This is a genomic window from Curtobacterium sp. Leaf154 (assembly GCF_001424595.1).
Lineage (GTDB): Bacteria > Actinomycetota > Actinomycetes > Actinomycetales > Microbacteriaceae > Curtobacterium > Curtobacterium poinsettiae.
In genome coordinates, this window is record NZ_LMOS01000008.1 from 1 (window position 1) to 57,671 (window position 57,671).

The window sequence follows — 57,671 nt, forward strand, 5'->3', positions numbered from 1 at the left end:
GCGGGGGTCGCGGCCTGGGCGGAGGAGATGCCGAACGCGGCACCGCCCAGCACGAGGGCGCCGGTGGTGGCGAGGGTGATGGAGGTCTTGAGGCTCTTACGCATCGTGATCAGTCCTTTGCTGTTGTCGCGCTCGGCGCGGCTGCTGTGTGCGCGCCGAACACACCCTGGTGCAGGGTGGAGAACCAGCGGTGTGCGGCTGGTGAGCGCTCCGGGTGGTTCCCGGTCGTTGCAGGTGATTCGGCACCCTCTGNGTGCGCGCCGAACACACCCTGGTGCAGGGTGGAGAACCAGCGGTGTGCGGCTGGTGAGCGCTCCGGGTGGTTCCCGGTCGTTGCAGGTGATTCGGCACCCTCTGGCGAAGGGTTTGGACGGATCTGACGTCGTTACCGCTCTGTGACCTTTCGGCTGCTGCAGGTCAGGACGCCTTACCGGACGGGAGGCGCGGTGCCAGGCCGCCACGGGCCTCCCGTCCGTCGCGCAGTCGCGTCAGTGCTGCCCGCCGCGCAGGCGGCCGATGCCGAGCACGATGCCGACGACGACCATGCCGAGCACGAGGCCGGCCACGGCCGACACGGCCGTGTCGGCGATCCAGACGACGACGGGGCCGGCGGCATCGAGCGCGTGCTCGATCCCGTGCAGCAGGTCGTACGGTCCGTGCCAGATCGTCTCGGCCAGGTTCGCGATGACCAGGTGTCCGCCGACCCAGAGCATCGCGACGGTGCCGATGACGCTGATGACCCGGAAGACCATCGGCATCGCGCGGACGATCCTGGCACCGATCCGGCGGGTGCGGCGGACCGAGTTCTTCATCATCTGCAGGCCGATGTCGTCGACCTTGACGAGCAGCGCCACGGCGCCGTAGACGACCGCCGTCATGACCAGGCCGATCACGATCAGGGCGCCGAGCGTCGGCCAGAGCCCGAGGTCGGGGTCGAGGCCTGCCAGCGCGATGAGCATGATCTCGGTGCTCAGGATGAGGTCGGTGCGGATGGCGCCGAAGACGAGCTTCGGTTCGGTGACGGCCTCGTCGGACCCGCCCTCGTGGTGGACACCGAACCACTCGGTCACCTTCTCGGCACCTTCGAAGCACAGGTAGGTGCCGCCGAGCAGCAGCAGCCAGGGCAGCACCCCGGGGGCGAACGCCGTCAGCAGCAGGGCCAGCGGGATGATGATGACGAACTTGTTGAACAGGCTGCCGAGGGCGATGCGCCCGACGACCGGCAGTTCGCGGGCGGGCTCCAGGCCCTGCACGTACTGGGGTGTGACGGCGGCGTCGTCGATGACGACCCCCGCGGTCTTCGCGCTGGCCTTGAGGGCTGCGGAGAGGATGTCGTCCACCACGGCGAGCAATCCGACTGACAATGCGTTCTCCACTCGTCTGACCTGTGACCGTGCACAGCGTAGTGGCCGCGGAGCATCCTGAACGCCAGCCGCGGGGCGTCCGTAGGCTCGCGACATGGCTGACTTCACCGCATCCCAGGCCGCCGTCGTCCGGATCGAGCGTTCCGAGCAGGGGCGCTGGGACCTCTCCGTGATCAGCGACGCCGGTGTCGCGATGGGCCACGGCGTCTACTTGTTCGACGCAGCGCACGACGACGCCGAGGACGAGCGGGCCGCGGCACTCGACTTCGTGCGCGAGTACGGCTTCCGGTTCGAGCCGGACGCCGTGCAGGCCGACGGCCCCGACGCCTTCTGGGCGCCGCTGCTGCCGTCCGACCAGCAGTAGGCGCTGCTGCGCGCGGGAGTCAGCGCGGGACTCAGCGCGCCGAGTCCTCGAACCCGATCAGCCAGGCGACCCCGAAGGCGTCACGGACGGTGCCGTCCCAGTCGCCCCACGGTCGCTGCTGCAGTGGGTCGACGACCGTGCCGCCCTCGGCGAGCTGGTCGAACCACCGGCGCAGGACGTCCGGTTCCGCGGCGCCGAGCAGTGAGAAGAGCAGCCCCGTCGCCGAGAACGGGGTGTCGCCCTCGCCCTCGCTCGCGTCCGCGGCGAACAGCTGCAGCTCGCCGGTGAGCTGGCCGTGCGCGACGGCGTCGGCCGGGCCGTCCGTGCGGGAGAAGTCCGCGTAGGTCGCGATCTGCACCTGGCCACCGAACACCCGCTGCCAGTGCTCGAGGGCCTGCCTGGCGGTGCCGGCGAACTGGAAGTACGGCGCGGGTCCGGTCGTGTGCATGCCCGGCAAGGTACTCCGGAGTGCGGACTGGGGAAACCCTAGGGCTCGTCAGTCGAGCAGTGCGAGTGCGCGACGGCTGGGACACGCCGTCGTCACGCCGAGACGCCTCCGGAAACGGGGGCGTCTCGACGACTTCCCGGCGTCGGGCGGACACGACGGCGTGTTCGCACCCGGCCACGGTGCGGACGGGAGGCCCGTGGGGACGCCGCCACGGGCCTCCCGTCCGGCACCGGGGCACGCGCACGGCGCGACGTTCCTTCCCATTGCGCCTGCGCTGGAAAGCGGAAACGGGCGTACCTGGCGGGAAGTTCCTGCTAGGTACGCCCGATTCGACCAGGTACGCCCGATTCGACCAGGTACGCCCGATTCGACCAGGTACGCCCTGCGCCCCCGGCTCAGGACGCGAGCGCGGCCATCTCGCGCACGACCGCACGGAGCCGGTCGGCGAGCTCGTCGTTGCTCCGCACGGTCTCGCGGTGCGCGACCTCGCTGAGCGCCGACATCACCAGGGTCACGGCGGTGCGGGCGGTCTGCGCATCCGTGCGAGTGCCGACGACGCTGAGCAGGGACTGGCGCGACTCGGCCATCCACTGCATCACCATCGACGACATCTCCGGCCGGAGCACGAGCAGCTCCTTCATGCGCCTGCGGTCCTGCGAGAGCGGCACGGTCGCCGCGACCAGGGTGCACAGGTCGGCGACCAGGGCCCCGTCGGCCTCGGCGAACCAGGCCGCTGCGCGCTCCGGCACCTCGACCGAGTCGAGCCCGAGTGCCGCGTGCGCCTTCGACGAGAAGTAGTTGAAGAAGGTGCGGGGCGAGACGTCGGCGTCGGCGCAGATCTGCTCGACCGTCACGCCGTCGAGCCCGTGCGCGGACACGAGCGTGAGTGCCGCGTCGTGCAGCGCCTGCCGGGTCTGCTGCTTCTTCCGTTCACGCAGCGTGCACGGCTCCGTTGCCGCAGCCGCTGCCGGGGTGGTGATCACGTGGACTCCTGGTAGATCGATGTGGGTGGGAGGGGCGCCCGCCCGGAAAGGGGGCACGGGCGGACGCCCCGGTCGGTCACCGACGGGTCGTCGGTGTGGACCCGGTCATCGGGCCCGTGAACGAGCCGGCCTCGGCTGCGGCGGCGCCCGCCTCGGCCTCGAGCTGCGCCTCGGCGGACATGTCGGCCTGCTCCTGCAGCGCGGACCGCTGGCGCAGCGGCGGCACCCGGAAGAACCAGGTCAGCACGAACGCGAGCAGGATGACGCCGAGACCGACCCAGTAGATCGTCACGGACGAGGCGTTGAAGCCCGCCATGAACGGCCGGGTCAGGCGGCTGTCGGCACCGGTCAGGAACGAGGTGTCGTTCGTGCTGGTGGCGCTGTCGCTCGTGGTGTTGCCGTCGTCGATCTTCTTCGCGAGCTCGGGGGTGAGCTCGTCGACCCAGTAGGAGCGCTGCGCAGCGTTCGACCAGTCGACGGACACGGTGCCGTCCTGCACGCTGGCGTGCGCCTGGTCGGCGACCTGCTCGAGTGCGGACTGCTCGGCGGCCGGCGTGGCCGCGGCGACCTGCTGGTCGATCACGGTCTGCGCTGCCGCTGCGGGCACGGCACCCGCGGCGACCTGCTGCTGCACGGCCGCGGTGACCTGCTCGGTGACCGCGGCGTCGGCGGCCTGCTTCGCCTTGGCCGAGGCGGCGTCGAGCTGTGACTGCACGGTCTTCGTCAGCGGGGTGACGACGGGCGTCCAGATCTGGTCCATGGCGCCCTGGTTCGCCTTCGCGCTGGCGACGGTCGGGTTGAGCGCGGCGTCGAGTGCCGGACCGAGGTCCTTCTGGTTCGCGGTCGCGGTCAGGATGTTCGCCGGCATCACCGAGAACAGGATGGACAGCAGCACGGCGGTGCCGAGCGTGCCACCGATCTGGCGGAAGAACGTGGCGGACGACGTGGCGACGCCCATGTCACGGGCCTCCACCGAGCCCTGCGACGCCAGGGTCAGCGACTGCATGACCGAGCCGAGGCCGAGACCGATGAGGAACATGCCGATCATCAGGAACCAGAGCGGCTTGTCGATCGACATGAAGGTCAGGACGACGTAGCCGGCGGAGACGAGCGCGGTGCCGATGACCGGGAAGATCCGGTAACGGCCGACGCGGGCGACGATCTGCCCCGAGGTGATCGAGGCGATCATGAGACCGCCGACCAGGGGCAGCGTGGCGAAGCCGGACTCGGTCGGGGTGAGCCCGGTGACGATCTGCAGGTAGAGCGGGATCGTGAGCATCGCGCCGAACATCGCGAAGCCGACCAGGAACCCGATGACGGTCGCCATCGAGAACGTGCCCGAGCGGAACAGCTTGAGCGGGATGATCGCCGCGTCGCCCATCTTCGACTCGATGAGCAGCAGACCGATCAGCCCGACGACACCGACGACGTAGCAGGCGACGGCGGCGGGGGAGCCCCAGCCCCAGATGCGGCCCTGTTCGGCGACGAGCAGGAGCGGCACGAGGGTGACGATGACGGCGGTCGCGCCCCACCAGTCGACCTTCGGCTTCGCGTCGCCGGCGCCGTGCACCTTCGGCAGGTGCAGGAACACGATGACCATGAGCAGCGCCGCGACACCGATCGGCACGTTGATCAGCAGGACCCAGCGCCAGCCGGTGATCCACAGGATCTCGGAGGAACCGGCGAGCAGGCCGCCGATGAGCGGGCCGATGACGGACGAGATGCCGAAGACGGCGAGGAAGTACCCCTGGTACTTGGCGCGCTCACGCGGGGCGAGGATGTCGCCCATGATCGCCAGCGGCAGCGACATCAGCGCACCGGCACCGATGCCCTGCACCGCGCGGAAGGCGGCGAGCATGAGCATCGAGGTGGACATCGACGACAGGACGGCGCCGAGGATGAAGACGACGATGCCGAAGATGTAGAGGGGACGGCGGCCGAAGATGTCGGAGAGCTTGCCGTAGATCGGCGTCGCGATCGTCGAGGTGATGAGGTACGCGGTGGTCACCCAGGCCTGCTGGTCGAGCCCGTGCAGGTCGTCGCCGATCGTGCGGATCGCCGTGCCGAACACCGTCTGGCCGAGCGAGGACAGGAACATGCCCGCCATCAGGCCGTAGATCACCAGGAGGATCTGACGGTGGGTCATCAGCGGCTGCTGGCCGGCGCTTCCGGAGGCCGCGGGGGCCTCGGCGGTGTGCCGACCGTGCTGCACCGAGACGGGTGCGGTGGCGGTCATCGAACTCCTTTTTCTGGCTGTGAAACTTTGCAGACCGCGCAACGATACATCTGTTGCTTCCGGCAAGCAACTAAATGTGCCCGCTACGCTGGGCGCGTGACCGACGACCGGCGTGCCGCAGAGCGACTCCTGCGATCCCAGCTCGACCGGCTGTGGGTCCGGCAGACCCTGCGCTCCTCGCTCATCGAGTCGCGCGGCGGGCTCGACCCGACCGCCCGCGTGATCCTGCGTGCCGTGGCCGGCCACGGCCCCGTCCGGGCGACCGCGATCGCCGACGCGACGGGGTTGTCCCGCCCGGTGATCAGCCGGCGGGTGGCCTCACTGATCGAGGCCGAGCACCTGATCGGGTCGCCCGATCCCGCGGACGGCCGCGCCACGCTCGTCACGCTCGCCCCCGCCGGCCGGCGGCTGCTCGACGAGCTGGACGCCGCCGGCGCCGAGGTCTTCGACGACCTGACGGGGGAGTTCGCCTCGGACGAGCTGCGCGCGCTCGCCGAGATGCTGACGCGGCTGAACGACCGTGCCGACACGGTCCTGGGGATCGGCACCACGCGCTCCTGACGTGACCGAGGGGACGGACAGGAGGCCCGTGGCGGCGCCGCCACGGGCCTCCCGTCCCTGCGGAGCGCGCATTCGAGATACCGTTGGTGGTATGAGCACGGACACCACCCCCACCACTGAGACCCTCGACGACGGGCCCGTGGTGACGTTCGCCGATCTCGGCCTGAGCGACGCTGTGCTCAAGGCCGTCAAGGACATCGGCTACGAGACCCCTTCCGCCATCCAGGAAGCCACCATCCCCACCCTCCTCGCCGGGCGCGACGTCGTCGGCCTGGCGCAGACCGGAACCGGCAAGACCGCGGCGTTCGCGCTGCCGATCCTGTCCCGCATGGAGTCCGGCAGCAAGAAGCCCCAGGCGCTCGTGCTGTCCCCGACGCGTGAGCTCGCCCTGCAGGTGTGCGAAGCGTTCGAGCAGTTCGCGTCCCACATGAAGAACGTCCACGTCCTGCCCGTCTACGGCGGCCAGGCCTACGGCGTGCAGCTCTCCGCCCTGCGCCGTGGCGTCGACGTCATCGTCGGCACCCCCGGCCGCATCATGGACCACCTGGCGAAGGGCACGCTCGACCTGTCCGAGCTGAAGTACCTGGTCCTCGACGAGGCCGACGAGATGCTCAAGATGGGCTTCGCCGAGGACGTCGAGACGATCCTCGCCGACACCCCGGACGACAAGCAGGTCGCCCTCTTCTCGGCGACGATGCCCGCGCAGATCCGCCGCATCTCGCAGCAGTACCTGACCGACCCGGCCGAGATCACCGTCAAGACCAAGACGAAGACCGCCGCGAACATCACGCAGCGCTACCTGATGGTCTCGTACCCGCAGAAGGTCGATGCGCTCACCCGCATCCTCGAGGTCGAGGACTTCGAGGGCATGATCATCTTCGTCCGCACCAAGAGCGAGACCGAGACCCTGGCCGAGAAGCTCCGCGCCCGCGGGTACGCCGCCGCCGCGATCAGCGGTGACGTCGCCCAGGCCCAGCGTGAGCGCACGGTCAACCAGCTGAAGTCGGGCAAGCTCGACATCCTGGTCGCCACCGACGTCGCCGCCCGTGGTCTCGACGTCGACCGCATCACGCACGTCGTGAACTTCGACATCCCCGTCGACATCGAGTCCTACGTGCACCGTATCGGTCGTACCGGTCGTGCCGGCCGCTCGGGTGACTCGATCAGCTTCGTCACCCCGCGTGAGCGTCGCCTGCTCGCCGCGATCGAGCGCCACACCAAGCAGCCGCTCACGCAGATGCAGCTGCCGACCATCGACGACGTCAACGAGACGCGCCTGACCCGCTTCGACGACGCCATCACCGCGGCGCTCGAGGACCAGGGCCGGATCGCCGCGTTCCGCGACGTCATCGCGCACTACGTCGAGCACCACGACGTCCCTTCGGACGACGTCGCTGCCGCCCTGGCGGTCGTGGCGCAGGGTGACTCGCCGCTGCTGCTCACCGCAGCCGACGACGCGCTCCGCTCGCAGATGGAGCGTGACGCCCGCCGCAGCGAGCGCGACGACCGTGGTGCCCGCGACGACCGCGGCGGCCGCAACGACCGTGGTGCCCGCGACGACCGTGGCGGCGACCGCGACCGTGGCGACCGCGCCCCGCGTCGTTCGCAGCCGATGTCCCCGTACCGCATCGAGGTCGGCCGTCGTCACCGCGTCGAGCCGCGCCAGATCGTCGGTGCGCTGGCCAACGAAGGTGGCCTGCGCCGCGACGACTTCGGTGCGATCCAGATCCGTCCGGACTTCTCGATCGTCGAGCTGCCGGCCGACATGGACCCCGGTGTGCTCGACCGCCTGACCGACACCCGGATCAGCGGCAAGCTCATCGAGATCCGTGCGGATCGCCGTGGTGGCGGACGCCGTGACGACCGCGACGAGCGTCCGGAGCGCAAGCCGCGCTACTGAGACGCGCCGCGTCCGAGACGCGACCCCTGTGGACGGGAGGCACGGTGCCAGCTGGCACCGTGCCTCCCGTCCGTCGTCGGTGCGCGTTCCGGGCCCGCGAGACGCCGTCGTGTCGCTTCCACGCCGCCGAGTCGGCGAGACGCCGCCGGATTCCGCGGCGTCTCGGGAACGCGACGGCGTGTGCGGGGGTACCAGGCGGCATCTTGCGGTGCGGGGAACCGCACATCCCGCCCGCAACCGTTCCCCTGCGGTCGGCACGGTGCTGTGATACCCGGAGCCGTGACGCAGGGAGCCGCGGAGAAGGCAGGGGAACATCGTGTACCGAGCACTCATCACCGCGGTCGCCGCCGCGGCGCTCGTCTTCGGAGGTGTGGCGCCTGCGACGGCGCACACCTCCTGGTCGTCGGTGCCGGGAGCGCCGACCGCCGTCCGCGTCACCGGCGACGCGGACAGCGCCACGCTGACGTGGCGTGGCCCGAAGCACGGCGCGAAGGTGACGGGCTGGAAGGTCGCGGTCGCCGCCGTCGCGAACCGGCACGACCGTCAGGCCGACCGACTCCACCCGCGTGCCCGCTCCGACCGCTTCGACGCGCTCTCGCCCGCGACCACGTACCGGTTCTCGCTCCGTGCCCTCGGACACCGGGGGACCGGCCGCACGATCACGCTGCGCTGGACGGCACCACCCGCACCCGAGCCGGAGACGACGCAGTCGCTGTTCGGGCTCGACGGCAACGGTGACGTCGTGCGGTTCGCGGACTCCGGCAGCGGTGCGAAGACCGTCGTCGCGAGGGACGTCGAGGGCTTCGCCGCGAATGCCGACGGTGACGTGTTCACCCCGACGGCGGACGGCACTTCGATCCTGCTGCACCCGGCCGACGGCGGCGGGATCTCGATCATCGCGTCCGGCCTGCACCTGACCCCGGACCTGCGCTCCGATGCCGAGGGCAACCTGTACTGGGTGGACTCGGTGACCGGTGCGGTGCAGCAGTTGCCGGTCGGCACCTCGACCCAGAAGACCGTGCTCGACCTGGGTGGCAAAGCCGTCGGGAGCGATCAGCGTTTCTGGACGGTCACCCCGGACGGCAAGGTCGTCGTGCTCGGCGGAACGGTCAGCCAGCCGTACGTCAAGGGCACCGGCATCGCACCCCGCACGTTCACCGGGCCGAGCGGCATGATCGTCGGCTACCCCGCCGGTGTGCTCGCGGACTCGCAGGGCAACGTCTACGTCGACATCCGATCGACCGGTGCCGCCGGGTCGTGGATCTGGTACCAGCTCAAGCCCGGGGCGACCGAACTGACGAAGATCGAACCGCGGTACGCGTTCGACTACGCCGCCGCGAACGCCGATGGCTTCTCGCTCCTGCAGTCGGCGCAGTTCTGCCCCGCCCCGTCGGAGTACCGGCCGGGCGGGTGCACGATCGACCGCGGCATCCCGGACAAGCTCGTGGTGGGCAGCGGCGGGACGTCGACCGTGCCGGTGACCGGGCTGACCGCCGGGTCGCGTGGCGAGCACCTGGGTGCCGCCTCCGCCGACGGGGACGTGTTCGTCTCGATCGAGAGCGGCCCCTCGGTCGGGCTGTGGAAGGTCCCCGCCGCGGGTGGAGCTGCGCAGCAGCTCGACGTGGCGCAGTACTCGAGGCTGCTGGTGATCTGACCGGCGGTGCGAGGCGGAAGGGGGTGGGACGCAATGGAGCGTCCTACCCCCTTCCGTGTGTGGCTCGCGGTCAGGCCACGCCGGCGGCCGTGCGGCGGCACACCTCGTCCCACGGGGTCGGCTCGATGCCGAAGCGGGTGCGGCTTTCGGCGTCGTCCACCACGTACGGCGCGGTCCACTGGTAGGTCAGGTCGGCCAGCTCGCGCAGCATCGGCGACACGAGCCCGCCGACGCGGAACAGGGCCGCGGGCATCCGGCGTACCGGCACCGCGGGCTTCCCCGTCGCCGCGAGGACGTCGGTGAGGGCCTGGCGCTGCGTTCGCGCGGGGTTGCTCGGCACCATCCACGTGCGGCCGTGGGCGCTCTCGTCCTCGGCGGCGGCCACGAGGGTCCGGGCGACGTCGAGCACGTCGGTGAAGGTGTGCGGCAGGTCTGTGCGGCCGACCATCCACACCGCCCGGCCCCGCAGTGCCGCCGGCAGCACGCGCGTGACGTGCCCGTTCGCGCCGATCCCGGGCCCCAGGTAGTCCGAGGCGCGGACCTCGACGGCGCGGATCCGGCCCGCGTCGTGCGCGGCGAGGGCGTCGGCCCACATCCGCGCCCGGAGCACGCCCTTGCGGTCCGTGGCCGCGTCGGGCAGTCCGGCGCGCATGTGTCCGTCGACCGGGCCGTACGGGTACAGGTTCCCGGTGATGGCGTACGTCGCACCGGTCCGTTCGGCCGCGGTGAGCAGCGCTGCGGCGAGCGGGGGCCAGGTGCGTTCCCACTGCGTGTAGTCGCCGGGGTTCGCGCAGTTGTACAGGACGGCCGCTCCCTCGGCGGCGCGGGTGAGCGCGTCGGCGTCGGAGGCGTCGAGCGCGAGGTGCTCGACCCCGGCGACGCCGGTGCTGCGCCCGGAGCGGGAGACGACGGTGACGCGGTCGCCCCGGGCGTTCACGAGTCCGGTGACGTGGCGGCCGACCGGGCCGGCGCCGATCACGATGTGGTGGGACATGGTCTCCTGCTTCCTGGTCGGTGCGAGAGCAGTGCTCTCGGAAGCGAGCATGACCGCTCCTGCGCGGAAAAGCAAGAGCACTGCTCTCCTTTGTGTGCGCTGCTCTCTCGTGCCAGGATCGACGGATGGCACCCACCGCCCGAGCGCTCGCACGGCAGACGGTCACCGCCGACATCCTGGCCGCGGCACGCACCCGTCTGACCGACGAGGGTCCTGCGGCCCTGAGCCTGCGTGCCGTCGCCCGTGACGTCGGGATGGTCTCGTCGGCCGTGTACCGGTACTTCCCGAGCCGCGACGACCTGCTGACCGCCCTGCTCATCACCGACTACGACGAGCTCGGTGCCGCGGTCGAGGCCGCCGGTGCGGCAGCCGGACCCGATGCCGGGGCGCGCTGGGTCGCGATGTGCCGGGCGATCCGTGACTGGTCGATCGCGCACCCGGGGGACTTCGCGTTGCTCTTCGGCTCGCCGGTACCGGGCTACGCCGCGCCGCGCGAGACGGTCGCACCCGCGACACGGACGACGCTCGCCCTGGTGCGCGTGGTCGCGGACGCCGTCGGCTCCGGTGCGCCCGGTGCGTCGGGCGCGTCGGGTGCGTCGGGCGGATCGGGTACGTCGGGCTCGCCCGTCACGTCGACGCCGGGGACGGCCGGGAGGCCCGGATCACCCACCGCGCCCACGGCGGCTCCCGGGGTGGCCGGTCCCGCCGTCGCGGACGGGGTCGCCACCCTGCGCTCGTTCGGCATCTCCCTGCCCGACGAGGTCCTGGTCCGGACGCTGATGGCCTGGACGACGGTGTTCGGGACGATCTCGTTCGAGCTCTTCGGGCACTTCGTGGGGTCCGTGTCCGACGGTGCGGCGTACTTCGACCAGGTCATCGCACGCCTGGCCGACGACCTGGGGTTCACCGCCGTCTTCTGAGACGCCGTGTCCCCAGATCGGGTGAGCAACCTGACAGACTCCCCACCCGTGCGGTAGACAGGTCGTCACGCCCAGGTCGTGCCCGACGACCGAAGCGGACGACCGGCACGGTGGCCCCCGGGTCAGCTGCCGGACGGAACCACTCTCGGGCGTGCGCTGCGGCCGGGGCCCGCGGATCAGGAGGCATGCTTGCGACGCAGCACGTGCGACGGCACCACGGTCGGGGCGACCCGGTGACCGCGCTCGACGTCAGCCGACAGGACCGCCGCCGACTCACCACCGGAACGGCCCGCCGGCGCCTGGTCACCGTGCGGACCGTGGCGCTCCTGGCGTCCCTCGCCGGGGTGAACTACATCGTGTGGCGCTGGGCGGCCTCGGTGAACTGGCACTCGTGGTGGATCGCGGTGCCGCTGATCCTCGCCGAGACCTACAGCGTCATCGACTCGCTGCTCTTCGCGCTCGGGGCCTGGCGGCTCCGGGAGCGCGGCGAACCGCCGGCGAAGCCGTCCACCGACGTCACCGTCGACGTCTTCATCACGACCTACAACGAGCCGGTCGACCTGGTGGAGCGCACCGCCCGCGCGGCGAAGGCGATCACGCACCCGCACACCACCTGGATCCTCGACGACGGCAACCGCCCCGAGATGCGCGCGGCGGCCGAAGCGCTCGGCATCGGCGTCATCACGCGCGGCGCCGACTGGGTGGACCGGCCACGGCACGCGAAGGCCGGCAACCTCAACAACGCCCTGCTCGCGACCCAGGGCGAGTTCCTGCTCATCCTCGACGCCGACCAGGTGCCGGACCCGGCGATCCTCGACCGCACCCTCGGCTACTTCAAGGACCCGCAGATGGCGCTCGTGCAGACGCCGCAGTGGTTCGAGAACGTCCCCGCTGCCGACCCCCTCGGCAGCCAGGCGCCGCTCTTCTACGGCCCGATCCAGCAGTCGAAGGACGGCTGGAACGCCGCGTTCTTCTGCGGGTCGAACGCGATCCTGCGGCGTGAGGCACTCATGCAGCTCGGCATCTCGCGCTACGTGGCTGAGGTCGAGGCGTCCGTGCAGCGCACCCTCGCCACCTCGCGCAAGCTTCTCGCCCGTTCCCGCGAGACCGAGACCGACCCGCGCGTGCTCGATGCCCTCGACGACGCCGAGGGCGTGGTCGACCGCGCACGCGAGCAGGTCCGGTCCGGCGAACCCCTGGGCGACGTGACCTACGCGTTCCAGCGGGGGATCGACGCCATCGCGTTCCGGTTCGCCGCCGCCGACCTCGAATCGGTGCGGAACGACCTGCAGGAGCTCGCGGCGATGTCCACCGACGCGAACACCTTCGCCGGACTCGACGACGCCGCCCTCGACGTGCTCGGGCGGCGCGAGGCCTCGCCGGTCGCCGCCATCGAGTCGATCGCCGTGCTCGCCCGTGCCCTCGACGTCAACCGTGACGACGAGGCCCAGCCGATCATGCCGCTGGCGACGATCTCGGTGACCGAGGACATGGCCACCGCGATGCGCCTGCACGGCCTCGGCTGGAAGTCGGCGTACCACGACGAGATCCTGGCGACGGGCCTGGCCCCCGAGGACCTGCCGACGATGCTCGTGCAGCGACTCCGCTGGGCGCAGGGCACCATGCAGGTGTTCTTCCGCGAGAACCCCCTGGTGCAGAAGGGGCTGTCGTGGGGGCAGCGGCTCATGTACTTCTCGACGATGTGGAGCTACCTGTCGGGGTTCGCCGCGATCGTCTACATCGCGGCGCCGGTGCTCTGCCTGTCGTTCGGGGTCGTGCCCGTGCAGGCCTACAGCGTCGACTTCTTCGCCCGGCTCATCCCGTTCCTGGTGTGCAACCAGCTGCTGTTCTGGGTGGTCGCCGCCGGCAGACCGACCTGGCGCGGGCAGCAGTACTCGCTCGCCCTGTTCCCGATCTGGATCGAGTCGGTGGCCAGCGCGTTCCAGAACGTCTTCCGGGGCAAGCCGCTCGGGTTCCGCGTCACCCCGAAGGTGCGCGACGAGACCGAGCAGAAGCCGCGGTGGGACCTGGTCAAGCCGCAGCTCTGGGCGATGGGTGCCCTGGTCGCCGCCCTGGTGATGATCGTCATCCGGTACCTGACCGGTCAGGCCGAGGGGATCGCGCCGCTCGTCAACACCGCGTGGGTCGTCTTCGACCTGTTCATCTTCAGCATCGTGATCCGCGCTGTCCGGTACCGCGGCCCGGCCACCCCCGCACAGTCCGAACACGAGTCGAGCACCGCCGGAGGGCCCCTGTGAGCACCGAGACCACGTTCGAGGTCGCCGCGACGCCCGACTCCCTCAACGAGGTGCAGGACCGCTTCGCCGCGTGGTGGGACGGGCTCGGCATCGACGACGTGCGACTCCGCTTCGCACTCGAGACCGCCCTGGCCGAGGTCGCCGCGAACATCGTCGAGCACACCGTCCGCGCCGACCGGGGGACCGGGCGCCGGTACTCCGTGCGCCTCCAGGCCACCGACCAGGCCCTGACGGCGGTGCTGACCGACAACGGGATGCCCGTCGACATCGACCTGAGCGCCGTCACCATGGCCGACGTCGAGCAGGAGAGCGGGCGTGGGCTGGCGCTCGCGATCGCCGCGCTCGACCGGCTCGAGCACCGGCACGAGTCCGGCCACAACGTCTGGATCCTCGCGTGCGACCGGTGAAGCAGCAGGTGGCCCGCGCCCTCGCCCTCCTCGTCACGATCGCCACGCTCCTGCTCGGTGGTGCGCTGCCCGCGTCCGCGGCGTCTGCGTCGTCCGCGGCACCCGTGCAGCGTGCCGCCGCCGTCGAGCCGGCGGGGGGCTCGACGTGGTTCGGCCCCGACCTCGACTGGGCGAGTGACTCACCCGAGGGCTACGAGGGACGGCTCGGCGCGACGCCGTCGATGTACGGCGTCTCCGTCGACTACCCGCTCGACGGCCCGGCCAAGCAGGAACTCCTCCGGTCGGCGCGCGCGGCGGCGACCCAGGGTGCGGTGCTCGTCGTGAGCCTCGAACCCGACCGCAGGCTGCGGTCGCTCGACGCCGGGGACGCACGCGCCGTCAACTCCGTGTTCGAGGACCTGCACGACCAGTACGACACCCAGGTGCTCGTCCGGTTCGCGCCGCAGATGAACGGCTCGTGGGTCCGCTGGGGCCAGCAGCCGACGGAGTTCGTCCGGGCGTTCCGTGCGCTCAGTACGACCGTGCACGCGGGTACGTCGGACGCGCTCATGGTCTGGTCGCCGGGGTACGGTGCCGGCTACCCGTTCGGCGAGTCCGCCGGGCGGCTGCGGAACCTGTCCCCGGTCGACGTCGCGAAGGCGGACACGAACGGCGACGGACAGCTCACCGGTGCCGACGACCCGTACGGGCCGTACTGGCCGGGGGCCGAGGCCGTCGACTGGGTCGGGCTCTCGATGTTCTCGTACGGCAAGGGCGACCCGACCGAGGCCGCAGGTCGCGCCGTGCCGCTCACCCGCAGCGGCGAGGTCGAGTCGCGGTTCGACGAGGACTGGGGCTACGACCAGCCGCAGTCGGGCACGTTCTACGACCGGTTCGCGGTGGCCGACGACCGTCCGATGCTGCTCGACACCGGTGCCCTGTACAACCGCGAGCTGCAGGGCGACACCGAGCTCCAGGTCAAGCGGAGCTGGTGGCGGCAGGTGCTCGCCGCCGTGCAGGAGCGTCCGCTGATCCGGGGCATGACCGTGCTCGAGGCGGAGCGACGCGAGCCCGAGGCCGGCAACCGCGTGGCCGACTGGCGGCTCACTGCGGACCCGGACGTCGCGGAGGCCTTCCGCGCCGACCTCGAGCGGTCCGGCGACTTCGCCTTCGGCCCGGTCACCGATCGTGTGACCGTGCAGCAGGGCAACGCCGCGATCTCCCAGGAGTACGAGACCGGCGGCGACCAGATGGCGTGGATCGTCTGGCTGGCCGCCGGCCTGGCGGTCGTGTTCCTGCTGAGCGGGGTGTTCGGCCGGCTCCTGCCGAGCTGGCGCTACCCCGACGACGGCAAGCCCGGCCGTGACCTGCGGCTCGACCTGTTCCGCGGGTTCATCATCCTCGCCGTGGTGATCACCCACATCGAGATCGGCGGGCCGTACTCGTACCTGACGCTGCACGCCGTCGGGGCGATCACCGGCGCCGAGATGTTCGTGTTCCTGTCCGGCATGGTGCTCGGCATGACGTACCCGTTCGCCGTGAAGAAGTTCGGCGAGTGGGCTGCGGCGATCGGGGCGTGGAAGCGCGCACGCAAGCAGTACGTCGTCACGCTCGTGGTGATCGCCGTCGTGTTCGTGCTGAGCTTCGTGCCGTTCCTGAACACCGACGCCATCACGACCTTCACCGACCGGGGCACCGGCCTCGGTGGGGTCGACGCCGAGGGACGCGTCTACGACCTGTACCCGAACGTCATGCAGCTGCTCGCGTACCCGCCGCCCTGGTACGCGATCCGGCAGTTCCTGCTGCTCGAGATGGGGCCGTGGCCGTTCAACATCATGGGGCTGTTCGTGGTGCTGAGCCTGTTCATCCCGGCGTTCATCTGGGTGATCCGCCGCGGGTTCTGGTGGGCGCTCCTCACCGCCAGCTGGGCGCTCTACGTGTTCCAGGCGCTCAACCCGGACTTCCGCCCGCTGAACTCGCAGTTCGAGGCGGTGTTCCCCCTGTTCACCTGGCAGGTCGTGTTCACCCACGGGCTCGTGCTCGGGTACTACCGGCGGCAGATCGTCGGCGCGCTCACCGGGCGTCTCGGCAAGGTCCTGGTCGGCATCGCGGTCGGCGGGTACGCGGCGTTCCTGGTCTACGTCTGGGCCGGTGACCACTTCGGGTTCACCCCGGTGCCGTTCCCGGCCGAGATGTACCAGTCGCTGTACAACACGGCGTACCAGCGGGTGGACCTGCAGTGGGGCCGCCTGGCGGACATCGCGTTCTTCGCGGTCGTGTCCTACGCGATCCTCACGGTGTTCTGGAAGCCCATCGCCGCCGCCATCGGCTGGCTCTGGATCCCGCTCGGGCAGGCGAGCCTGTACGTGTTCGTCTGGCAGGTGTTCTTCGCCCTGGCGATCGCGTCGATCCCCGGTGTGCCGTGGGGCGACTTCTGGATCGGGTTCGTGGTGCACACGGCGCTGATCCTGCTGGCCTGGTACATGGTCCGCAAGAAGTTCCTGTTCTCCGTCATCCCGCGCTGATCGCGCGCTCCGACGGACGGGAGGCCCGTGGCGGTGTCGCCACGGGCCTCCCGTCCGTCCTGTGGTCGCGTCTCAGGACGCGGGCAGGCGCGCACGGAGCGCGCCACGGACCGACTCCCACGCCGCCAGGCGGTCGCGGACCGCGTCGTCCTGCTCGGTGTCCAGGGCGTCCCGGTGTGCCTGCTCGAGCACCTCGTCGATGACGACCCGGCGCCCGCTGCGCGCCGACGTGATCGCGGCGTCGACCATCGTGAGGCTCATGACGTTGCCGTGCACCTCGCCGTCCGGCACCTCGCCGGAGCGGACGGCCCGGACGAAGGACGCCAGCGACCCGGCGATCTCGTGTCCCACCGACGGTGCCGTGACCGGGGACCCCGGTGTGCCGTCGAGGTCGCTCGACGGGTCGTGGTCGCCGTCCCAGAGTGCCGTGCCGGCGGCTCCGGAGGCGCGCCAGTCGCCGTTCCACGAGGTCTCCGCACCCGGCGCACACCAGGAGCCGTCGTAGACGTAGCGGACGTCGTCCTCGAACGTGAAGACGGCGGCGGCGGCCGCGTCGCCCCGGTACCAGGACCACGACGGGTTCCACGACTCGCAGTACACCGACACCGGATCGCGCTCGAGCACGTACCGCGCCGAGTCGAAGGCGTGGATGGCCATGTCGAGCAGCAGGACGTCGTCCATCTCCTCGCGGAAGCCACCGAAGTGCGGTGCCTTCGCGAACCGGGTGCTCAGCCCGCCCACGACACCGAGGTCGCGGACGTGCTGCCGGAACGCGACGAGCTGGTCGTTGTAGCGGCGGGACTGCGACACCATGAACAGCTTGCCGGTGGCCTCGGCGGCTGCCGCGAGCGACAGCGCCTCGGCGACGGTCTGCGCGGCGGGCTTCTCGCCGAGCACGGGGAGCCCGGCCCGGAGCGCCTGCATGGTGACCGGGTGGTGCGCGACCGGCACGGTGATGTCGAGCACGGCCTCGGCCCCGGTCTCGGCGGCCAGCGTGGTCAGGTCCGTGCCGACCAGGATCGACGGGTCGCCGGCGTGTGCGGCGCCGGCACGCGCGGCGTCGAGGTCGAGGTCGACGATGCCGACCAGCTCGACCTCGGGGTCGGCGGCGACGGTGGCGAGCCAGGCCCGCCCCATCCCGCCGGCGCCGACCTGCAGGACGCGCAAGGGGCTCACGCCTGCGCCCCGTCGCGCTCGGCAGCGGGCGCACTGGCTGCCGGCTCGGTGACCGCGGGCTCGGCGGCCGCCGGGGCGGCCGTCTCCGGCTCGGCGTCGTCGAACGGGCCGCGGTAGTGCTGCCCGTCGAAGTACTCGCCCAGGTCGTAGCGGCGGAGCGTCGGCATCTCGCGCTCGCGCTCCGGCCGTGCCCACTCGGCGCCGTTCGCGATCACCCGGCGGACGTCCGGGTGGTGGTAGACGGGGAAGTCCTGGTCACCGGGGGAGAAGTAGAAGATCTTCCCCAGGCCGCGGCGGTACGTCATGCCGCTCCGGAACACCTCGCCGCCCGTGAAGCCCGAGATGAACACGAGCTCGTCGGGCGTCGGGACGTCGAAGTACTCGCCGTACATCTCCTGCTCGGGGATGACGATCGGGTTCGGCACCCCGCGGGTGATCGGGTGCTGGGGGTTGACGGTCCAGACGAGCTCCTGGTCGTGCTCGCTGCGCCACCGCAGGGTGCAGGTGGTGCCCATGAGCTTGCCGAAGATCTTCGACCAGTGGCCGGAGTGCAGCACGAGCAGCCCCATGCCGGAGAGCACGTGCCGGTGCACCCGGTCGACCACGGCGTCGTCGACGTCCTGGTGTGCGGCGTGCCCCCACCAGGTGAGCACGTCGGTGTCCGCCAGGACCTCGTCGGTGAGTCCGTGCTCCGGTTCCTGCATGGTGGCGGTCCGGACGACGGCCTCGGGCAGGTGCTCGCGGATGCCGTCCGCGATCGCGCCGTGCATGCCGTCGGGGTACCGCTCGGCGACGTGCTGCTCGACCTGCTCGTGGACGTTCTCGCCCCAGACGGTGATGCGGAGCGGGGTGGTGGTCATGGTGTGTGCCTTTCTGGCTGGGATGCGTGGCGGCTTCGGTCCGGTGCCGTCACTTGACGGCACCGCCGAGGGCACCGGCGGAGATGTACTTCTGCGCGAAGATCAGCAGGACGGCGGCGGGCAGGGACGCCAGCACCGAGGTCGCCATGACGGGACCCCAGTCGGTGACGTTCGAGCCGATGTAGTTGTAGATGCCGAGCGTGATCGGTCGGACCGCGGTCGTCGACGTCAGGGTCAGTGCGATGAGGAAGTCGCCCCACGCGCCGAGGAAGGTGAAGAGCGCCGCGGTGACGATGGCGTTCCGGCTGATCGGCACGACGATCGACACGAACGCCCGGAAGTCGCTGGCGCCGTCGACGAGTGCCGCCTCGACCAGGCTCGGTGGGATCGACTCCATGAACGCCCGCATGAGCAGGATCGCGAAGGGCACCTGGACCGCGCTGTCGGCCAGGATCAGGCCGACGTAGCTGTTGAGCAGCCCGATGTTGTTGAACAGCGTGTACAGCGCGTTCGCGATGACGATCGCCGGGATCATCTGCGTGATCAGCAGCACGAGCAGGAACACCCGGCCGCCGCGCATCCGGAACCGTGCGAGCCCGTACGCGGCCGGTGTCGCGATGGCCAGCGTCAGCAGGACGGTCCCGAGCCCGATGATCATGCTCGACACGAAGTTCTGCCCCTGCTGGGCGAACGCGGCCTGGTACCCGGCGAAGGTGGGGGAGAACGGGAACCACGTCGCCGTGGCGGCCCCGGACGTCGCCTGCAGGCTGGTGTTCACCATCCAGTAGACGGGGAACACCATGATCGCGAGGAACACGCAGCCGAGGATCGTGAACGGGATGCCCTTGGCCGAACCTCGTGGCCGGGGAGCACGGGCGCTCTTGGTCGTGATCGCGCGGGTGGCGGTGACGGTCTGGTTCGCGAGTCCGACGCTCATTCGTCGACCGCCTTCCGTGAGATCGCGATGTAGACCATCGCGAAGACGAACGAGACGACGATCAGCACGTTGCTGACCGCGGCTCCGATGCCGAACTGGAAGTTGATGAACGACTGGTGGTAGGCGTTCGTGGCCAGGGTCTGGGTCGAGTTCGCCGGGCCGCCGCCGGTCAGGCCGAGGATGATGTCCACGACCTTCAACGTGTAGACGACCCCGAGCACGATCACGACGCTGACCACCGACCGGATGCTGGGCCACGTGATGTACCAGAACGCCTTGAACCCGGTGGCGCCGTCGAGCGAGCCGGCCTCGTAGAGCTCCGGGGGCACGGACTGCAGACCGCTGTACAGGATCGTCGTGTTGAACGGGATGCCGAGCCAGACGTTGACGCCGATCACGGCGATGAGCGCCAGGCTCGGGCTGACCAGCCACGGCACGGGGGCGATGCCCACCACTCCGAGGAGCTGGTTGAGCGCGCCGCTGTCCTGGTCGAGCAGCCACTTCCACACCGCGCTCGACGCGATGAGCGGCAGGAGCCACGGCAGGAGCAGGAGCCCCCGCAGGAAGCCCGACAGCGGGAAGTGTCGGCGGAAGAACAGCGCCAGGCTCAGCCCGATGACGAACTGCAGGATGATCGAGCCCGCCGTGAACAATGCGGTGTTCACGAGGCTCGTCGTGAAGACCGAGCTCTGGAACACCGAGATGTAGTTGGCGAGTCCCACCCAGGGGGCCTCGCCGGTGAAGAAGGTCGCCGTCGTGTAGTCCTGGAAGGACATGACGACGTTCTTCACCACCGGGTAGCCGAAGAAGACGGCCACGAAGACCGCCGCTGGCACCACGAAGAGCCATCGGGTCACGCCGGATCGGAACCGGGCTCGTCGTTGCCCGGGTCGTGGTGTCGTCACGGGCGGGATCGTCCGTGGTCGTGTCTGTGTCGAGGCGCTCACGCCGGGGTCCTTTCCTCGTCGCCGGAGGGAGCCGACCGGTCGGCCGGCTCCCCGTGGACTACTGCTCTTGGGACTGCGCCTGCTTGAGCGCTGCCTCGGGGCTGGCCTTGCCGGTGAGGGCCAGCTGGACGGCGGTGTAGATCTTCGTGGCGGCCTTGGGCCAGTCGGGTCCGAGCTCACCGGTGCGGGCGCGAGCGGTCTGCACCGTGGTCACGAAGGACGCGACCTGCGGGTGGTCCTTCGCCCACGCGGCGCCGGCCTCGAGGTTCGTCGGCACGTTGCCGCTCACCTCGGACAGGGCCTTCTGCATCTTCTGGGTGTGCAGGCAGCCGACGAACTTGCCGGCGAGCTGCATCTTGTCCTTGTCGCCGGTCTGCGGGACGGTGAAGGCCTCGCCGCCGAGCGGTGCCACCGTGGCCTCGCCGGTGCGTGTCGGGATCGGCACGCTGTCGAACTCGAGGCTCTTCTTCTCGTTGAGCGCCGGGAGCTGCCAGGGGCCGTTGATCATCATCGCGGCCTTGCCTGCCAGGAACTGGTTGTTGACGTCTGCCTGGGCCCAGTTGATCGAGCTCTTGGACATCGAGCCGTCGTCCTGCAGGTCCTCGACGAGCTGCAGGGCCTGGGTGGCGTCCGCGGTGGCGATGTTCTTCTCGTCACCACCGTTCGACCAGAAGAAGGGCAGGAACTGCCAGGTGCCCTCGTACGTGTTGATGTTGCTCATCGCGAAGCCGTAGGTCGAACCCTTGGTGAGCTGCTTCGCGGCGGCCTTGAGCTCGTCCCACGTCTTGGGCGGCTGGACACCGGCGTCCGAAAGCAGCTTCTTGTTGTAGTAGAGCGCGATGGAGTTCGTGTTCGACTGCAGGCCGTAGAGCTTGCCCTTGTAGGTGCTCGCCGCCTTCACGCCGGGGACGTCGCCGTCGGCGTCGAGCCCGTAGGCCGACAGGTCGGAGAGGGCACCCGACGAGGCGATCTGCTGCACGTCGGGGTTGTCGAGCATGAGGACGTCGGGCAACGTCTTCGACGACGCCTGCTGCAGCACCTTCGAGATCAGGCCGGCGCCGGCGACGTGGTTGATCGTGACCGTCGCGCCGACCTCCTTCGCGCACTGCTTGTAGACCGGGTTGTAGTTCGCGTCGTAGTAGTCCTCGATCGTCAGGGCCTTGCTGCCGCCCGACGAGGCCGATCCGGAGCCGGAGCATCCGGACAGGACCAGGGGGACCGTGGCGAGCACGGCGACGGCGCCGACGAGGGCGCGGGTCCGGCGCGACTGGGAGGGGAATCTTTGCTTCATTGCAGAGCTCTTCTCTTGACGGATGCTGGGACAGGCACGCATCGACGAGGCCGCTGACGTCATCGTCGCTGTGCTCCTGGGGCGAGAAGCTAACAGATAAGCGCTTCACCTGTAAAGCGCTTTTCTGACACGGCGAGCGCTAGGATCAGCGGCATGGCCACGATGCAGCAGGTCGCCGATCGGGCGGGGGTCTCGATCGCCACCGTGTCCTTCGTGGTGAACGGGACGAAGTACGTGACCCCCGGAACCACGGCGCGGGTGCGGACCGCGATGCGCGAGCTGAAGTTCCGTGGCAACGTCGTCGCCCGTGCGCTCGCGAGCCGACGCACCCGGATCATCGCGCTGCTGTTCCCGACCACCGGCAACCGCTTCAGCCCGACCACCTCGCAGTTCTTCATGAGCGCGGCGGAGCGTGCGTCCGAGCGGGGGTACCACCTCGTGCTCTGGCCCGTGGACCCCGCCGGCGACGACCTGGACGACCTCGTGTCGGGCGGACTCGTGGACGGCGTCATCCTGATGGAGGTGCGGATGGACGACCCCCGCGTCGCCGTCCTCACCGACCTCGACGTGCCGTTCACCCTGATCGGCCGGACCCGCGACAGCAGCGGGCTGCCCTTCGTCGACATCGACTTCGAGACGACGATCGAGGACAGCCTCGACCACCTCCAGGCCCTCGGGCACCGGCGGTTCGGGCTCGTCCTCGAGGACCTCGAGGGCACCCCGATGGCCGGCTACGCACCGCACCTGCGCGTCGAGTCGACGTTCCGGCAGGCGATGATCGAGCGCGGACTGACCGGGACGATCGTCACGGCGGGGCCCGGCAGTGACGGCGGCCGGCAGGCCACGAGTGACCTGCTCGCGGCGGACCCCGACGTCACCGCTGTGCTCGTGATGAAGGACGACTCGTCCGCCGGCGTCCTGGTCGGGCTGTACACCGCCGGGCGGCGGGTCCCCGAGGACGTCTCGGTGCTCAGCATCGCGTCGTCCGAGGCGAACGCGGACCAGCACTACCCGCGGCTGTCGACGATGGTCGCCCCCGGCCCGGAGCTCGGCGTGCGGGCCGCCGACGCCCTCATCGAGCAGCTCGACGGCACCTCGGAGGACCTGCCGCACTTCCTGCTGCCGTGCACGCTGCGGATCGCCGAGTCCACGGCCCCCGCCCCGGCCTGACCGCCCGCCGGTCCATCCGCGAAAGCGACAGATCTCCGCGAACGGTTCGCGGCACACTGTCGCTCTCGCAGCACTGAGGGGGCACCTGCGCGCTTCCTGTCGCTTTCGCGACCACCCGCCGGACTGGAGGCTCGGGTCGTCCCCGCCACGGGCCTCCAGGCCGCCGCCCCGCGGCCCCACGTGGCCACTCGCGAACGCGACAGCGACAGCGACAGCGACAGGCGCCGCGCCTCCCTGCGGACAGCCCAGGCTCCGCCTGGTTGTGTGGATGCACAGGTTCGCAGCACCACACGTCGAGGAGGACGGATGGCCATCGACCGGAGGACGTTCATGCTCGGGGGAGCGGGGGTGCTGCTGCTCGCCGGCTGCTCCACCCGACCCGAGCGCACGCGGGTCGAGGACTGGCCCACCGAACCGCCCGAGGGCGAGGCGACGATCAGCTGGTGGGCCGGCCAGGTCGCCTCGAAGGACGGGGGTGACCTGCGTCGTCGGCTCATCGCGGAGTTCCAGAAGGAGCACCCGAACATCCGGGTCCGGATCGTCAGTGCCCCGAGCGACACCGACACGAACCGCACCAGCCTGACGACCCAGATCGCGGCGGGCAGCAGCACGCCGGACGTCTACCTGGGTGACGTCGCGTGGCCCGGGCAGTTCGCGAAGAACAAGCTCGCGACCCCGGTGAACCAGCTCGTCGGTGAGGACTTCTTCGACCAGTTCCCCGAGGGGCTCCGGCTCGCGGCGAGCGTCGACGGCACGTACTACATGTTCCCGCTGTACATCGACGAGTCGTTCTTCCTGTACCGGAAGGACCTGCTCGCGAAGCACTCCCTGCAGGTGCCGGCGTCGTGGGAGGAAGTGCGCGAGACCGCCGCGAAGCTCGTCGACACCGGTGACGTCAGCTACGGGTTCGCGTTCCAGGGCGACGTGTACGAGGGGCTGACCTGCAACGTCACCGAGTTCGTCGCGGACGCTGGCGGGTCGTTGCTCAACGACGACCTGACCAAGCCCGAGACGACGAGCTCCGAGACGAAGCGCGCCTTCGAGTTCATGCGCTCACTGATCACCGAGGGGGCGTCGCCGCGGGCCACCCTGACGTACCAGGAGCAGGACACCAACGACGCGTTCTCCGGCGGCCGTGCGGCGTTCCTCCGCAACTGGTCGTACGCGTGGGGGATCGCGAACGGTCCGGACAGCCGGGTCGCCGGCAAGGTGGGTCTGGCCGCCCGGCCGACGTTCGACGGCATGGACGAGCACCACTCGACGATCGGCGGGTGGGGGAACTACATCAACCCGCACACGCAGGAGCCCGCGGCGGCACTGACGTTCGCGCGCTGGATGTCGAGCGAGACCGCGCAGCAGTTCCTGACCCGCGAGGGCGGCGTCCTGCCGGCGCGGAGCGCCTCACTCGTCAGCGAGGACGCGAAGCGCCAGGAGCGTCCCACCTACGACACGGCGGCGGGCATCACGCTCGTGCCCCGCCCGACCTCGACCGCCTACTACCCGAAGGTGTCGCAGGGCATCTACCAGAACGGCAACAGCATCCTCGGTGGGCAGGCGTCCGTCGACGGCGGCACCAGCGCGATGGCCTCCGCCATCTCGCTGGCACTGCAGGGAGCAGCGCTGTGAGCGCCGGCACCGCGACACGGCCGGCACGGCCTGGAGGCACGGGGCGCGTCGATCCGCCGCCCCGGCCGACGGGGCGGTCGCGTCTCGACCGCATCCGCTCGCGGGGTGCGTGGGGCTTCGCGGCCCCGGCGCTCCTGGTGGTCGCCGCGGTCACGATCTTCCCGGTCGTGTACTCGGTCGTCCTGAGCTTCGCGGACGTCGAGGTCGGCTACGAGGGCTTCACCATCCAGTCGTTCGGGTTCGACAACTACGCGGCCCTGCTGCAGAGTGCCGACTGGTACCGGGCGCTCGGGTTCACGGTGCTCTACACGGTGGTGACGGTCTCGGTCGAGCTCGTGCTCGGCATGCTCGTCGCGCTGGTGCTCGAGCGGCTCGGGGCCACCCGCGGCTGGATGCTCGCGCTCATGCTCATCCCGTGGTCGCTCGTCACCATCGTCAACGCGCAGCTGTGGAAGTACATCTACGACAGCACCTACGGCGTCGCGACGTGGTTCTTCGGTCTGTTCGGGGACGCTCCGGTGATCCTCGGTGAACCGGTGCCCGCGATCACCGGGCTGATGGTCGCGGACATCTGGAAGACGACGCCGTTCGTCGCGATCATCCTGCTCGCTGGGTTGGTGCAGATCTCCGAGGACCACTACGAGGCCGCCGAGCTCGACGGCGCGAGCACCTGGCAGACGTTCTGGCGCGTGGTGCTGCCGCAGCTCACCCCGACCCTGACGATCGCGGTGCTGTTCCGCATCCTGCAGGCGTTCGGCGTCTTCGACCTGCCGTTCGTGCTGACGAACGGCGGACCGGGCACCGCCACCCAGTCGCTCGCGATCATGGGCTACAAGGTGCTCTTCCAGGACATCAACATCGGTCCGGGCGCCGCGATCGCGACCTCGACCGCGATCATCGTCGCGGCCGGGTGTCTGCTGTTCCTCCGGGCGTTCCGGAACCAGGCGAAGGGAGGGGACGACTGATGCCCCGTCAACGTGTGCGCAAGGGCTGGCGGAAGTGGGTCAACACCGTGAACGTCAGCGGTGTCGTCATCGCGGTGCTCACGGCGCTGCCGCTGTACTGGCTCGTCACGACGTCGCTCAAGCCGGCGTCCGAGATCGGGCAGTCGCCGCCCACCGTGTGGCCGCAGTCGTTCACCTTCGACAACTTCGTGGTGGCCTTCCGTGACAACGCGCTCGGCCAGTACATGGTGAACAGCGTCATCGTGTCGGTGTCGACCACGGTGATCGTGCTCGCGCTGGCGTTCCTGGCCGGGTACGCGCTGGCCGGCCGGTTCATCCGGGGCCGAACGGCGATCATGACCTCGTTGCTCATGCTGTCGGTGTTCCCGGCGATCGCGGTGCTGACGCCGCTGTACCTGCTCGAGCGCAACCTCGGGCTGCTCAACTCGTACCCGGGCCTGATCGTGCCGTACGTCGCGTTCAACCTGCCGTTCGCCATCTGGATCATGCGGAACTACCTGCAGGGGATCCCGTCGACGATCGAGGAGGCCTCCGAGATCGACGGGGCCGGGGCGTGGCGCACCGTGCTGAGCGTGATCCTGCCGATGGCCAAGCCGGGCCTGTTCACGGTCGGCGTCTTCACCTTCACGGCATCGTGGAGCGAGTTCCTGATGGCGCTGACCTTCAACAGCGAGAACTCGTTCCGGACGATCCCGGTCGGCATCGCGCTCTTCGGGACGCAGTTCACGGTGCCGTTCGCGCAGATCTTCGCCGCGAGCGTGGCCGCCACGGTGCCGATCGTGATCCTGGTGCTCGTGTTCCGCCGCTCGATCGTGTCCGGTCTGACCTCCGGCGCCGTCAAGGGGTGACGGGTGTCCGGCATGCGTAGATAGGTAGAGAACTTACCTAGCTGCGCATGCTGGACATTCGTCCGAGCGTCGCGCTGACCGCCCGTACCCTGCCGTCAGGGGCTCGGTGCGCCGAGATCGACGGCTGCGACGATGCGGTCGATGATCCGCACGAACCTGGCCCGCTCCCGTTCCGAGAAGGAGGCCATCAGGTCGTGCAGGTGCTTGTTCGTGCCGTCCATCGCGCGCGTGTAGTCGCGGCGGGCGGCATCGGTCAGCTCGATGTACCGGCTCCGGCCGTCGTCGGGGTTCGGGACGCGACTGAGGTGTCCGCTGTGCTCGAGTCGGTCCACCATGCCGGTGACCGCCGGGCCGGTGAGTCCCAGGTGCTTCGACAGGTCCTTCACGCGCACGGTCCGGCCCGCTGCTTCGGCGCGGGACACGAACTGCAGCAGCGTCAGGTCGCCGCCGGAGACGCCGAGTTCGTCGCGCAGCCGCCCGCGGAGTTCGGAGACCGCGGCCTCGAGCCGGGTCAGCGCTGCGTCGAGGTCGACATCGCTCACGACAGCGCCCCCTCTGCACGGGTCTCGTCCGGGTCACGATACGCCGCAGTCACCACCCCAGCGTATCCACATAGCGCGGTTCGTGGAACGGTCCGGGTGGCGGCGTCGGGAGCAGGGCGCCGTGGGTGACCCCGTCCCGGACCCGCAGGGTGCCGACCGGGCCGGCGAACCGGTGCGGTTCGAGGTCGCCGGCGGGGACCCCTACGCCGCCGAGCGCGACCTCGCCGCCGTCCACGGTGCCGATCGGTGGTCCGTCCGGCGCATCGACGACGACTTCTCGTACCGGTACACGGCCGTCGGCGACTCCGAGGTGAGCATCCGGCGTTCGCGGCTCCGCGGTGCCGTGCGTGGCTCGGTGCCCGTCGGGGCGGACTACGTCGTGACGTGGATCACGAGCGGCACCGCGTCGCTCGACTCCGGGCGTGCGCGGATGCAGCTGCGCCGCGACGTCCCCGTGCTCCTGCCGCCCGAGGACGACTTCGTGTTCACGGCCGAGGACCACGACCAGCGGCTCGTGCACTTCGGGCGTGACTACGTGCACCGCGTCGCGTACGAGCACCTGGAGGTCGAGACGGCGCCGCTGCGGTTCGACCCGACCCGGGTACCGGAGCCCGACACCGCGGAGCGCTGGCAGGAGGCGCTCGTGGCGTTGTCGCGTGCCCTGCGAGCCGAGGGGCCCGACTCCGACGCGTGGCACGAGGCCAAGCGGTCGGCCGCCACGGCGTTCCTGGACACGTTCCCGCCGCAGGCCGACGACCTGCCCGCGGTGCTCGGTCTCCCCCGGAACGCCCGGCTGCGGGCCGCGGTGGAGTACATCCACGCCCATGCCGCCGAGCCGGTCACCGTCCAGGAGCTGTCCGAGGTCGCCGGCCTGAGCGTGCGGTCGGTGCAGGAGTCGTTCCGCCGGGTCTTCGACGTGTCGCCGCTGACCTACCTGCGCGAGGTCCGGCTCGACCGGGTCCGCGGCGAACTGCTCGAGCTCGACCCGCAGGCCGGGGTCGTCGGTGACGTCGCGCGGCGGTGGGGGTTCGCCCACCTCGGCCGGTTCTCGGCGGCCTACGCGGCCCGGTTCGGCGAGTACCCGAAGCAGTCCCTGCGCCGCTGACGACGACGGGTGCTCAGCGGCCGGCCGTGGGTCGCGGCGCCGGGCCGGTGCTCGCCCGCACCCGCAGGGTCGTGGGGAGCCGGACGTGGTCCGTGGTCGGCTCGCCACGGAGCATGGTCAGGAGCATCTGCACGGCGTGCGACCCGAGCTCGTCGAGCGGCTGCGACACCGTGGTGAGCGGCGGGGTCGTGGTGGAGGCCTGCGGCACGTCGTCGAAGCCCACGACGGACAGGTCCTGGGGAACGCGGAGCCCGACCTCGGCCGCGGCGCGGAGCACACCGATCGCCGACGAGTCGTTCGCCGCGAACACCGCGGTGGGGCGGTCGTCGAGGGCCAGGAGTTCCCGGGTGACGGCCGCGGACTGGTCCTCCTGGTAGCCGCCGTCGCGCAGCAGGCACTCGTCGACGGTGATGCCGGCGGCGGTCAGGGCGGAACGGTAGCCGGCGGCCCGGAGCTGGGCGGACGCCAGGTCGGCGCGACCCTGCAGGTGCGCGATGCGGGTGTGCCCGAGCGCGAGCAGGTGCTCGACGGCCTGGACGGCTCCGGCTTCGTTGTCGGCGTCGACGGTGGCGTGGCCCTCGGGCCCGGTGTGCGGGTCGATCGCCACGACGGGGATCGAGGAGCTCGACAGGGCCGTGGTCGGGGTGACCACGATCGCGCCGTCGATCAGGGTGCCGGACAGTCGGGACAACGACCGGCGTTCCCAGCCGGGTCGGTCGGCGCCGGTCATCAGGCCGGCATAGGCGAGCAGTTCGTAGCCGGTGCCGGTTGCCGCCCGCGAGATGCCTCGGAGCAGCTCGGTCGAGAACGGCTCGAACTCGGGCACCAGGATGCCGACGACCCCGGTCCGCGAACTGCGCAGGCTCCGGGCGACCAGTGAGGTCTCGTACCCCAGGTCCTCGACCACCTGCTGCACGCGGAGCATGGTGGCGGCGGCGACACCGTCGCGCTGGTTGATCACCTTGGAGACCGTCGGGATCGAGACCCCGGCCGCTCGTGCCACGTCGCCGATCGTCACCCGGCCGGCACCGGGACGCGCGCCGAGTGCCGAGTCCATGTGCACACCGTACCGCTGCGACACCCTGCGATCGGTTGAGAAAACGTTATCGATATCGATTGACACCGCCCCCGAGCAGCAGGCATGCTCTCCGCAGCGGCAGTCGATGTCGCTCCATGTCAACGACGACACTTCAGGAGTTCCACGATGACGAGGAAGATCCGTGCCGCGGCAGCCATCGCGCTGATCGGGGCGACCGCACTGGTGGCCAGCGGGTGCTCGGCGGGCAGCGATGCCTCCGAGGACGGCGGGAAGGTCACGATGACCTTCTGGCACAACTCGACGACCGGACCGGGCAAGGCCTACTGGGCCTCGACGGTCAAGGCGTTCGAGGAGAAGTACCCGAACGTCACCATCAAGACCCAGGCGATCCAGAACGAGGACCTGGACGGCAAGCTCCAGACCGCTCTCAACTCCGGCGACGCCCCCGACGTGTTCCTGCAGCGTGGCGGCGGCAAGATGGACGCCATGATCGCCGCCGGGCAGCTCATGGACATCTCCGACTCCATCAGCGCCGACGCGAAGAAGTCCATCAGCGCGGGCACGTTCGCCGGCTACGAGAAGGACGGCAAGACCTACGCCATGCCCGGCGCGGTGCTCCCCGAGGGCATCTGGTACTCGAAGGACCTGTTCAAGGAAGCCGGCATCGAGGGCACGCCCACGACCATGGACGAGCTGAACGACGCGATCACGAAGCTCAAGGCCAAGGACATCGACCCGGTCGCCGTCGGCGCGAAGGACGCCTGGCCGGCCGCCCACTGGTACTACAACTTCGCACTCCGCGAGTGCAGCCAGAAGACGCTCGAGGACGCGGCGAAGTCCCTGAAGTTCGACAACGCCTGCTGGACGAAGGCCGGCGAGCAGCTCGAGGACTTCAACGCCACCAAGCCCTTCAACAACGGCTTCCTGACCACCGCGGCACAGCAGGGTGCCGGCAGCTCCGCCGGTCTCCTCGCCAACCACAAGGCGGCCATGGAGCTCATGGGTGCGTGGGACCCGGGCGTGATCGCATCGCTGACGCCGGACGCCAAGCCGCTGCCCGACCTCGGCTGGTTCCCGTTCCCCGCGACCGACGGTGGCAAGGGTGACCCGAAGTCGATGATGGGTGGTGTCGACGGCAACTCCTGCTCCGCACAGGCCCCGAAGAAGGCGTGCACCGACTTCCTGAACTTCATCGTGCAGAAGGACAACCAGGAGGCGTACTACAAGGCCTTCAACGCCATCCCGGTGAACAAGGACGCCCAGTCGGTCGTCGACTCGGACTACCTGAAGTCGGCCCTGGCCGCCTACCAGGACGCCCCGTTCGTCTCGCAGTACCTGGACACCCTGTACGGCCAGAACGTCGGCAACGCGCTGAACACCAGCGTCGTCGACCTGCTGGCCGGCAAGGGTGACGCGAAGGACATCGTCGAGACCACCAACCAGGCTGCGGCCAAGGGCTGAGCATGGCCCTCGACACCTCGCTCGGTACGACTCCGGCCACCGGGTCGGACACGGCCGCGGGGACGTCCCCGGCGGGGAGCGGTTCGCCGCTCCCCGCCGGTCGGCGGACCACGCGCCGCATCGCGGACTGGCGGAAGCGCGTCGAGATCGCGGTCCTCGCCGGACCCGCGGTCATCGTCTTCGTCACGTTCGTGATCCTGCCCGTGGGCCTCGCCGCCTACTACGGGTTCTTCAAGTGGCAGGGCTACGGCCCGCCCACCGACTTCGTCGGGCTGCAGAACTACCTGATCATCTTCCAGGACAAGGCGTTCCACGCGGTCCTGATGCACAACGGCTTCATCGTCGTGCTCTCGCTGGTGCTGCAGGGGCCGATCGCGATCGTGCTCGCCCTGCTGCTCAACCAGAAGATGCACGGCCGCGGGCTCGTCCGCGTGCTCGTCTTCGTGCCGTACGTCATCTCCGAGGTGATCGTCGGCACCGGGTGGAGCCTCATGCTCCAGTCGAACGGCGCCGTGAACGACCTGTTCCAGAGCATCGGCCTGGGCGGACTCCGTGCGGACTGGCTGTCGAACCCCGACATCGCCATCTGGACGCTGCTCGTGATCATCTCGTGGAAGTACATCGGCTTCGCGGTGATCCTGTTCCTCGCCGGCCTGCAGAGCATCCCCGAGGAACTGTTCGAGGCCGCCGCCATCGACGGTGCCGGCTACTGGCAGATCCAGCGGCGCATCACCCTGCCGCTCCTCGGACCGACCATCCGCATCTGGGCGTTCCTGTCGATCATCGGCTCGCTGCAGCTGTTCGACCTCGTCTACATCATCTGGGGCCAGTACATCGCCTCGACCGCGGGTACCTCGACGATGGCGACGTACATGGTCGCCAACGGCCGGACCTCGGGCAACTTCGGCTTCGGCAGCGCCGTCGCGGTCGTGATGTTCGTGATCTCGCTCGTGGTCGCCCTGATCTACCAGCGCTTCGTGCTCCGCCGTGACACCGCGGGTGCACTCACCGAGAGGAAGAACTGATGGCCACCACGAGCATCGTCGCCCCCGGGCGCCGGGCCGTGCGGGAGCGCCGGTCCAGTGCCGCGATCGGACGCGCCAACCCGCTGACCTACGTCGTCGCGATCCTGTTCGTCGCCGCCAACCTGGCACCCGTGCTCTACATCGTGCTGGGCGGCTTCCGGACCAACTCACAGATCACCACGAGCCCCGCCGGGCTGCCGGCACCGTTCGAGTTCGGCAACTACGGCTCCGTGCTGTCGAGCGGCATCTTCTGGCAGCAGCTCGGCAACTCGACGATCAGCGCCGTCACGACCACCCTCGGGGTCGTCGTGCTCGGGCTGATGGTGAGCTTCGTGCTCGCCCGCTACCGGTTCGCCGGCCGCGGGGCGCTGTACGCCCTGTTCGCCGCGGGCCTGATGTTCCCGATCACCGTCGCGATCACCCCGCTGTACCTGCTCGTCAAGGACCTCGGTCTGACGAACAGCCTGGCCGGCGTGATCCTGCCGCAGATCGCGTTCGCGCTGCCGACCACCGTGATCATCCTGGTGCCGTTCCTGCGCGCCATCCCCGATGAGCTCGAGGAGGCCGCGTCGATCGACGGGGCGAGCCGTCTCGGGTTCTTCTTCCGGATGGTCGTGCCGCTGTCGCTGCCCGGCGTCGTCACGGTCGGCATCCTGGCGTTCATCGCCAGCTGGAACAGCTACATCCTGCCGCTGTTCATCCTGAACAACGAGGCCGCCTACACGCTGCCGCTCGGGGTCCAGTCGTTCTCGTCGCAGTACTCCGTCGACACCGCCAAGGTGCTCGCGTTCACCTCGATGTCGATGATCCCGGCGCTCGTGTTCTTCACGATCTTCCAGCGCCGCATCGTCGGCGGCCTGACCGGGGCGGTGAAGGGGTGACCGCGACCGACGCGACGCGGACCGCCGGACGCGACCCGCGCCTCCAGGCCGACAGCGCGACGGACGCGACCGCGACGGACGCGACCACGACCCCCGCCGGCCCCCGCGCCGACGCCCTGCTCGCCGAGATGACCCTCGACGAGAAGGTCGCCCAGCTCGTCGGCTACTGGCTCGACCAGAACGGCGTCGTCGCCCCCATGCAGGGCGAGATGGCGGCCGTGCAGCAGGGCGGCACCCTGGCGGACATCACCCGCGACGGCATCGGGCAGTTCACCCGCGTCTACGGCACCCGCCCCGTCGAACCCGACGAGCGTGCCGCCTGGCTCTGGGCGGAACAGCGCCGCCTGCAGTGCGAGACCCGGCTCGGGATCCCGGCGCTCGTCCACGAGGAGTGCCTGACCGGCCTCGCCGCGTGGAAGGCCGCGACGTTCCCGACGCCGCTGGCGTGGGGCGCGTCGTTCGACCCGGAGCTCGTCGAGCAGGTCGGCGCCGCGATCGGTGCGTCGATGCGGCAGCTCGGCGTCCACCAGGGCCTCGCGCCGGTCCTCGACGTCATCCGCGACCCGCGTTGGGGGCGGGTCGACGAGTGCATCGCCGAGGACCCCTACCTGGTCGGCACGGTCGGTACCGCGTACGTGCGCGGGTTGCAGTCGGCGGGGGTCGACGCAACCCTGAAGCACTTCCTCGGGTACTCGGCGTCGCAGGCGGGGCGGAACCACGCCCCCGTGCACGCCGGGGCCCGTGAGGTCGCGGACGTGTACCTGCCGCCGTTCGAGATGGCGCTACGCGACGGGGGCGCCCGGAGCGTCATGAACTCGTACGCCGAGATCGACGGCGTGCCCGTCGCAGCGAACGGCGAGCTGCTGACCGGCCTGCTCCGCGACCGGCTCGGTTTCGACGGCACGGTCGTCGCGGACTACTTCTCGGTGGCGTTCCTCGAGGTCATGCACGGCATCGCCGCCGACCGTGGCGAGGCCGCGGCGCTGGCGCTCGAGGCCGGCATCGACGTCGAGCTCCCGACCGGTGACGCGTACCTCGCACCGCTCGTCGAGCGGGTCCGCAGCGGGCAGGTGGACGAGGCTCTCGTCGACCGTGCCGTGCTCCGGGTGCTCCGGCAGAAGGAGCGGCTCGGCCTGCTCGAACCGGACGCCTTCGCCGAGGACGCCCCCACCGGGATCGACCTCGACACCCCGCTGCACCAGGCGCTCGCGAAGCGGCTGGCAGCCGAGTCGCTCGTGCTGCTGTCGAACGAGGGCGGCAGCGTCAGCGTCGACAGCGGCACCGCCGACGGCACCACCCCCGTCCTCCCGTTCGCACCGGGGGCCTCGGTCGCCGTCATCGGCCCGAACGCCGACCGCGCCGAGGCGCTGCAGGGCTGCTACTCGTTCGCCAACCACGTGCTCGCCTCGCACCCCGACCTGCCGCTCGGCTTCGCGATCCCGACCGTCCGCGAAGCCGTCGCCCAGGCGCTCGGTCCGGCAGCGGTCCGCTTCGCCACGGGCTGCGCCGTGACGGGGAACGACCGGGCCGGCTTCGCCGAAGCCGTTGCGGTCGCATCCGCCTCGGACGTCGCGGTGGTCGTCGTCGGCGACCAGGCGGGCCTGTTCGGCCGGGGCACGGTCGGCGAGGGCAACGACACCGAGTCGCTCGACCTGCCCGGCGTGCAGCGCGAGCTGGTCGAGGCCGTCGTCGCGACCGGCACCCCCACCGTGATGGTGCTGCTCACCGGCCGGCCGTACGCGATCGGCTGGGCGCTCGACGGCGACCAGCCGCGCCCGTCCGCGGTCGTGCAGGCGTTCTTCCCGGGCGAGGGCGGCGGGCTGGCGATCGCCGACCTGCTGACCGGCGTGGCCTCGCCCTCGGGCCGGCTGCCGCTGTCCCTGCCCCGGTCCGCCGGCGCGCAGCCGTTCACGTACCTGCACCCGCGGCTCGGCGGTCCGTCCGACGTCACCGCCGCGGACTCGACGCCGGTGCGACCGTTCGGTTTCGGCCTCGGCTACACCGACTTCGCGTACGACGAGCTCGTCGTCGACCCGGACGTCCGGTCCGACGGCGTCTTCACCGTGTCGGTGACGGTCCGGAACACCGGGGTGCGCGACGGCGAGGACGTCGTGCAGCTCTACGGGCACGACGTGCACGGCAGCGTCACCCGGCCCGAGGTGCAGCTCCTCGGCTACGCGCGCGTCGCGGTCGCAGCGGGGGAGTCCGTGCGGGTCCGCTTCCGCGTCCCGGTGCAGCGCTTCGCGTTCACCGACCGTCGGATGCGCAGGGTGGTCGAGCCCGGCGACGTGCAGGTCTGGGTGGCGTCGCACGCGGCGGCGTCGCGGCCGTCAGGCTCGGTGGCAGCGGGTGGGATCGTCGCCTCGGGCGACGGTCCGGTCCGACACCCCGTCCCCGGCACCGCCACCCAGCGCGCCACCGTCGCGGTCACGGGCGCGGTGCACGAGGTCACCCCGGGCGACCCCCGCCTGGTGGCGTGGTCGCTCGTCTGACCCGGTGACGGACCACGTGCCCTGGGCGTGACCGGGTGACGGACAGGAGGCGCGGTGCGGGCTCGCACCGCGCCTCCTGTCCGTCAGCGGGTCCTGATCACCCGACCGGCTCGAGCCGGTCGGACAGGTCCAGTGACCAGACGGCGACGCCCGTCAGGCCGAGCCGCTCCGCCAGCGCGACCCGCGCACGCAGTGAGCGTGCGTCGGACCACCAGAGCACCTCGCCGCTCGGCAGGGTCGCGGTCCACTCGCCGACCGTCGCGTCCCAGCGGGCGGTCGCGCCCGCCTTCCGGACCCGGAGCCGGGCCTGGGCGTCGGAGAGCTGACCGGCCGGACGCTTCCCCTTCCAGTGGTAGCCGTACCCGGCGACACCGAGCACGATCTGGTCGGCGGGAGCGAGGCTCACGAGTGCACGGGCGGCCTTCGACGACCACGCGAGCGAACCGACCGGACCGGGTGCGTCCGGCTCCCAGGGGCCGTGCTGGTCGTAGGCCATGAGCGTCAGGTGGTCGAGCGGGGCACGGAGGGCGCGCACGTCGTAGCCGAGGCGGGCGTACCCGGCCGCGGTGGTCGACGCGGACAGGGCGATGTCGAGCCGGACGTCGTCGCCGACGGCGGCCCGGAGCTCGCGGGCGAAGGCCGTGAGACCGGGCTTCTCGGCCGGGGTCAGCGCCTCGAGGTCGATCATGACCGAGTCCCAGCCGCCCGTGGCCACGTCGGCGGCGAGTGATCGGACGACCCGGGCGCGGTTCGCGGGCGAGGTGAGCAGCCTGCGGGCGATCGGCTCGCTGAAGTCCCCGTCGGCCTCGGAGTAGTTGCTGACGAGCAGCTGCGCGGTGAGCCCGTTGGCGTGTGCCCGGTTGCGCTGGGCCTTGGCGGCGCGCGACGGTGCGGTGACCTTCGACCCCGTGCGGTTCAGCAGCAACCCGTCGACGCCGACCACGTCCATCGCGGCGGCGTTCGCGTCCACCAGGGCGGTGTCGGCGTTCTCGGGCTGGAAGCCGGTCACGTCGAACCCATCAGCGTGGGCGGCGGTCGGGGCCGTGCAGCCGGCGAGTGCGAGTCCGGTGGTGAGCGCGGCGGCGAGCAGTGCGGAGCGGCGTCGACGCGGGGTGCCGGTCATGCGGTGGGTCCGTCCGGTCGTCCGGGGTGGCCGGGTGCCGACCACGGCGGGAGCTCGGCCGACGGGTACCCGCCGTGCTGGTCGGGCGCCCGCAGCATCGGGTTGACGGCACGCAGCCGGATGCCGGAGGTGTCACCGGCGACCCCGCGGACGGCGCTCGCCAGCAGGAACGCGACGACGTCAGCGGTGCTGCCGTCCGGGTCGTAGCCGTGCCAGGGGTGGTCGTCGCCCTGGGCGCGGCGCAGGGCGCTGGCGAACGTCGCGTCGGCGTCCTCGATCTCCACCTCGCAGTCGAGCACGATGCGGAAGCGCGAGCCCTCGCCCGGGGGGACACCGAGGTCCGTCGTGGCGCGGGGGTCCGGGTCCGCCGGGTCGAACGACCGGAGCGCCGCCGACGGTGCGGTGCCGAACGCGGCGCGGTACTCGGCCGCCATCCGCCCGGCGTTGCTGAAGTGCCAGTGCTTCGCGACGTCCGCGATGGTGCGACGGTCCGCCGGTGTCATGGAGAGCAGGTCGCGGCGGACGCCCTCGAGCCGGACCCCGCGCAGGTACGACGCTGGCGAGGTCTGCAGCTCCCGCCGGAACGCGCTCTGCAGGCCTCGGGTCGACAGGTTCGCGGCGGCGGCGATGTCCGGTACCGAGATCGCTTCGCGGGCGTGTGCGTGCACGAACCGCAGCGCCTCGTGCACGGTGCGGGACAGCCGTGCTCCGCCGTGCTCGGGACCACTCGCCGTGGTCGGTGCCTGGTCCATAGGTGGGAGCGTACGAGGCGCTCGTGTGGATCGGCCTCCGACGCCACGACGCCGTCGGTATCCGAGGTGCGCGGATGTGACCCGCACCCGTTCGGGGGGCATTGTGGACGCCGCGGGAGACGTTCACCGTCCAAGAGGTACTCAAACTGTCCTCCTCCGAACAGGGTCGGAGGCTCGGGGACTGATCGGAGGATCCGATGAGTGGTTACGAGCGTGCACCGAGGGTCGCCCCGGTCCACATCACCTCCTACCGGGCGCGGGCACGGGCTGCCAGACGCGGCTGGATCGTGCAGTCCGAGGACGACGTCGACCGCGAGCGCTTCACCTTCGGGGACCTCCGCGCGCAGCGTGGACCGAACCCTCGAGCAGCGACCGCTGACGCGCGACGTCCGTCAGCGCAGGCGGTCCGCCAGGAACGCCGCCTGACGCTCCCAATGCCGGAAGCCGCCGCCCTCGTGCCCGTTGTACGGGTACACGGCGATCTCGCGGTCGGTGGAGCCCAGGGCGTTGAACGCGGCGAAGGTCGTGCGCGGCGGGACGACGTCGTCCATCAGCGCGACCGAGAACAGCGCCGGTGCGGTGATGCCGGCGGCGTGGTTCACCCCGTCGAAGTACGCGGCGGTCTCCCACACGCCCTCGGCTGCGTCGCGGTGCACGGCGAGGTACTGCGCGAGCTCCAGGTACGGACCGCCCACCGCGACGTCGGTGCCGTTCCGCCAGTCGGCCAGGAACGCCACGTCGGGCAGCACCGCGGTGATCGGTCCGACGTGTGCCTCGACCAGGGCCGCTGCGGCGATGGCGATCCCGCCGCCCTGGCTCCCGCCGGTCAGCGCGATGCGATCGGGGTCGACGCCGGGCAGCGTGCGGACGGCGTCGACCAGGCGGACCGCGTCGGTGTACACGCGGCGGTAGTAGTGGTCGGCAGGGGAGCCGATGCCGTTCGTCATCCACCCGCTGGCGTGCGGTGCGGAGCCGTGCGGGTCCGGGGTGTCGCCGCCGGCCCACCCGGAGCCCTGGCCGCGGGTGTCCATCACCACGTGCACGTACCCGGCGAGGGCCCAGTGCACGCGCTCACCCGGGCGACCGCGGCCACCGCCGTAGCCGAGGAACTCGACGACGACCGGCAGTGCGCCCGGGTCGTCGGTCGCGGGACGGTTGACCCACGCCCGCACCGGGTCACCGGCGAACCCGGGGAACGTCAGGTCTTCGACGACGAGACCGGTCACCGGGGTCTCGGCGGGCACGAGGGCCGGCTCGACCCCCTCGCCCGCGGTCCGGGCGAGGGCGATCGTGTCCGCCCAGAAGGCGTCGAAATCATCTGGGCGCCGGACGTCGGAGCGGTGGGCGCGGAGCGCGTCGAGGGGCAGGTCGGTCAGTGGCATGGTGTGTCCTCCGGGACGATCGTGCCCCCGGCACCGTCGAGGACGGCGCCGGGGGCACGGAGTGTCGGTTCAGCGCGCCGCCGCGCGGTACTGCTCGAGCACCTCCGGGTGCGGGTCGGACGGCACGGTGGTCGTCGCGGTGTCCCACGTCGGCAGGGCTCCGGTGAGCGCCCACGCGGCCTGCTTCGCAGCCCCCGCGGCGACGTACTCGCCGGGCTCCGGCACCAGGACGTCACGGCCGAACACCTGCGCGGCGACGGCGCGGACCGCCGGGTTCCGCGCAGCGCCGCCGATGAGCAGCAGCCGCTCGACGGTCACGCCGGTGTCCTGCACCGCGGCCAGTCCGTCGGCGAGGGCGCAGAGCATCCCCTCGACGGCCGCCCGGGCCAGGTGCGCCCGGTCGGTGGTCGCCGGCGTCATGCCGAGCAGCGAGGCGGTCGCGTCCGGCCGGTTCGGCGTGCGCTCGCCGACGAAGTACGGCACCAGGACGAGGCCGTCGGCCCCGGCCGGCGCCTGCAGCGCCAGCTCGCCGAGCGCGTCGTGGTCGACGCCGAGCAGGCCGCCGATCACCTCGAGCACGCGGGCCGCGTTGAGCGTCGTGACGATCGGGAGGCGCGACCCGGTCCCGTCGGCGAAGCCCGCCACGGTCCCGCTCGGGTCACGCACCTCGGCGTCGCTGACCCCGAAGACCGTGCCGCTCGTGCCGAGGGACACCGCGACGTCGCCCGGGCCGAGACCCAGGCCGAGCGCTGCCCCGGCGTTGTCACCGAGTCCGGCGCCGACGACGAGGCCGGAGGGCGCGACCGCGCCGCCGGGCAGCTCGACGTCGGTGGACAGGGTGCCCATCGCCTCGTCGGGAGCGACCACGCGGGGCACGACCACGGCGTCGTCGTCACCCATCGACGCCGACCGCATCGGCCGCCCGAGCGCGAGCTCGAACAGCTCCGGGTCGTACTCGCGGCGCACCGGGTCCCAGTACGCCGTGCCGCTGGCGTCGGACGCGTCCGTCGCCAGGGCCTCCAGGTCGGGGCCGAGCGGACTCTCGTCCGCCGGACCGTACCCGCGGAGCCGCCACGACAGCCAGTCGTGGGGGAGCGCCACGGCCGCGACGCGGGCCGCGTTCTCGGGCTCGGCGTCGCGGAGCCACCGCAGCTTGGTCCCGGTGAACGACGCGACCGGCACCAGCCCCGTCCGGGCGACCCACGCCTCCTGGCCGAGCTCGTCGACCATCTGCGCGGCCGCGTCCGCACTGCGGACGTCGTTCCAGAGCAGGGCGTCGCGGACCAAGCGGCCGTCGGCGTCGAGCGCGACCATGCCGTGCTGCTGCCCGGCGACGGCGACGGCACCGACGTCGTCGAGGCCACCGGCGTCCGCGACGGCGGCACCGAGGGCGTCCCACCAGTGGCGGGGGTCGACGGAGGTGCCGTCCGGGTGGGACGCGCGGCCCTCGCGGACGACCGCACCGGTCGCGGCGTCACGGATGGTGACCTTGCAGGACTGGGTCGAGGAGTCGACCCCCGCGACCAGGTCAGCCACGAGCGCCCATCAGGTGCTCCATCGCGAGCTGCTGCAGGCGGACGAAGCCGAAGCCCTTGCCGCCGAAGTAGGCGTCGGTGTCGAAGTCCTCGTATGCGGAGCGGTCGGCGAGGAACGTGTCGTACGACTCGCCGTCGTTCAGCGTCGGCGTCGACAGCTCGCCGACCTTCGACGCCTCGAGTGCCGCCTGCACCTCGGGGTCGGCGCGGAACGCCTGCGCACGCTCCTTGAGGAGCAGGTACATGCGCATGTTGGCCGACGCGGAGTCCCAGACACCGCTGATGTCCTCGGTGCGGCTCGGCTTGTAGTCGAAGTGGCGCGGGCCGTCGTACGCCGGGCCGCCCTGCGGGGCACCGTGCTCGAGCAGGTCGACGAGCGAGAACGCGTTCTGCAGGTCGCCGTGGCCGAACACCAGGTCCTGGTCGTACTTGATGCCGCGCTGACCGTTGAGGTCGATGTGGAAGAGCTTGCCCTGGTAGAGCGCCTGGGCGATGCCGGCGGTGAAGTTCAGGCCCGCCATCTGCTCGTGGCCGACCTCGGGGTTGATGCCGAACAGCTCCGGGCGCTCGAGCGTCTCGGTGAAGGCGATCGCGTGGCCGAGGGTCGGCAGGAGGATGTCGCCGCGGGGCTCGTTCGGCTTCGGCTCGATGGCGAACCGGATGCCGTAGCCCTTGTCGGTGACGTACTGGGCGAGCAGGTTGACGGCCTCGCGGTACCGCTCGAGCGCGGCCTGCACGTCCTTGGCGCTGTCGTACTCGGAGCCTTCGCGGCCACCCCACATCACGAACGTCGAGGCGCCGAGCTCGGCGGCGAGGTCGATGTTGCGGAGCACCTTGCGGAGCGCGAAGCGGCGGACCTGCCGGTCGTTCGAGGTGAAGCCGCCGTCCTTGAAGACCGGGGCGGAGAACAGGTTCGTCGTGACCATCGGCACGACGATCCCCGTCGACTCGAGGGCGCCCTTGAGGCGGTCGATCTGGGTCTGGCGCTCGGCGTCGGTGGAACCGAACGCGAACAGGTCGTCGTCGTGGAAGGTCAGGCCGTAGGCCCCGAGCTCGTCGAGCTTCTCGACCGCCTCGACCACGTCGAGCGCGGGGCGGGTCGGCCCGCCGAAGGGGTCCGAGCCGTTGTAGCCGATGGTCCAGAGACCGAAGGAGAACTTGTCTGCACGGGTGGGCGTCGTTGCCATGGTGGTCACCGTTCGTCGTCGAAACAAAATGTTGCCGCGCCCAACATAAGCGGTAGTGTTGGCTGTGGCAAGCACGTGATCGCAAAGGAGCGAGCGGATGGCACAGGAACGACTGCGGGTCGCGATGGTGGGGCACGGCTTCATGGGAGCCGCACACTCACAGGCATGGCGGACCGCTCCCCGGTTCTTCGACCTCGGGGCCGACCCGGAGATGGCGGTGATCGTCGGGCGTGATCCCGAACGCACCGAGGCAGCCCGGCAGCGGTACGGCTGGCAGGCGGCGTCCACCGACTGGCGTGCCGTCGTCGCCGATCCGGACATCGACGTGGTCGACGTGGTGTCCCCGGGGTCCTCGCACGTCGAGATCGCGATCGCCGCGCTCCAGGCCGGCAAGCACGTCCTGTGCGAGAAGCCGCTCGCCAACACCGTTGCCGAGGCCGAGGCGATGACCGCCGCTGCCGCTGCAGCCCGGGCGCACGGGGTCCGCGCCATGGTCGGGTTCAGCTACCGCCGCGTGCCTGCGATCGCGTTCGCCCGGCAGCTGGTGCAGGACGGCCGGATCGGCACCGTGCGCCAGGTCCGCGCGCTCTACCTGCAGGACTGGTTGTCGGACGAGGACGGCCCGATGACCTGGCGGCTCGACAAGTCGCTCGCGGGCTCCGGTGCGCTCGGCGACATCGGCGCGCACGCCATCGACCTGGTCGAGCACGTCACCGGTTCGTCGCTCGCCACCGTGTCGGGCACGCTCGAGACCTTCGTGACCGAGCGTCCGTTGATGGCCGAGGGGGTCGGGCTCTCCGGCACCGCGTCGAGCGAACGCGGGCAGGTCACCGTCGACGACGCCGCGTTCTTCACCGCACGGCTCAGCGGCGGCGCGGCCGACCGTGCGATCGGCACCTTCGAGGCGACGCGCTACGCGACCGGGCGGAAGAACGGCCTGACGCTCGAGATCAGCGGTTCCGACGGCGCGATCCAGTTCGACCTCGAGGCGATGAACGAGCTGCGGTTGTACGAGTCGAACGCCCCTGCGGGGGAGCAGGGCTTCCGGCGCATCCTGGTCACCGAGCCCGAGCACCCCTACATGGCCGCGTGGTGGCCGACCGGACACCTCATCGGGTACGAGCACACGTTCAGCCACCAGGTGAAGGACTTCATCGACGCCGTCGCCACCGGCACCGACCCGTCACCGTCGTTCGCCGACGGCCTGCACGTGCAGCGGGTCCTCGATGCCGTCGAACGCAGCGCCGCCGCCGGCAGCACCTGGACGGCGACCTCGTGAGCGCCGCCGAGCAGACCCGCCGGGCGCTCGTCGTCCGCGGCGGGTGGGACGGCCACCAGCCCGTCGAGACCACCGACCTGTTCATCCCGTTCCTGCAGGAGAACGGGTTCGAGGTCCGGGTGTCGGACTCGACGGCCGTCTACGCCGACGCCGCCGTCATGGACGAGGTCGACCTGATCGTGCAGGTCGTCACGATGTCGACCATCGCCGACGACGAGTTCGCCGGGCTGCAGCGCGCGGTCCTGGGCGGCGCCGGACTGGCCGGCTGGCACGGCGGCATCGCAGACGCGTTCCGGAACACCGCCGACTACCTGCACATGGTCGGCGGCCAGTTCGCCCACCACGCCGGCAAGCACCCCGACGAGCGCGTCGGGGAACAGTCGGACAACTACATCCCGTACACGGTGCACATCACCGACCTCGGGCACGAGCACCCGATCACGCAGGGCATCGAGGACTTCGACCTCGTCACCGAGCAGTACTGGGTGCTGTCCGACGAGTACAACGACGTCCTCGCGACCACCACTCAGGACGCGCGCGACTTCGACGCCTGGAACCGACCGGTCACCGCACCGGCGATCTGGACACGGCAGTGGGGCGAGGGCCGCGTGTTCGTCTCCGCACCAGGGCACCGCCTCGAGGTCGTCGAGTCGCAGCCACTCCGCACCATCATCGAACGGGGACTCCTGTGGGCAGCACGGTGAACGAGGGGGTGCTCCGGGTCGGCGTGGTCGGCGTCGGGGTCATCAGCCAGCAGTACTTCGAGCACTTCCCGGCCCTGCCCGGACTCGAACTCGCCGCGGTCGCCGACCTCGACGTCGCCCGTGCCCAGCAGGTCGGTGCGGCACAGGGCGTGCGCGGCACCACCGTGGACGACCTGCTCGCCGCCGACGACGTCGACGTGGTGCTCAACCTGACGATCCCGGCCGCACACGCCGACATCGCCACCCGGGCACTCGCCGCCGGCAAGCACGTCTACGGCGAGAAGCCGCTCGCGATGTCCACCGCCGAGGCCGCACCGGTGCTTGAGGCCGCCCGCACCGCCGGCCTGCGCGTCGGCAGCGCCCCGGACACCGTCCTCGGCACCGGCATCCAGACCGCGCGCGCCGCGCTCGACGACGGCGCGATCGGCACCCCCGTCGGCGCAGCCGTCGCCTGGAGCGCCCCCGGGCACGAACGCTGGCACCCGGCGCCGGCCTTCTACTACCAGCCCGGCGGCGGACCGCTGCTCGACATGGGGCCGTACTACCTGACCAGCCTCGTCACGTTCTTCGGGCCCGTCGTCCGGGTCAGCGGCAGCGCGACCCGCTCCACCCGCGAGCGCACCGTCGCCACGGGGCCGAACGCCGGCACCCCGATCCCGGTCGACATCGACACGCACGTCGTCGCGATCCTCGAGCACGAGGGTGGCGTGGTCTCCACCGTGACCGTCTCGTTCGAGGTCTGGGCCACCCGCGCCCCGCTGTTCGAGGTGCACGGCACCGCGGGCACCCTGGGCGTCCCCGACCCGAACCGGTTCTCGGACACCGTGTCGATCGCCACCGCCGACGACCGCTCGTGGCGGGACCTGCCGGTCGCCGCCGGGTACGCCGACGCCGGTCGCGGCTACGGCCTCGCCGACATGGCCCACGCGATCGCGACGGACCGGCCGCACCGGGCCTCCGGCGACCTCGCGTTCCACGTGCTCGAGGTCATGGAGGCGGTCTCCGCCGCCGCCCGAGACCACTCGGTCGTCGATGTGCACTCGCGCATCGAGCGACCCGCCACCGTCCCGGCCGGGTCCGCGCCCGGATCCTGGTGACGGAACCCGACCACCGCGAAGAAGGACGACGACGATGACGACGACGGACGCGAGCGACACGACGGACACGACCCGGGCCTCCCGGCCGGTCACCCTGTTCACCGGACAGTGGGCCGACCTGCCCTTCGAAGAGGTGGCCCGACTCGCCGGCGAGTGGGGCTACGACGGGCTGGAGATCGCCTGCTGGGGTGACCACCTGGACGTCCGGCGCGCCGCGACGGACCCGGAGTACGTCGCCGGGCGCAAGGCGATCCTGGAACGCAACGGGCTGCAGGTCTGGACGATCGCCAACCACCTGGTCGGCCAGGCCGTGTGCGACGACCCGATCGACCAGCGGCATGAGGACATCGTGCCGCCGCACGTGTGGGGCGACGGCGATCCCGAGGGCGTGCGGCAGCGTGCGGCCGAGGAACTGCAGTGGACCGCCCGTGCCGCCGCCGCGCTCGGGGTGGACACCGTCACCGGGTTCTCCGGCTCGTCGATCTGGAAGACCGTCGCCGGGTTCCCGCCCGTGCCGCCGGCGATGATCGACGCCGGGTACCAGGACTTCCACGACCGCTGGTCACCGATCCTCGACGTCTTCGAGGAGGTCGGGGTCCGGTTCGCGCTCGAGGTGCACCCGTCCGAGATCGCCTACGACTACTGGACCGCGAAGCGCACGCTCGAGGTGTTCCAGGACCGCCCGGCGTTCGGGTTCAACTTCGACCCGTCCCACTTCGTCTGGCAGGACCTGGACCCCGCCGCGTTCCTGCTCGACTTCGCCGACCGGGTGTACCACGTGCACTGCAAGGAGTCGGTGAAGCAGCTCGACGGTCGCAACGGCCGGCTCGGGTCGCACCTGCCGTGGGGCGACCCCCGGCGCGGGTGGGACTTCGTCACCGCCGGCCACGGGGACGTGCCGTGGGAGCGGGTGTTCCGCGTGCTGAACCACATCGGGTACGCCGGCCCGACCAGCGTCGAGTGGGAGGACGCCGGCATGGACCGCCTCGTCGGCGGGCCCGAGGCGCTGGCGTTCGTGCGGCGGCTCGGCACCATCGCGCCGCCGGACGCATCGTTCGACGCTGCGTTCTCGCAGTCGCGCTGACCGGGCCGCCTGCGTTCGAACGCCCCACCGCTTCCGGGCGTACCTGCTGAATCCGGGCGTACCTGGTCGTTCGTTTCGACCAGGTACGCCCGATCCCGCTCTCCATCGCCGGCGTTCTGGGAAGGACCGAGCACGCGAAGATGGGCAAGCAAGCAAGCAAGCAAGCAAGCAAGCAAGCAAGGACCGACCGAGAGGACCCGATGGCACGCACAGCTGCAGCACCCGGTGTCGCGCAGACCCCGGCGCTGCGCAACGCCGCACGTGTCCTCCGCCTGGCGCACGAGGACGGTCCGATCACCCGCGCCGAGCTCACCCGCCGCACCGGACTCAACCGCTCAACCACGCTCACGCTCGTCGGCGAACTGGTCGAACTCGGGCTGGTGCACGAGGACGTGCCCGGGACCGGCAGCACGAGTGCTGGCGTCGGCCGCCCGAGCCCGGTGGTCCGTGCCTCGGCGGAGGTGGTCGCGGTCGCCGTCACGGTCGAGGTGGACGCCGTGACCGTCGCACTCGTCGGACTCGACGGCAGCGTGCGCACCCGCGCGGTGGCGGCGAGCGAGAGCGCCCCGACCGCTGCCGAGGCGGTCGAGACCATCGCCGGACTCCTGGACGAGTTGATCGCCGGGGAAGGCCCGCCCACGCGGATCGCCGGAATCGGTGTCGCGGTCCCCGGGACCGTGCGGGTCGAGGACGGCGTGGTCCGCTACGCGCCGCACCTCGGCTGGCACGACGAACCGATCGCCCGTCCCCTCGCCGAGCGCACCGGTCTGCCGGTCCGGGCCGCGAACGACGCGAACTCCGGCGCCTGGGCGGAGCGGCTGTACGGCAGTGGCCGCGGAGTCGACGACCTGATCTACCTCAACGGTGGCGCGAGCGGTATCGGCGGCGGCGTCATCAGTGCCGCTCGGCCCCTCAGCGGTGCGGACGGTTACGCCGGCGAGCTCGGTCACACCTTCGTCGCAGCGAACGGTGTCCGTTGTCACTGCGGTGCTGTCGGGTGTCTCGAGACCGAGGCGTCGCGTGATGCCCTGGTCGCTGCCGCCGGCGTCGCCTCGGACGACCCGTCAGCGCTCGCCGCGGCGCTCGCGCAGCGCCGTCCCGAGGTCGAGCGGGTGGTCGACCTCCAGGTCACGGCCCTCGCGACCGCACTCCGCAATGCCATCCACACCGTCAACCCCGAGGTGGTCGTCCTCGGTGGGTTCCTCGGAGTGCTCCTCGGCCACGTCGGGAACCGCATCGAGGCCGAGGTCCGGGCCCAGTCGATGGCTGCCGTGACCGAGCGGCTGCGCATCGCACCGGCGGCGCTCGGTGCCGATGTCCTGCTCCGAGGCGCTGCTGAACTCGGGTTCCGTGATCTGCTGCGCGACCCGACGGCAGCGCGGCTCAGACCGGCCACCGCGGCGACCGCGGCGACCACGGCGACCACGGCCACCACGCCCGCGGCATCCGCCGCCGCCCCCTCCACCACCCTCACGTCCGGCCGCGACGACGCGGCCGAGGAAGCGAGAACCGCATGACCTCCACCCAGCGCACCAGTGTCCTGCTCGGCACCCAGGACCTCACCGTCGAGGACCGCCCCGTCCCCGCCGTCGACGCCGGCGACGTGCTCGTCCGGGTCGCCGCCGTGGGCGTCTGCGGCTCCGACGTGCACTACTACCGCCACGGCCGCATCGGCGACTTCGTCGTCGAGGAACCCCTCGTCCTCGGCCACGAACTCTCCGGCACGATCGAGGCGGTCGGCGAGGGCGTCGACCCGTCCCGCGTGGGGGAGCGCGTGGCCATCGAGCCGCAGCGCCCCTGCCACCGCTGCGCGCAGTGCCTGGCCGGTCGCTACAACCTCTGCCCGCACATGCGCTTCTACGCGACGCCGCCGGTCGACGGCGCCTTCACCGAGTTGGTCACGATCGAGTCCGAGTTCGCGCACGTCCTGCCCGACTCCGTCTCGTTCGAGGCAGGTGCGCTCCTCGAGCCCCTGTCGGTCGGCATCGCCGCCGTCCGCAAGGCCGGCATCGTGCCCGGTTCGTCGGTGCTGATCGCCGGTGCCGGTCCGATCGGCATCATCTGCGCGCAGGTCGCGAAGGCATTCGGTGCATCGCGCATCGTCGTCAGCGACCTGGTCCCGGAGCGCCGTGCGCGGGCCCTGGAGTTCGGCGCCACCGAGGTCGTCGACCCCACCGCCGTGTCCGTCGCGTCCGACATCGTCCCCGTCGACGCGTTCATCGACGCCAGCGGTGCGCCCCGTGCGGTCTCGGACGGCATCAAGGCGGTCGGTCCGGCGGGTGCCGCGGTGCTGGTCGGGCTCGGCAACTCCGAGATGACCCTGCCGGTCGAGCACATCCAGAACCTCGAGGTCACGGTCACCGGGATCTTCCGGTACACGAACACGTGGCCGGTGGCGATCCAGCTGGTCGCGTCCGGGCAGGTCGACCTCGACTCGCTCGTCACCGGCCGGTTCGGGCTCGACGACGTCCGCGAGGCTCTCGAGAGCGACACCGACCCGGAGTCGCTCAAGTCCGTCGTCTACCCCGGCGGCGTCCCGGCCTGAGCCGGCACGGTGCGGGCTTCGCTGGCCCGGGCCGCGTTGCGTGCCCGGTGCGGTGTTGCCGCGGGGCACGGTGCGTGGAAGTGCGCACCGGGTGACGACGTGGGCACGGTGCGGGCGGGAGGCGCGGCGCCGGGCTGCCCCGTGCCTCCCGTCCGGCACGGTGCAGGGTCTGTCGGACGGTGCGGTCTCGGCCGCTTGGTGCGGCGTTGCAGCCGGGCACGGTACGTGGAAGCTCGCACCGGGTGACGACGTGCGCACGGTGCGGACGGGAGGCGCAGGGCCGGGCTGCGACGTGCCTCCCGTCCGGCACGGTGCGGGCTTCGCCGGCCCGGGCATCGTTGGCCGCCCGGTGCGGCATTGCGGCCGGGCACGGTGCGTGGAAGCTCGCACCGGGTGACGGCGCGCGCACGGTGCGGACGGGAGGTGCGGGGCCGGGCCGCCCCGCGCCTCCCGTCCGGCACGGTGCCGGCTTCGCCGACCCGGGCCGCGTTGCGTGCCCGGTGCGGCATTGCGGCCGGGCACGGTGCGTGGAAGCTCGCACCGGGTGACGACGTGCGCACGGTGCGGACGGGAGGCGCAGGGCCGGGCCACGACGTGCCTCCCGTCCGGCACGGTGCACGGTCTGTCGGACGGTGCGGTCTCGGCCGCTTGGTTCGGCGTTGCAGCCGGGCACGGTACGTGGAAGCTCGCACCGGGTGACGACGTGCGCACGGTGCGGACGGGAGGCGCGGGGCCGGGCCGCGACGTGCCTCCCGTCCGGCACGGTGCAGGCTTCGCTGGCTCGGGCCGCGTTGCGTGCCCGGTGCGGTGTTGCGGCGGGGCACGGTGCGTGGAAGTGCGCACCGGGTGACGACGCGCGCACGGTGCGGACGGGAGGCGCGGCGCCAGGCCGCCCCGCGCCTCCCGTCCGGCACGGTGCAGGCTTCGCCGGCCCGGGCCACGTTGCGTGCCCGGTGCGGCATTGCGGCCGGGCACGGTACGTGGAAGCTCGCACCGGGTGACGGCGCGCGCACGGTGCGGACGGGCGGCGCGGGGCCGGGCCACGACGTGCCTCCCGTCCCGCACGTGACCCGGAACGGGGCCACCGCCGCGTCACCGGGACGCGCTACGGTTCGCGCATGACCGCTTCACCGGCCGCCGTCGTGCCGCAGCGCACCGACCGGCGCGCGCTCGTCTCCTGGGCGCTCTGGGACTGGGGGTCGGCCGCGTTCAACGCGGTCGTCACCACCTTCGTGTTCAGCACGTACCTGGCGAGCCGGGCGTTCGTGGACCCGGCGCTCGTCGGCGACACGTCGGCGGCGGGCAAGGCGATCGTGGAGCGGGAGCTCGCGCACAACGCCGCCGTCGTGTCGACCGCACTGACCATCGCGGGGATCGTCGTCGCGCTCGTGGCGCCGGCCATGGGGCGGCTCGCGGACTCGTCCGGACACCGCCGTCGCTCCGTCCTCATCGCCACGATCGGTGTCGCGCTGTCGATCGGCGGCATGGTCTTCGTCGCGCCGAGCCAGCCGTACCTGTTCCTCGGCGCAGCCCTGCTCGGCATCGGCACCGTGGCCTACGAGATCGCGACCGTCGGGTACAACGCCATGCTCGGGCAGGTCGCCTCCGGGGAACGCACCGGCCGGGTGTCCGCCATCGGGTGGGCGGCTGGGTACTTCGGCGGGATCGTGCTGCTCGTGCTGCTGCTCGTGCTCTGCATCCAGGACTTCCGGGGCGACGGGGTCGTCGGCGGGCTCCTGCAGCTGCCGGCGACCGTCGCCACCGGGCAGTGGGACGTCCGCGTCGCGATCGGCATCGCCGCCGTCTGGCTGGCCGTCAGCTCGATCCCGCTGTTCCTCACCGTGCCCGAGGCAGTGCCGGACCGCACCCGCGGCGGTGGCGTGTTCGGCGCCTACGCGGACCTCGGTCGCGACATCGCACGGCTCTGGCGCGAGCGGCGCAACGTCCTGGCGTTCCTGCTCGCCAGCGCGGTGTTCCGCGACGGCGTCGGTGCCGTCTTCACGTTCGGCGGGATCGTCGCCGCCCAGGTGTTCGGGTTCACGCCGTCCCAGGTCATCCTGTTCGCCATCGCCGCGAACGTCGTGGCCGGCATCGCGACGTTCGTCTCCGGACGCCTCGACGACCGGTTCGGGTCGCGTGCGCTCATCATGGTCTCGCTCGTCGGACTCGCCGTCTGCGGGGTCGGGGTCTTCGCCGCCGGCAACGAGACGCAGTGGTTCTGGGTGCTCGGGCTGACCCTCGCGGTGTTCGTCGGCCCGGTGCAGTCGTCGTCGCGTGCCCACCTGGCGCGGTTGACGACCCCCGGCCGCGAAGGCGAGCTCTTCGGCCTCTACGCCACTACCGGTCGCGCCGCGTCGTTCCTCGCGCCGGCGCTGTTCGGCGTCGCGGTGACCGTCGGTGGGTCCACCCGGTTCGGGATCCTCGGCGTGGTCGTCGTGCTCATCGCCGGGCTGGTGCTTATGGCCTTCGTCAAGCGGGAGCCGCAGGTGGTGCAGGGCTGACAGCCGGCCTGGGCCTCGTCCGCGGCGTGCGGGGCTGAGGCACGGCGTGCCGTCGGCCCGGGCCTGGAGGCACGGTGCCGGTCCGTCCACAGGCTGCGGTTGTGCGCACGGTTGGGCACAGGACCGTGCTCGCGTCGGACGCCACGGGCTTGGGTGCGCCAGGATGGGTCCATGACCGACCAGCGCATCGCCGTCGTCGTCCTCGCCGCCGGGCAGGGCACGCGCATGAAGTCGTCCACGCCCAAGGTGCTGCACCGGCTCGCCGGGCTGCCGCTCATCGGGCACGTGCTGCGCACGGCGTCGTCGCTCAGCCCCGAGCACGTCGCCGTGGTCGTGCGGCACGAGCGTGATCGTGTCGCGGCCGAGGTCGTCGAGCGCGCCCCTGACGCGATCATCGTCGACCAGGACGCCATCCCCGGCACCGGCCGTGCGGTCGAGGTGGCGGTCGACGCCCTGCCCGCCGACTTCGACGGTGCCGTCGTCGTGCTCTCCGGCGACGTGCCGCTGCTCGACGCGGCGTCGCTCCGCCTGCTCGTCGACGCCCACGTCGGTGCCGCCAACGGGGCGACCTTCGTCAGCGCGATCGCCCCCGACCCGACGGGCCTCGGACGGATCGTGCGTGATGGCGCTGGCGCCTTCGTCAGCGTCGTCGAGCACAAGGACGCGACGGCCGAGCAGCTGGCCATCACCGAGGCGAACGCGGGCATCTACGCGTTCGACGTCGCGCGGTTGCGGGCGGTCCTGCCGTCGCTCACCACGGCGAACGCGCAGGGCGAGAAGTACATCACCGACGCCCCCGCGCTGATCAGTGAGCGCGGCGGGCGCATCGACGTCGTCACCCTGACCGACCCGTGGCTCGTCGCCGGCATCAACGACCGTGCGCAGCTCTCCGACGCTGCGCGCGAGCTCAACGCCCGCATCGTCCGCGGCCACCAGCTCGCCGGTGTCACCGTGCAGGACCCGGCGACCACCTGGATCGACCTCGACGTCACCATCGAGCCCGACGCCGAAGTCCTGCCCGGCACCCAGCTCATCGGTGCCACCGCGATCGCCGCCGGTGCCGTCGTCGGTCCGGACACCACGCTGCGCGACACCGAGGTCGGTGCCCGCGCCACGGTCAACCGCGTCGACGCCACCCTCGCGGTGATCGGGGACGGCGCCTCGGTCGGCCCGTTCGCCTACCTGCGGCCCGGCACGATCCTCGGCGACGACGGCAAGATCGGCACCTTCGTCGAGACGAAGAACGCCCGGATCGGTCGCGGCAGCAAGGTCCCGCACCTGTCCTACATCGGCGACGCCGAGGTGGGCGAGGACTCGAACATCGGCGCGAACACCATCACCGCGAACTACGACGGCGTGCACAAGCACCGAACCGAGGTCGGCTCGAACGTCCGTACAGGCTCGCACAACGTGTTCGTCGCCCCCGTTAGGATTGGTGACGGTGCGTACACCGGCGCCGGGACCACCGTCCGCAAGGACGTTCCGGCAGGATCGCTCGCGATCAGCTACGCCCCACAGCGCAACACCGACGGATGGGTCGAGGAACACCGACCCGGCACACCGGCGGCCGAGGCTGCTCGGCTCGCGAACGGCGAATAGATCCTGGCGACCACCCGTCGCCGACATCGACCCCTCGTGGGTCAGGGAGTGAGCACCGCACTTGTCCGGAATCAAGACAACCGGCCAGAAACGACTCGTCCTCGTCTCGGGGCGAGCACACCCGGCGCTCTCTGCCGAGATCGCGGAGGAGCTCGGGGTCGACCTCGTGCCGACCGATGCACGGACGTTCGCGAACGGTGAGCTCTACGCCCGCTTCGACGAGTCGGTCCGTGGCTGCGACGCCTTCGTCATCCAGTCGCACACCGCGCCGATCAACGAGTGGCTCATGGAGCAGCTCATCATGGTCGATGCCCTGAAGCGTGCCTCGGCGAAGCGCATCACCGTCGTGGCGCCGTTCTACCCCTACGCCCGCCAGGACAAGAAGGGCCGCGGCCGCGAGCCGATCTCGGCTCGCCTCGTCGCCGACCTGTTCAAGGCTGCCGGCGCGCACCGCATCATGAGCGTCGACCTGCACGCTGCGCAGATCCAGGGCTTCTTCGACGGCCCCGTCGACCACCTGTTCGCGATGCCGGTGCTGCTCGAGCGCTTCCGCCAGATCCTCGACCCGAAGACGCTCACCGTCGTGTCGCCGGACATGGGCCGCGTCCGTGTCGCCGACATCTGGTCCGAGAAGCTCGGCGCGCCGCTCGCCATCATCCACAAGCGTCGCGACCCGCTCGTGCCGAACCAGGTCTCGGTGCACGAGATCGTCGGTGACGTCAGCGGTCGCGTCTGCCTGCTCGTCGACGACCTGATCGACACCGGCCGCACGATCGCGAAGGCTGCCGAGGCGCTCAAGGACGCCGGCGCCACGGGTGTCGTCGTCGCCGCGACCCACGCCGTGTTCTCCGACCCCGCCACCGAGCTGCTGCAGAGCGAGTTCATCGACCGCGTGGTCGTGACGGACACCCTGCCCCTGCCGATGGACAAGCGCTGGGACCGCCTCGAGGTGCTGCCGATCGCGCCGCTCATCGCCCGTGCCATCCACGAGGTCTTCGACGACGGTTCCGTGACGTCGATGTTCGACGGCGCAGCGTAGCGAGCCGTCGACCCATGGGCACAGCGCACGGCGCAGGACCATCTCCGCGACGTGACGTGTCCCGTTGCCCGTGGTGACCCATCCCGCGCGTGACGCCCTCGCGGCCCGGCTCCGGGCCGCGGGGAGCGTCTTCGCCGAGGACGAAGCCGACCTGCTGCTCGAGGCCGGTGACGGTGAGCCGGTGCGACTCCGCGCCCTGGTGCAGCGTCGGCTGGCCGGTGAGCCGCTCGAGTACGTGCTCGGCTGGGCCGCCTTCGACGGGCACCGCATCCGGGTGACCCCCGGGGTCTTCGTGCCGCGATCCCGCACCACCGTCGTCGTCGAGCAGGCTGCGCGTCGGCTGCAGCGCTACGACCGCGTGGTCGACCTGTGCTGCGGCGCGGGTGCGATCTCGGTCGCCCTGTTCGGTCGAGTCGGCGCGCTCGACCTCGTCGCCACCGACATCGACCCGGACGCCGTCGACGTCGCGGCCGAGAACATCGGCGACCGCGGCATCGTCGTCGCAGGCGATCTGTTCGCGCCGTTGCCCGAGCGGTTCCGCGGGGCCGTGGCGGTCATCGCGGTGAACGCCCCGTACGTGCCGACGGCGTCGATCGCGTTGATGCCGACCGAGGCCCGGGAACACGAGCACCGCATCGCCCTCGACGGTGGTGCGGACGGTCTCGACCTGCACCGTCGGATCGCCGCGAGCGCGGGGGAGTGGCTCCGGCCCGGTGGCGCGGTCGTCATCGAGGTGTCCGAAGCCCAGGCCGAGGCGTCCGCCGCTGCGTTCGCGGCCGCCGGCTTCACCACCGCCGTCGAGCGGGACGCCGAGGTCGACGGCACCTGCATCGTCGCGACCCTGCCCGCCTGACCGCACCCTGCCCGCCGGTGCCCGGTGCCCGGTGCCCGGTGCCCGGTGCCCGGTGCTCGGTGCCCGGCGCCCGGCCCCTGCCGCCGAGTGGTCACGACATGCTGCTCAGGTTCGCCGGGGCGGCACGAAGTGTCGCCTGCGCGTCCGCGAACCGACGCTTCCTGCACCCCCAGCGCGACGCATGTGGCGTGTCACGCGACCGGGGTGAGGGGCGGGGCGGGCCGGCACCGGTCCTCCAGGCCGTCGGGCGACCGGAGCACGCCTGCGACCAGTGGTCACGACATGCCGCTCAGGTTCGCCGGGGCGGCGCGAAGTGTCGCCTGCGCGCCCGCGAACCGGCGTTTCCTGCACCCTCGGCGGACCTCAGCGGGCGTGTCCCGCGACCCCGCGACCCTGCGACTCCGCTGCCGGAGCGTCAGCGCGCGTCGACCGTCACCGTGTGCCAGCCCGTCGCCCCGTTCGGCGCCGGCGGCCGGTCCACGCTCGTCTGCACCTCGCCGTCCGCACTGGTCGCGCGCACCTCGATGCGGTGCGAGCCGGAGGTCGGCGTCCACAGCACCACCCACTGCCGCCAGGTGTCCGCGGAGACCGAATCGGCGAGCTCGGCGCGCTGCCAGTCGCCGCCTCCGACGCGGACCTCGACGGCCTTCACGCCCTTGTGCGGCTGCCACGCGACCCCGGCGATCGCCACCGGCTTGCCCGCGGTCACGGTCGACCCGTTCCGCGGGGTGTCGATGCGGGACTCGAGCTTGACCGGGCCACGCTCCGACCAGCCGCGCGGGGTCCAGTAGCCCTGCGCGTCGGCGAAGCGGGTGACCTCGAGCTCGGTGACCCACTTCGTCGCCGAGACGTACCCGAACAGCCCCGGCACGACCATCCGCACGGGGAACCCGTGCTCGGTCGGCAGGGGTTCGCCGTTCATCCCGACCGCGAGGAGCGCCGCGGTGCCGTCGTCCTGCAGCACGTCGAGCGGGGTGCCGGCGGAGAACCCGTCGATGCTCCGTGAGAGCACCATGTCGGCGTCGCCCGTCGGACGCGCCCGGGCGAGGAGTTCGCGGATCGGGTAGCCCAGCCAGCGGGCCGTCCCGATGAGGTCACCGCCGACCTCGTTCGACACGCAGCTCAGCGTGGCGACGTGCTCCTCGAGCGGCAGGGCGAGCAGCTCGTCCCACGTCAGCGTGATCTCGTTCTCCACCGCTCCGTGGATCCGGAGCGACCAGTCGGCGGGGTCGACCATGGGCACGCGCAGGGCCGTGTCGATCCGGTAGAAGTCAGCGTTCGGCGTGATGTACGGGGTGATGCCGTCGACGTCGAGCGACGCACCGGCGGGGACCGCCGGTGCCGCGGTCGCCGCCGCGGGCAGCCGGATGGCCCGCCGGGCAGCAGCGGCCGCCTGCATCGCGGACGACCCGAGCCGGGAGGCGGTGCCCACCACGACCGCGAGGCTCGCCGTCGCGACGCCCCAGATCAAGAACGTCCGGCGCTCCGCCGAGGCGGGTCGCGGGGACGCTGACGGCACGGCAGCCGCTGCTTCCCACCGTCGCAGCCGCTGGAGCAGCAGGCGCAGGACGACCACGGCCGCGGCGATCCCGAGGACCGTCGGGGCGCCGTCCAGGCTCCCGCTGCCCGAGCGGGTGCTGACGGCCAACAGCGCCAGCACACCACCGGCGGCGAACACGAGCGCACCGAAGGGCGGGCGTGCGCGCTCGAGGACTCCGGCACCGGCACTGATCGCGATGACGATCACCGTCATGAGCACGAACAGGGCGACCTTGTCCCCCGTGCCGAACACGGCGACCATGAAGTCCTTCGCACCCGGGGGAGCGAGGTCGATGACCGCTGAACCGACGGCGACCAGGGGGCTGCCCGCCCCGCCGAGCAGCAGTGCGCCGAACTCGGCGACACCGAGGAACGCGGCGGCGGCCACGACGCCGACGATCGCGGCGATCAGCGTCCAACGTCGGGTCAACGGTGCATCGGGCCCGCGCGTCCCGGAGGACGGATCCGCCGTCGGTCGGCCGATCGGTTCGTCCGTCGTCTCGGTGGTCACCGCCCGAGCGTAGGTCGTCAGGCCGCTCGTGGGCTGTGTGCGGGCTTCCCCGCGCGTTCACCGGGTCCGGCCAGCAGGTGGCGCGCGCCTCGTGGGAGGATCGGACCGTGCTGCAGCGTCCGGATGGTGTCCCGCGGTCCGGTCGTGCCCGCGGCGCCGGGCGGACACCGATGTCGCCGGCACGTCGACTCGCCACCCTGCGCTGGGTCATCGTCGCCGTCTGGCTGGCACTCCTGATCACCCGGATCGTCGTCGTCTCGACGGCACCCAGCGTGGACCTGTCCTGGTACGGCATCGTCGAGTTCGGTGCGATCGGACTCGGTGTCGTGGTCATCGTGATCGCGGTGGTGCGGACCGCGACGGCACGGCGGCGGCAGGCGGACGAGGCGCTCGCGCTCGCCATCCGTCGGATCGACCCGACGGTGTGGCTGGTGCCGGCGGCGCCGACGCCCGAACTCCGCGGCGTCATCGACGAAGTCCGTCCGGACACCCACCTCGGTTCGCGCGTGACGTGGGCCTTCGGCGCCACCGAGGCCTCCCTGTGGGAACTCGACGAACGGCGGGCGACCCGGCTGCTCGTGATCCGGTGGAGTCGGGTCGTGCACGTCGGGCTCGAGGACGTGCCGGAACGGACAGACGGCTCGGGTGCCTCGCGCCGCTCGGGTGGCTCGGGTCGCGCTGGCGGCTCGGACGGTGCTCGCCGAGCCTGTGCGGTGGCGATCCACCACGTGCGGCCGGACGACACCCCGGCCGTCGCGACCTTCTTCGTCCGGACTGCACCGGGTTCGCGGCGGCTGCTCGGGCGTGGTCCGCGGCTGGACCGGCTCGTCGCCGACCTGGCACGGGAGCGCATCGTCGCCTGATGCGACGAAGGGCCCCGCGTTCGGCGAGGCCCTCCGTGCTGCGCACGCACCGACGTCGGTCGGCGGCGGGCGCGGTTCGTCAGTGCGTCGACGGCTCCTGCTCGACCTCGCGGCGGTCGTCGTCGGACCACAGCGTGTGGAAGGTGCCGTCCTTGTCGATGCGCTGGTAGGTGTGCGCTCCGAAGAAGTCGCGCTGGCCCTGGATCAGCGCTGCGGGCAGCCGGTCGGACGCGAGCGAGTCGAAGTACGACAGCGCGGACGAGAAGCCCGGCGCGGGGACACCGGATGCGGCGGCGATCCCGACGATGCGCCGCCAGGCTGCTTCGCCCTCGGCGACGGCGTTCGCGAAGTACGGGTCGACCAGCAGCGACTCGAGCTTCGGGTTCTCGTCGTACGCCTCGACGATGCGGTTCAGGAACTGCGCCCGGATGATGCAACCGCCTCGCCAGATCTTCGCGACGTTGCCGAGGTCGATGTCCCAGCCGTACTCCTTCGCCCCGGCGATGATGAGGTCGAACCCCTGCGCGTACGCGACGACCTTCGAGGCGTAGAGCGCCGCACGGACGTCGTCGGCGAAGGTGTCCGGCACCTCGGCGATCTGCGGACGGTTCTTGACCGACTGCTGCACGGCGGCACGCTGCGTCGGCTTGGACGACACCGCACGGGCGAACACGGCTTCGCCGATGCCCGACACCGGGATGCCCAGACCCACCGCGTTCTGCACGGTCCAGACGCCGGTGCCCTTCGAGCCGGCCGCGTCACGGATGACGTCGACGAGCGGCTTGCCGGTGTCGGCGTCGCGCTGCTTGAGGACCTCGCCGGTGATCTCGATCAGGTAGGACTCGAGGTCGCCCTTGTTCCACTCGTCGAAGACCTGCACCAGGTCCTCCACCGAGAGCCCGCCGACGCGACGGAGCAGGTCGTACGACTCGGCGATGAGCTGCATGTCGGCGTACTCGATGCCGTTGTGCACCATCTTGACGAAGTGCCCGGCGCCGTCGGTGCCGATGTGGGTCACGCACGGTTCACCTTCGGCCACCGCGGCGATCGACTTGAGGATCGGCCCGAGCGTCTCCCAGGCCTCCTTCGAGCCACCGGGCATGATCGACGGGCCCTTCAG

The 57,671-nt window shown here is 71.4% G+C and carries 47 protein-coding genes (1 of these 47 running past the window's edge); 28 read left to right on the forward strand and 19 right to left on the reverse strand.

All coding sequences use genetic code 11. The features are described from left to right. Positions 1 to 488 precede the first annotated feature (488 nt). Complete coding sequence (locus ASF75_RS15135) at positions 489 to 1,364, reverse strand: DUF808 domain-containing protein (RefSeq protein WP_042537898.1); 876 nt, start codon at positions 1,362 to 1,364, stop codon at positions 489 to 491. A gap of 94 nt (positions 1,365 to 1,458) precedes the next feature. On the opposite strand from ASF75_RS15135, the gene ASF75_RS15140 reads away from it, so the two are divergent. After that, positions 1,459 to 1,728, forward strand: coding sequence for a hypothetical protein (locus ASF75_RS15140; protein ID WP_042537772.1), 270 nt, complete (start codon positions 1,459 to 1,461; stop codon positions 1,726 to 1,728). A gap of 31 nt (positions 1,729 to 1,759) precedes the next feature. On the opposite strand, the gene ASF75_RS15145 is transcribed toward ASF75_RS15140, so the two are convergent. The 3 genes from ASF75_RS15145 to ASF75_RS15155 form a co-directional block, all read right to left on the reverse strand. After that, on the reverse strand, positions 1,760 to 2,176 hold the full coding sequence (locus ASF75_RS15145) for a VOC family protein (protein WP_017886816.1): 417 nt from the start codon (positions 2,174 to 2,176) through the stop codon (positions 1,760 to 1,762). Between the two features lie 395 nt (positions 2,177 to 2,571). Continuing rightward, positions 2,572 to 3,159, reverse strand: a complete 588-nt coding sequence (locus tag ASF75_RS15150) for a TetR/AcrR family transcriptional regulator (protein WP_056072745.1) — start codon at positions 3,157 to 3,159, stop codon at positions 2,572 to 2,574. A 76-nt stretch (positions 3,160 to 3,235) separates the two neighbouring features. Continuing rightward, complete coding sequence (locus tag ASF75_RS15155; RefSeq protein ID WP_056072748.1) at positions 3,236 to 5,395, reverse strand: MDR family MFS transporter; 2,160 nt, start codon at positions 5,393 to 5,395, stop codon at positions 3,236 to 3,238. A gap of 96 nt (positions 5,396 to 5,491) precedes the next feature. On the opposite strand from ASF75_RS15155, the gene ASF75_RS17925 reads away from it, so the two are divergent. The 3 genes from ASF75_RS17925 to ASF75_RS15170 all read left to right on the forward strand — a co-directional run bounded on the left by ASF75_RS17925 (position 5,492) and on the right by ASF75_RS15170 (position 9,510). Next, on the forward strand, positions 5,492 to 5,956 hold the full coding sequence (locus ASF75_RS17925; RefSeq protein WP_042537769.1) for a MarR family winged helix-turn-helix transcriptional regulator: 465 nt from the start codon (positions 5,492 to 5,494) through the stop codon (positions 5,954 to 5,956). 91 nt (positions 5,957 to 6,047) lie between these two features. Further along, positions 6,048 to 7,856, forward strand: a complete 1,809-nt coding sequence (locus ASF75_RS15165; RefSeq protein WP_017886812.1) for a DEAD/DEAH box helicase — start codon at positions 6,048 to 6,050, stop codon at positions 7,854 to 7,856. 316 nt (positions 7,857 to 8,172) lie between these two features. Further along, positions 8,173 to 9,510, forward strand: coding sequence for a fibronectin type III domain-containing protein (locus ASF75_RS15170; RefSeq protein ID WP_056072752.1), 1,338 nt, complete (start codon positions 8,173 to 8,175; stop codon positions 9,508 to 9,510). 70 nt (positions 9,511 to 9,580) lie between these two features. On the opposite strand, the gene ASF75_RS15175 is transcribed toward ASF75_RS15170, so the two are convergent. Continuing rightward, positions 9,581 to 10,504, reverse strand: coding sequence for an NAD-dependent epimerase/dehydratase family protein (locus ASF75_RS15175; RefSeq protein ID WP_056073084.1), 924 nt, complete (start codon positions 10,502 to 10,504; stop codon positions 9,581 to 9,583). Positions 10,505 to 10,629: 125 nt separating this feature from the next. Here ASF75_RS15175 and ASF75_RS15180 point away from each other — a divergent pair, with 125 nt between their 5' ends. From ASF75_RS15180 to opgC, 4 genes are all read left to right on the forward strand, one after another. Beyond that, positions 10,630 to 11,424 carry a TetR/AcrR family transcriptional regulator gene (locus ASF75_RS15180; RefSeq protein WP_056072755.1) on the forward strand — a complete coding sequence of 265 codons (795 nt, stop codon included), beginning with the start codon at positions 10,630 to 10,632 and terminating at the stop codon, positions 11,422 to 11,424. A 185-nt stretch (positions 11,425 to 11,609) separates the two neighbouring features. Continuing rightward, positions 11,610 to 13,682 (forward strand): glycosyltransferase, encoded by a 2,073-nt coding sequence (locus tag ASF75_RS15185; RefSeq protein WP_235517710.1) that lies wholly within the window; start codon positions 11,610 to 11,612, stop codon positions 13,680 to 13,682. Next, positions 13,679 to 14,089 carry an ATP-binding protein gene (locus ASF75_RS15190; protein WP_017886807.1) on the forward strand — a complete coding sequence of 137 codons (411 nt, stop codon included), beginning with the start codon at positions 13,679 to 13,681 and terminating at the stop codon, positions 14,087 to 14,089. Before ASF75_RS15185 ends, ASF75_RS15190 begins: the two co-directional genes overlap by 4 nt. Further along, on the forward strand, positions 14,086 to 16,593 hold the full coding sequence (gene opgC, locus ASF75_RS15195) for an OpgC domain-containing protein (protein ID WP_156463917.1): 2,508 nt from the start codon (positions 14,086 to 14,088) through the stop codon (positions 16,591 to 16,593). The genes ASF75_RS15190 and opgC overlap by 4 nt, the downstream gene beginning before the upstream one ends. A gap of 72 nt (positions 16,594 to 16,665) precedes the next feature. Here the strand turns inward: opgC and ASF75_RS15200 are convergent, their stop codons facing one another. From ASF75_RS15200 to ASF75_RS15220, 5 genes are all read right to left on the reverse strand, one after another. Beyond that, complete coding sequence (locus ASF75_RS15200; protein ID WP_056072762.1) at positions 16,666 to 17,760, reverse strand: Gfo/Idh/MocA family protein; 1,095 nt, start codon at positions 17,758 to 17,760, stop codon at positions 16,666 to 16,668. A 5-nt stretch (positions 17,761 to 17,765) separates the two neighbouring features. Beyond that, entirely contained in the window at positions 17,766 to 18,629 is an 864-nt protein-coding gene (locus ASF75_RS15205; RefSeq protein ID WP_017886804.1) for a ThuA domain-containing protein, read from the reverse strand. A gap of 49 nt (positions 18,630 to 18,678) precedes the next feature. Then, positions 18,679 to 19,566 carry a carbohydrate ABC transporter permease gene (locus ASF75_RS15210; RefSeq protein WP_017886803.1) on the reverse strand — a complete coding sequence of 296 codons (888 nt, stop codon included), beginning with the start codon at positions 19,564 to 19,566 and terminating at the stop codon, positions 18,679 to 18,681. Beyond that, entirely contained in the window at positions 19,563 to 20,423 is an 861-nt protein-coding gene (locus ASF75_RS15215; protein WP_056072765.1) for a carbohydrate ABC transporter permease, read from the reverse strand. Before ASF75_RS15215 ends, ASF75_RS15210 begins: the two co-directional genes overlap by 4 nt. A gap of 148 nt (positions 20,424 to 20,571) precedes the next feature. Further along, positions 20,572 to 21,804 (reverse strand): ABC transporter substrate-binding protein, encoded by a 1,233-nt coding sequence (locus ASF75_RS15220; protein ID WP_056072768.1) that lies wholly within the window; start codon positions 21,802 to 21,804, stop codon positions 20,572 to 20,574. 153 nt (positions 21,805 to 21,957) lie between these two features. Here ASF75_RS15220 and ASF75_RS15225 point away from each other — a divergent pair, with 153 nt between their 5' ends. The 4 genes from ASF75_RS15225 (at position 21,958) to ASF75_RS15240 (ending at position 26,413) form a co-directional block, all read left to right on the forward strand. Continuing rightward, positions 21,958 to 22,974 (forward strand): LacI family DNA-binding transcriptional regulator, encoded by a 1,017-nt coding sequence (locus tag ASF75_RS15225; RefSeq protein WP_200942701.1) that lies wholly within the window; start codon positions 21,958 to 21,960, stop codon positions 22,972 to 22,974. A gap of 306 nt (positions 22,975 to 23,280) precedes the next feature. Next, complete coding sequence (locus ASF75_RS15230; protein ID WP_017886799.1) at positions 23,281 to 24,600, forward strand: ABC transporter substrate-binding protein; 1,320 nt, start codon at positions 23,281 to 23,283, stop codon at positions 24,598 to 24,600. Continuing rightward, a complete protein-coding gene (locus ASF75_RS15235) occupies positions 24,597 to 25,565 on the forward strand; it encodes a carbohydrate ABC transporter permease (RefSeq protein ID WP_175470757.1) in 969 nt (322 codons plus the stop codon). The genes ASF75_RS15230 and ASF75_RS15235 overlap by 4 nt, the downstream gene beginning before the upstream one ends. Next, positions 25,565 to 26,413, forward strand: a complete 849-nt coding sequence (locus ASF75_RS15240) for a carbohydrate ABC transporter permease (RefSeq protein WP_027464448.1) — start codon at positions 25,565 to 25,567, stop codon at positions 26,411 to 26,413. The genes ASF75_RS15235 and ASF75_RS15240 overlap by 1 nt, the downstream gene beginning before the upstream one ends. Before the next feature lie 95 nt (positions 26,414 to 26,508). Here ASF75_RS15240 and ASF75_RS15245 read toward each other — a convergent pair whose 3' ends face one another. After that, on the reverse strand, positions 26,509 to 26,955 hold the full coding sequence (locus tag ASF75_RS15245; protein WP_017886796.1) for a MarR family winged helix-turn-helix transcriptional regulator: 447 nt from the start codon (positions 26,953 to 26,955) through the stop codon (positions 26,509 to 26,511). Positions 26,956 to 27,076: 121 nt separating this feature from the next. Between ASF75_RS15245 and ASF75_RS15250 the strand changes: the two genes are divergently transcribed. Then, entirely contained in the window at positions 27,077 to 28,060 is a 984-nt protein-coding gene (locus tag ASF75_RS15250) for an AraC family transcriptional regulator (protein WP_056072772.1), read from the forward strand. Between the two features lie 13 nt (positions 28,061 to 28,073). Here ASF75_RS15250 and ASF75_RS15255 read toward each other — a convergent pair whose 3' ends face one another. Then, positions 28,074 to 29,117, reverse strand: a complete 1,044-nt coding sequence (locus ASF75_RS15255; RefSeq protein WP_042537884.1) for a LacI family DNA-binding transcriptional regulator — start codon at positions 29,115 to 29,117, stop codon at positions 28,074 to 28,076. 147 nt (positions 29,118 to 29,264) lie between these two features. On the opposite strand from ASF75_RS15255, the gene ASF75_RS15260 reads away from it, so the two are divergent. From ASF75_RS15260 to ASF75_RS15275, 4 genes are all read left to right on the forward strand, one after another. Further along, positions 29,265 to 30,560, forward strand: coding sequence for an ABC transporter substrate-binding protein (locus ASF75_RS15260; protein ID WP_017886793.1), 1,296 nt, complete (start codon positions 29,265 to 29,267; stop codon positions 30,558 to 30,560). A gap of 2 nt (positions 30,561 to 30,562) precedes the next feature. Continuing rightward, positions 30,563 to 31,585 (forward strand): carbohydrate ABC transporter permease, encoded by a 1,023-nt coding sequence (locus ASF75_RS15265; protein WP_017886792.1) that lies wholly within the window; start codon positions 30,563 to 30,565, stop codon positions 31,583 to 31,585. Further along, entirely contained in the window at positions 31,585 to 32,466 is an 882-nt protein-coding gene (locus tag ASF75_RS15270; RefSeq protein ID WP_017886791.1) for a carbohydrate ABC transporter permease, read from the forward strand. Before ASF75_RS15265 ends, ASF75_RS15270 begins: the two co-directional genes overlap by 1 nt. 128 nt (positions 32,467 to 32,594) lie before the next feature. Further along, on the forward strand, positions 32,595 to 34,958 hold the full coding sequence (locus ASF75_RS15275; protein ID WP_414835797.1) for a beta-glucosidase family protein: 2,364 nt from the start codon (positions 32,595 to 32,597) through the stop codon (positions 34,956 to 34,958). Between the two features lie 97 nt (positions 34,959 to 35,055). Here the strand turns inward: ASF75_RS15275 and ASF75_RS15280 are convergent, their stop codons facing one another. From ASF75_RS15280 to xylA, 5 genes are all read right to left on the reverse strand, one after another. Next, the gene (locus tag ASF75_RS15280) at positions 35,056 to 36,081 is read right to left on the reverse strand and encodes a glycosyl hydrolase family 18 protein (RefSeq protein WP_082509802.1); all 1,026 of its coding nucleotides are present in this window, start codon (positions 36,079 to 36,081) and stop codon (positions 35,056 to 35,058) included. Continuing rightward, a complete protein-coding gene (locus ASF75_RS15285) occupies positions 36,078 to 36,833 on the reverse strand; it encodes a helix-turn-helix domain-containing protein (RefSeq protein ID WP_056072778.1) in 756 nt (251 codons plus the stop codon). The genes ASF75_RS15280 and ASF75_RS15285 overlap by 4 nt, the downstream gene beginning before the upstream one ends. 392 nt (positions 36,834 to 37,225) lie before the next feature. Next, complete coding sequence (locus ASF75_RS15290) at positions 37,226 to 38,215, reverse strand: acetylxylan esterase (RefSeq protein ID WP_056072781.1); 990 nt, start codon at positions 38,213 to 38,215, stop codon at positions 37,226 to 37,228. 69 nt (positions 38,216 to 38,284) lie between these two features. Next, positions 38,285 to 39,751: a xylulokinase gene (gene xylB, locus ASF75_RS15295; protein WP_156463918.1), complete on the reverse strand. Its 1,467-nt coding sequence runs from the start codon at positions 39,749 to 39,751 to the stop codon at positions 38,285 to 38,287. Continuing rightward, positions 39,744 to 40,937 carry a xylose isomerase gene (gene xylA / locus ASF75_RS15300; RefSeq protein ID WP_042537878.1) on the reverse strand — a complete coding sequence of 398 codons (1,194 nt, stop codon included), beginning with the start codon at positions 40,935 to 40,937 and terminating at the stop codon, positions 39,744 to 39,746. Before xylA ends, xylB begins: the two co-directional genes overlap by 8 nt. A 97-nt stretch (positions 40,938 to 41,034) precedes the next feature. Here xylA and ASF75_RS15305 point away from each other — a divergent pair, with 97 nt between their 5' ends. From ASF75_RS15305 to ASF75_RS15350, 10 genes are all read left to right on the forward strand, one after another. After that, entirely contained in the window at positions 41,035 to 42,216 is a 1,182-nt protein-coding gene (locus tag ASF75_RS15305) for a Gfo/Idh/MocA family protein (RefSeq protein ID WP_017886784.1), read from the forward strand. Next, positions 42,213 to 42,920: a ThuA domain-containing protein gene (locus tag ASF75_RS15310; RefSeq protein ID WP_017886783.1), complete on the forward strand. Its 708-nt coding sequence runs from the start codon at positions 42,213 to 42,215 to the stop codon at positions 42,918 to 42,920. Before ASF75_RS15305 ends, ASF75_RS15310 begins: the two co-directional genes overlap by 4 nt. Beyond that, positions 42,905 to 44,017, forward strand: coding sequence for a Gfo/Idh/MocA family protein (locus ASF75_RS15315; protein ID WP_082509789.1), 1,113 nt, complete (start codon positions 42,905 to 42,907; stop codon positions 44,015 to 44,017). The genes ASF75_RS15310 and ASF75_RS15315 overlap by 16 nt, the downstream gene beginning before the upstream one ends. 34 nt (positions 44,018 to 44,051) lie before the next feature. Further along, a complete protein-coding gene (locus ASF75_RS15320) occupies positions 44,052 to 45,101 on the forward strand; it encodes a sugar phosphate isomerase/epimerase family protein (RefSeq protein ID WP_056072784.1) in 1,050 nt (349 codons plus the stop codon). A gap of 200 nt (positions 45,102 to 45,301) precedes the next feature. After that, complete coding sequence (locus ASF75_RS15325) at positions 45,302 to 46,618, forward strand: ROK family transcriptional regulator (protein WP_056072786.1); 1,317 nt, start codon at positions 45,302 to 45,304, stop codon at positions 46,616 to 46,618. Next, positions 46,615 to 47,646: an NAD(P)-dependent alcohol dehydrogenase gene (locus tag ASF75_RS15330; protein ID WP_017886779.1), complete on the forward strand. Its 1,032-nt coding sequence runs from the start codon at positions 46,615 to 46,617 to the stop codon at positions 47,644 to 47,646. The genes ASF75_RS15325 and ASF75_RS15330 overlap by 4 nt, the downstream gene beginning before the upstream one ends. 1,118 nt (positions 47,647 to 48,764) lie before the next feature. Beyond that, entirely contained in the window at positions 48,765 to 50,147 is a 1,383-nt protein-coding gene (locus ASF75_RS15335) for an MFS transporter (RefSeq protein ID WP_056072789.1), read from the forward strand. Positions 50,148 to 50,318: 171 nt separating this feature from the next. Continuing rightward, a complete protein-coding gene (glmU, locus tag ASF75_RS15340; RefSeq protein WP_056072793.1) occupies positions 50,319 to 51,746 on the forward strand; it encodes a bifunctional UDP-N-acetylglucosamine diphosphorylase/glucosamine-1-phosphate N-acetyltransferase GlmU in 1,428 nt (475 codons plus the stop codon). A gap of 61 nt (positions 51,747 to 51,807) precedes the next feature. Then, the gene (locus ASF75_RS15345; protein ID WP_017886775.1) at positions 51,808 to 52,785 is read left to right on the forward strand and encodes a ribose-phosphate diphosphokinase; all 978 of its coding nucleotides are present in this window, start codon (positions 51,808 to 51,810) and stop codon (positions 52,783 to 52,785) included. Between the two features lie 73 nt (positions 52,786 to 52,858). Beyond that, positions 52,859 to 53,638, forward strand: coding sequence for a putative protein N(5)-glutamine methyltransferase (locus ASF75_RS15350; RefSeq protein WP_308159307.1), 780 nt, complete (start codon positions 52,859 to 52,861; stop codon positions 53,636 to 53,638). Between the two features lie 415 nt (positions 53,639 to 54,053). On the opposite strand, the gene ASF75_RS15355 is transcribed toward ASF75_RS15350, so the two are convergent. Beyond that, positions 54,054 to 55,688, reverse strand: coding sequence for a molybdopterin-dependent oxidoreductase (locus ASF75_RS15355; protein WP_082509790.1), 1,635 nt, complete (start codon positions 55,686 to 55,688; stop codon positions 54,054 to 54,056). A gap of 107 nt (positions 55,689 to 55,795) precedes the next feature. Between ASF75_RS15355 and ASF75_RS15360 the strand changes: the two genes are divergently transcribed. After that, the gene (locus ASF75_RS15360; protein ID WP_042537736.1) at positions 55,796 to 56,551 is read left to right on the forward strand and encodes a hypothetical protein; all 756 of its coding nucleotides are present in this window, start codon (positions 55,796 to 55,798) and stop codon (positions 56,549 to 56,551) included. A gap of 79 nt (positions 56,552 to 56,630) precedes the next feature. Here the strand turns inward: ASF75_RS15360 and gndA are convergent, their stop codons facing one another. After that, positions 56,631 to 57,671, reverse strand: partial view of an NADP-dependent phosphogluconate dehydrogenase gene (gene gndA, locus ASF75_RS15365; RefSeq protein WP_082046825.1) — the 3' portion only. It continues 417 nt past the right edge of the window; the window shows 1,041 of its 1,458 coding nt (coding positions 418-1,458); the start codon falls outside the window, past its right edge; its stop codon occupies positions 56,631 to 56,633.

What these genes read in the sequence shown, in the direction of transcription:
- ASF75_RS15275 (WP_414835797.1), top strand. Translation starts at nt 32,595, where the DNA reads ATGACCCTCGACGAGAAGGTCGCCCAGCTCGTCGGCTACTGGCTCGAC.
- ASF75_RS15335 (WP_056072789.1), top strand. Translation starts at nt 48,765, where the DNA reads ATGACCGCTTCACCGGCCGCCGTCGTGCCGCAGCGCACCGACCGGCGC.
- ASF75_RS15240 (WP_027464448.1), top strand. Translation starts at nt 25,565, where the DNA reads ATGCCCCGTCAACGTGTGCGCAAGGGCTGGCGGAAGTGGGTCAACACC.
- ASF75_RS15210 (WP_017886803.1), bottom strand. Translation starts at nt 19,566, where the DNA reads ATGAGCGTCGGACTCGCGAACCAGACCGTCACCGCCACCCGCGCGATC.
- ASF75_RS15145 (WP_017886816.1), bottom strand. Translation starts at nt 2,176, where the DNA reads ATGCACACGACCGGACCCGCGCCGTACTTCCAGTTCGCCGGCACCGCC.
- ASF75_RS15325 (WP_056072786.1), top strand. Translation starts at nt 45,302, where the DNA reads ATGGCACGCACAGCTGCAGCACCCGGTGTCGCGCAGACCCCGGCGCTG.
- ASF75_RS15290 (WP_056072781.1), bottom strand. Translation starts at nt 38,215, where the DNA reads ATGCCACTGACCGACCTGCCCCTCGACGCGCTCCGCGCCCACCGCTCC.
- ASF75_RS15225 (WP_200942701.1), top strand. Translation starts at nt 21,958, where the DNA reads ATGGCCACGATGCAGCAGGTCGCCGATCGGGCGGGGGTCTCGATCGCC.
- xylA (WP_042537878.1), bottom strand. Translation starts at nt 40,937, where the DNA reads ATGGCAACGACGCCCACCCGTGCAGACAAGTTCTCCTTCGGTCTCTGG.
- ASF75_RS15265 (WP_017886792.1), top strand. Translation starts at nt 30,563, where the DNA reads ATGGCCCTCGACACCTCGCTCGGTACGACTCCGGCCACCGGGTCGGAC.
- ASF75_RS15305 (WP_017886784.1), top strand. Translation starts at nt 41,035, where the DNA reads ATGGCACAGGAACGACTGCGGGTCGCGATGGTGGGGCACGGCTTCATG.
- ASF75_RS15175 (WP_056073084.1), bottom strand. Translation starts at nt 10,504, where the DNA reads ATGTCCCACCACATCGTGATCGGCGCCGGCCCGGTCGGCCGCCACGTC.
- ASF75_RS15230 (WP_017886799.1), top strand. Translation starts at nt 23,281, where the DNA reads ATGGCCATCGACCGGAGGACGTTCATGCTCGGGGGAGCGGGGGTGCTG.
- ASF75_RS15155 (WP_056072748.1), bottom strand. Translation starts at nt 5,395, where the DNA reads ATGACCGCCACCGCACCCGTCTCGGTGCAGCACGGTCGGCACACCGCC.
- ASF75_RS15205 (WP_017886804.1), bottom strand. Translation starts at nt 18,629, where the DNA reads ATGACCACCACCCCGCTCCGCATCACCGTCTGGGGCGAGAACGTCCAC.
- ASF75_RS15185 (WP_235517710.1), top strand. Translation starts at nt 11,610, where the DNA reads ATGCTTGCGACGCAGCACGTGCGACGGCACCACGGTCGGGGCGACCCG.
- ASF75_RS15220 (WP_056072768.1), bottom strand. Translation starts at nt 21,804, where the DNA reads ATGAAGCAAAGATTCCCCTCCCAGTCGCGCCGGACCCGCGCCCTCGTC.
- ASF75_RS15260 (WP_017886793.1), top strand. Translation starts at nt 29,265, where the DNA reads ATGACGAGGAAGATCCGTGCCGCGGCAGCCATCGCGCTGATCGGGGCG.
- glmU (WP_056072793.1), top strand. Translation starts at nt 50,319, where the DNA reads ATGACCGACCAGCGCATCGCCGTCGTCGTCCTCGCCGCCGGGCAGGGC.
- ASF75_RS15140 (WP_042537772.1), top strand. Translation starts at nt 1,459, where the DNA reads ATGGCTGACTTCACCGCATCCCAGGCCGCCGTCGTCCGGATCGAGCGT.
- ASF75_RS15285 (WP_056072778.1), bottom strand. Translation starts at nt 36,833, where the DNA reads ATGGACCAGGCACCGACCACGGCGAGTGGTCCCGAGCACGGCGGAGCA.
- ASF75_RS15165 (WP_017886812.1), top strand. Translation starts at nt 6,048, where the DNA reads ATGAGCACGGACACCACCCCCACCACTGAGACCCTCGACGACGGGCCC.
- ASF75_RS15320 (WP_056072784.1), top strand. Translation starts at nt 44,052, where the DNA reads ATGACGACGACGGACGCGAGCGACACGACGGACACGACCCGGGCCTCC.
- ASF75_RS15180 (WP_056072755.1), top strand. Translation starts at nt 10,630, where the DNA reads ATGGCACCCACCGCCCGAGCGCTCGCACGGCAGACGGTCACCGCCGAC.
- ASF75_RS15255 (WP_042537884.1), bottom strand. Translation starts at nt 29,117, where the DNA reads ATGGACTCGGCACTCGGCGCGCGTCCCGGTGCCGGCCGGGTGACGATC.
- ASF75_RS15330 (WP_017886779.1), top strand. Translation starts at nt 46,615, where the DNA reads ATGACCTCCACCCAGCGCACCAGTGTCCTGCTCGGCACCCAGGACCTC.
- ASF75_RS15270 (WP_017886791.1), top strand. Translation starts at nt 31,585, where the DNA reads ATGGCCACCACGAGCATCGTCGCCCCCGGGCGCCGGGCCGTGCGGGAG.
- ASF75_RS15280 (WP_082509802.1), bottom strand. Translation starts at nt 36,081, where the DNA reads ATGACCGGCACCCCGCGTCGACGCCGCTCCGCACTGCTCGCCGCCGCG.